Annotated in this window: 42 protein-coding genes and 2 rRNA genes (2 of these 44 cut by a window edge); 24 read left to right on the top strand and 20 right to left on the bottom strand. The window is 69.2% G+C overall.

Translation table 11 applies throughout. The features are described from left to right. Both AB3X08_RS01010 and rrf read left to right on the top strand, forming a co-directional pair. Positions 1 to 1,257 (top strand): 23S ribosomal RNA (locus AB3X08_RS01010); it begins 1,623 nt to the left of the window's first position. 157 nt (positions 1,258 to 1,414) lie between these two features. Then, positions 1,415 to 1,529, top strand: a 5S ribosomal RNA gene (gene rrf / locus AB3X08_RS01015). A 181-nt stretch (positions 1,530 to 1,710) separates the two neighbouring features. Here rrf and AB3X08_RS01020 read toward each other — a convergent pair. From AB3X08_RS01020 to AB3X08_RS01060, 9 genes are all read right to left on the bottom strand, one after another. Beyond that, the gene (locus AB3X08_RS01020; protein WP_369935605.1) at positions 1,711 to 2,172 is read right to left on the bottom strand and encodes a PepSY domain-containing protein; all 462 of its coding nucleotides are present in this window, start codon (positions 2,170 to 2,172) and stop codon (positions 1,711 to 1,713) included. A 96-nt stretch (positions 2,173 to 2,268) separates the two neighbouring features. Continuing rightward, positions 2,269 to 3,621 (bottom strand): substrate-binding domain-containing protein, encoded by a 1,353-nt coding sequence (locus AB3X08_RS01025; protein WP_369935607.1) that lies wholly within the window; start codon positions 3,619 to 3,621, stop codon positions 2,269 to 2,271. Between the two features lie 670 nt (positions 3,622 to 4,291). Next, positions 4,292 to 5,170, bottom strand: a complete 879-nt coding sequence (locus tag AB3X08_RS01030) for a methylglyoxal synthase (protein WP_369935609.1) — start codon at positions 5,168 to 5,170, stop codon at positions 4,292 to 4,294. A 125-nt stretch (positions 5,171 to 5,295) separates the two neighbouring features. Further along, entirely contained in the window at positions 5,296 to 6,351 is a 1,056-nt protein-coding gene (locus AB3X08_RS01035) for a glycoside hydrolase family 5 protein (protein WP_369935610.1), read from the bottom strand. Between the two features lie 211 nt (positions 6,352 to 6,562). Then, a complete protein-coding gene (locus AB3X08_RS01040; RefSeq protein WP_369935612.1) occupies positions 6,563 to 7,606 on the bottom strand; it encodes a glycoside hydrolase family 5 protein in 1,044 nt (347 codons plus the stop codon). Between the two features lie 298 nt (positions 7,607 to 7,904). Next, positions 7,905 to 8,963 (bottom strand): glycoside hydrolase family 5 protein, encoded by a 1,059-nt coding sequence (locus AB3X08_RS01045; protein WP_369935614.1) that lies wholly within the window; start codon positions 8,961 to 8,963, stop codon positions 7,905 to 7,907. A 629-nt stretch (positions 8,964 to 9,592) separates the two neighbouring features. Beyond that, complete coding sequence (locus tag AB3X08_RS01050; RefSeq protein ID WP_369935616.1) at positions 9,593 to 11,083, bottom strand: FAD-dependent oxidoreductase; 1,491 nt, start codon at positions 11,081 to 11,083, stop codon at positions 9,593 to 9,595. A gap of 130 nt (positions 11,084 to 11,213) precedes the next feature. Further along, a complete protein-coding gene (gltB, locus tag AB3X08_RS01055) occupies positions 11,214 to 15,671 on the bottom strand; it encodes a glutamate synthase large subunit (protein ID WP_369935618.1) in 4,458 nt (1,485 codons plus the stop codon). 205 nt (positions 15,672 to 15,876) lie between these two features. Beyond that, positions 15,877 to 16,272, bottom strand: a complete 396-nt coding sequence (locus tag AB3X08_RS01060) for an I78 family peptidase inhibitor (protein ID WP_369935620.1) — start codon at positions 16,270 to 16,272, stop codon at positions 15,877 to 15,879. A gap of 150 nt (positions 16,273 to 16,422) precedes the next feature. Here AB3X08_RS01060 and AB3X08_RS01065 point away from each other — a divergent pair, with 150 nt between their 5' ends. After that, a complete protein-coding gene (locus tag AB3X08_RS01065) occupies positions 16,423 to 17,643 on the top strand; it encodes a DNA topoisomerase IB (protein ID WP_369935622.1) in 1,221 nt (406 codons plus the stop codon). 95 nt (positions 17,644 to 17,738) lie between these two features. On the opposite strand, the gene AB3X08_RS01070 is transcribed toward AB3X08_RS01065, so the two are convergent. Continuing rightward, entirely contained in the window at positions 17,739 to 18,095 is a 357-nt protein-coding gene (locus tag AB3X08_RS01070) for a hypothetical protein (protein WP_369935624.1), read from the bottom strand. 139 nt (positions 18,096 to 18,234) lie between these two features. Between AB3X08_RS01070 and AB3X08_RS01075 the strand changes: the two genes are divergently transcribed. Next, the gene (locus AB3X08_RS01075) at positions 18,235 to 18,468 is read left to right on the top strand and encodes a hypothetical protein (RefSeq protein ID WP_369935627.1); all 234 of its coding nucleotides are present in this window, start codon (positions 18,235 to 18,237) and stop codon (positions 18,466 to 18,468) included. 78 nt (positions 18,469 to 18,546) lie between these two features. Further along, entirely contained in the window at positions 18,547 to 19,593 is a 1,047-nt protein-coding gene (locus tag AB3X08_RS01080) for an SDR family oxidoreductase (protein WP_369935629.1), read from the top strand. 230 nt (positions 19,594 to 19,823) lie between these two features. Here the strand turns inward: AB3X08_RS01080 and ligD are convergent, their stop codons facing one another. Then, positions 19,824 to 22,373, bottom strand: coding sequence for a DNA ligase D (gene ligD / locus AB3X08_RS01085; RefSeq protein WP_369935631.1), 2,550 nt, complete (start codon positions 22,371 to 22,373; stop codon positions 19,824 to 19,826). Positions 22,374 to 22,389: 16 nt separating this feature from the next. After that, complete coding sequence (locus AB3X08_RS01090; protein ID WP_369935633.1) at positions 22,390 to 22,566, bottom strand: DUF3606 domain-containing protein; 177 nt, start codon at positions 22,564 to 22,566, stop codon at positions 22,390 to 22,392. A 651-nt stretch (positions 22,567 to 23,217) separates the two neighbouring features. On the opposite strand from AB3X08_RS01090, the gene AB3X08_RS01095 reads away from it, so the two are divergent. The 3 genes from AB3X08_RS01095 to AB3X08_RS01105 all read left to right on the top strand — a co-directional run bounded on the left by AB3X08_RS01095 (position 23,218) and on the right by AB3X08_RS01105 (position 26,625). Next, positions 23,218 to 23,604 (top strand): BlaI/MecI/CopY family transcriptional regulator, encoded by a 387-nt coding sequence (locus AB3X08_RS01095; protein WP_053836589.1) that lies wholly within the window; start codon positions 23,218 to 23,220, stop codon positions 23,602 to 23,604. Between the two features lie 3 nt (positions 23,605 to 23,607). Next, a complete protein-coding gene (locus AB3X08_RS01100) occupies positions 23,608 to 25,446 on the top strand; it encodes a M56 family metallopeptidase (RefSeq protein WP_369935635.1) in 1,839 nt (612 codons plus the stop codon). A 66-nt stretch (positions 25,447 to 25,512) separates the two neighbouring features. Further along, on the top strand, positions 25,513 to 26,625 hold the full coding sequence (locus AB3X08_RS01105; RefSeq protein WP_369935637.1) for a saccharopine dehydrogenase family protein: 1,113 nt from the start codon (positions 25,513 to 25,515) through the stop codon (positions 26,623 to 26,625). Positions 26,626 to 27,265: 640 nt separating this feature from the next. Here the strand turns inward: AB3X08_RS01105 and AB3X08_RS01110 are convergent. From AB3X08_RS01110 to AB3X08_RS01120, 3 genes are all read right to left on the bottom strand, one after another. Continuing rightward, positions 27,266 to 28,369: a ribonuclease H-like domain-containing protein gene (locus tag AB3X08_RS01110; RefSeq protein WP_369935639.1), complete on the bottom strand. Its 1,104-nt coding sequence runs from the start codon at positions 28,367 to 28,369 to the stop codon at positions 27,266 to 27,268. Next, positions 28,366 to 28,542 (bottom strand): hypothetical protein, encoded by a 177-nt coding sequence (locus AB3X08_RS01115; protein WP_369935641.1) that lies wholly within the window; start codon positions 28,540 to 28,542, stop codon positions 28,366 to 28,368. Before AB3X08_RS01115 ends, AB3X08_RS01110 begins: the two co-directional genes overlap by 4 nt. Positions 28,543 to 28,655: 113 nt before the next feature. After that, positions 28,656 to 31,154, bottom strand: a complete 2,499-nt coding sequence (locus AB3X08_RS01120; RefSeq protein WP_369935643.1) for a DEAD/DEAH box helicase — start codon at positions 31,152 to 31,154, stop codon at positions 28,656 to 28,658. A 171-nt stretch (positions 31,155 to 31,325) separates the two neighbouring features. Between AB3X08_RS01120 and AB3X08_RS01125 the strand changes: the two genes are divergently transcribed. The 4 genes from AB3X08_RS01125 (at position 31,326) to AB3X08_RS01140 (ending at position 33,290) form a co-directional block, all read left to right on the top strand. Then, positions 31,326 to 31,607 (top strand): type II toxin-antitoxin system RelE/ParE family toxin, encoded by a 282-nt coding sequence (locus AB3X08_RS01125; RefSeq protein WP_369935645.1) that lies wholly within the window; start codon positions 31,326 to 31,328, stop codon positions 31,605 to 31,607. A 14-nt stretch (positions 31,608 to 31,621) separates the two neighbouring features. After that, positions 31,622 to 31,912, top strand: a complete 291-nt coding sequence (locus AB3X08_RS01130) for a HigA family addiction module antitoxin (RefSeq protein WP_185814804.1) — start codon at positions 31,622 to 31,624, stop codon at positions 31,910 to 31,912. Between the two features lie 144 nt (positions 31,913 to 32,056). Further along, positions 32,057 to 32,719 carry a PAQR family membrane homeostasis protein TrhA gene (gene trhA, locus AB3X08_RS01135; protein ID WP_369935647.1) on the top strand — a complete coding sequence of 221 codons (663 nt, stop codon included), beginning with the start codon at positions 32,057 to 32,059 and terminating at the stop codon, positions 32,717 to 32,719. A 118-nt stretch (positions 32,720 to 32,837) separates the two neighbouring features. Further along, positions 32,838 to 33,290 carry a hypothetical protein gene (locus AB3X08_RS01140; RefSeq protein ID WP_369935649.1) on the top strand — a complete coding sequence of 151 codons (453 nt, stop codon included), beginning with the start codon at positions 32,838 to 32,840 and terminating at the stop codon, positions 33,288 to 33,290. A gap of 183 nt (positions 33,291 to 33,473) precedes the next feature. On the opposite strand, the gene AB3X08_RS01145 is transcribed toward AB3X08_RS01140, so the two are convergent. Both AB3X08_RS01145 and AB3X08_RS01150 read right to left on the bottom strand, forming a co-directional pair. After that, entirely contained in the window at positions 33,474 to 33,893 is a 420-nt protein-coding gene (locus AB3X08_RS01145) for a BA14K family protein (RefSeq protein ID WP_369935651.1), read from the bottom strand. A gap of 860 nt (positions 33,894 to 34,753) precedes the next feature. Next, a complete protein-coding gene (locus tag AB3X08_RS01150) occupies positions 34,754 to 35,665 on the bottom strand; it encodes a hypothetical protein (RefSeq protein ID WP_369935653.1) in 912 nt (303 codons plus the stop codon). A 780-nt stretch (positions 35,666 to 36,445) separates the two neighbouring features. Here AB3X08_RS01150 and AB3X08_RS01155 point away from each other — a divergent pair. The 5 genes from AB3X08_RS01155 to AB3X08_RS01175 all read left to right on the top strand — a co-directional run bounded on the left by AB3X08_RS01155 (position 36,446) and on the right by AB3X08_RS01175 (position 42,476). Continuing rightward, complete coding sequence (locus tag AB3X08_RS01155; protein WP_369935655.1) at positions 36,446 to 37,174, top strand: hypothetical protein; 729 nt, start codon at positions 36,446 to 36,448, stop codon at positions 37,172 to 37,174. Positions 37,175 to 37,260: 86 nt separating this feature from the next. Beyond that, positions 37,261 to 38,898, top strand: a complete 1,638-nt coding sequence (locus AB3X08_RS01160) for a peptidoglycan-binding protein (protein WP_369935657.1) — start codon at positions 37,261 to 37,263, stop codon at positions 38,896 to 38,898. 193 nt (positions 38,899 to 39,091) lie between these two features. Continuing rightward, positions 39,092 to 39,994 carry a DUF4424 family protein gene (locus tag AB3X08_RS01165; RefSeq protein ID WP_369935659.1) on the top strand — a complete coding sequence of 301 codons (903 nt, stop codon included), beginning with the start codon at positions 39,092 to 39,094 and terminating at the stop codon, positions 39,992 to 39,994. 166 nt (positions 39,995 to 40,160) lie between these two features. Beyond that, positions 40,161 to 41,567 (top strand): MFS transporter, encoded by a 1,407-nt coding sequence (locus AB3X08_RS01170; RefSeq protein WP_369935661.1) that lies wholly within the window; start codon positions 40,161 to 40,163, stop codon positions 41,565 to 41,567. A 93-nt stretch (positions 41,568 to 41,660) separates the two neighbouring features. Next, the gene (locus AB3X08_RS01175; RefSeq protein ID WP_369935663.1) at positions 41,661 to 42,476 is read left to right on the top strand and encodes an EcsC family protein; all 816 of its coding nucleotides are present in this window, start codon (positions 41,661 to 41,663) and stop codon (positions 42,474 to 42,476) included. A gap of 153 nt (positions 42,477 to 42,629) precedes the next feature. Here AB3X08_RS01175 and AB3X08_RS01180 read toward each other — a convergent pair whose 3' ends face one another. Next, the gene (locus AB3X08_RS01180; RefSeq protein ID WP_369935665.1) at positions 42,630 to 44,453 is read right to left on the bottom strand and encodes a family 43 glycosylhydrolase; all 1,824 of its coding nucleotides are present in this window, start codon (positions 44,451 to 44,453) and stop codon (positions 42,630 to 42,632) included. A gap of 254 nt (positions 44,454 to 44,707) precedes the next feature. Between AB3X08_RS01180 and AB3X08_RS01185 the strand changes: the two genes are divergently transcribed. The 4 genes from AB3X08_RS01185 (at position 44,708) to AB3X08_RS01200 (ending at position 48,576) form a co-directional block, all read left to right on the top strand. After that, the gene (locus tag AB3X08_RS01185) at positions 44,708 to 45,793 is read left to right on the top strand and encodes an alpha/beta hydrolase (protein WP_369938370.1); all 1,086 of its coding nucleotides are present in this window, start codon (positions 44,708 to 44,710) and stop codon (positions 45,791 to 45,793) included. Between the two features lie 156 nt (positions 45,794 to 45,949). Next, positions 45,950 to 46,819, top strand: a complete 870-nt coding sequence (locus tag AB3X08_RS01190) for an NYN domain-containing protein (RefSeq protein ID WP_369935667.1) — start codon at positions 45,950 to 45,952, stop codon at positions 46,817 to 46,819. A gap of 58 nt (positions 46,820 to 46,877) precedes the next feature. Next, positions 46,878 to 47,480, top strand: a complete 603-nt coding sequence (locus AB3X08_RS01195) for a DUF938 domain-containing protein (RefSeq protein ID WP_369935669.1) — start codon at positions 46,878 to 46,880, stop codon at positions 47,478 to 47,480. Positions 47,481 to 47,793: 313 nt separating this feature from the next. Beyond that, the gene (locus AB3X08_RS01200) at positions 47,794 to 48,576 is read left to right on the top strand and encodes a hypothetical protein (RefSeq protein WP_369935671.1); all 783 of its coding nucleotides are present in this window, start codon (positions 47,794 to 47,796) and stop codon (positions 48,574 to 48,576) included. Between the two features lie 306 nt (positions 48,577 to 48,882). On the opposite strand, the gene AB3X08_RS01205 is transcribed toward AB3X08_RS01200, so the two are convergent. Next, the gene (locus AB3X08_RS01205) at positions 48,883 to 52,605 is read right to left on the bottom strand and encodes an indolepyruvate ferredoxin oxidoreductase family protein (RefSeq protein WP_369935673.1); all 3,723 of its coding nucleotides are present in this window, start codon (positions 52,603 to 52,605) and stop codon (positions 48,883 to 48,885) included. A gap of 189 nt (positions 52,606 to 52,794) precedes the next feature. Here AB3X08_RS01205 and AB3X08_RS01210 point away from each other — a divergent pair, with 189 nt between their 5' ends. Beyond that, positions 52,795 to 53,403 carry a tetratricopeptide repeat protein gene (locus AB3X08_RS01210; protein WP_369938371.1) on the top strand — a complete coding sequence of 203 codons (609 nt, stop codon included), beginning with the start codon at positions 52,795 to 52,797 and terminating at the stop codon, positions 53,401 to 53,403. Between the two features lie 840 nt (positions 53,404 to 54,243). Further along, positions 54,244 to 55,158 (top strand): AEC family transporter, encoded by a 915-nt coding sequence (locus AB3X08_RS01215; protein WP_369935675.1) that lies wholly within the window; start codon positions 54,244 to 54,246, stop codon positions 55,156 to 55,158. Positions 55,159 to 55,257: 99 nt separating this feature from the next. On the opposite strand, the gene AB3X08_RS01220 is transcribed toward AB3X08_RS01215, so the two are convergent. Next, positions 55,258 to 56,751, bottom strand: a complete 1,494-nt coding sequence (locus AB3X08_RS01220; protein WP_369935677.1) for an AAA family ATPase — start codon at positions 56,749 to 56,751, stop codon at positions 55,258 to 55,260. 123 nt (positions 56,752 to 56,874) lie between these two features. On the opposite strand from AB3X08_RS01220, the gene AB3X08_RS01225 reads away from it, so the two are divergent. Further along, positions 56,875 to 57,278, top strand: the 5' portion of a protein-coding gene (locus tag AB3X08_RS01225) for an AAA family ATPase (RefSeq protein ID WP_369935679.1). It continues 229 nt past the right edge of the window; 404 of the gene's 633 nt are visible here — the first part of the coding sequence; it begins with the start codon at positions 56,875 to 56,877; its stop codon lies off the right edge, out of view.

Consider the following 57,278-nt stretch of genomic DNA (forward strand, 5'->3'; position numbering starts at 1 on the left):
CGCTTGAGAGAACTCGGGTGAAGGAACTAGGCAACATGGCACCGTAACTTCGGGAGAAGGTGCACCCTTTTTGGTGGCTCGTGCGAGCTATAGCTGAAGAGGGTCGCAGAAACCAGGCCGCTGCGACTGTTTATCAAAAACACAGCACTCTGCAAACACGAAAGTGGACGTATAGGGTGTGACGCCTGCCCGGTGCTGGAAGGTTAATTGATGGGGTCAGCCGCAAGGCGAAGCTCTTGATCGAAGCCCCAGTAAACGGCGGCCGTAACTATAACGGTCCTAAGGTAGCGAAATTCCTTGTCGGGTAAGTTCCGACCTGCACGAATGGCGTAACGACAGCGGCGCTGTCTCCACCCGAGACTCAGTGAAATTGAAATCGCTGTGAAGATGCAGCGTTCCCGTGGCAAGACGGAAAGACCCCGTGAACCTTTACTATAGCTTTACACTGAACGTTGAGTTCGTCTGTGTAGGATAGGTGGGAGGCTATGAAACTGTGGCGCTAGCTGCAGTGGAGCCATCCTTGAAATACCACCCTGTCGTGCTTGACGTTCTAACCTAGGTCCGTAATCCGGATCGGGGACCGTGTATGGTGGGTAGTTTGACTGGGGCGGTCTCCTCCTAAAGAGTAACGGAGGAGCACGAAGGTACGCTCAGCGCGGTCGGACATCGCGCACTGTGTGCAAAGGCATAAGCGTGCTTGACTGCAAGATCGACGGATCAAGCAGGTACGAAAGTAGGTCTTAGTGATCCGGTGGTTCTGTATGGAAGGGCCATCGCTCAACGGATAAAAGGTACTCCGGGGATAACAGGCTGATACCGCCCAAGAGTTCATATCGACGGCGGTGTTTGGCACCTCGATGTCGGCTCATCACATCCTGGGGCTGTAGTCGGTCCCAAGGGTATGGCTGTTCGCCATTTAAAGTGGTACGCGAGCTGGGTTCAGAACGTCGTGAGACAGTTCGGTCCCTATCTGCCATGGGCGTTGGAGATTTGAGAGGGGCTGCTCCTAGTACGAGAGGACCGGAGTGGACGAACCTCTGGTGTTCCGGTTGTCACGCCAGTGGCATTGCCGGGTAGCTATGTTCGGAAGCGATAACCGCTGAAAGCATCTAAGCGGGAAGCGCGCCTCAAGATGAGATCTCCCGGGACACAAGTCCCCTAAAGGAACCATGTAGACTACGTGGTTGATAGGTCAGGTGTGTAAGTGCAGCAATGCATTGAGCTAACTGATACTAATGATCCGTGCGGCTTGACCATATAACCTCAAGTTGCTTCCTCAAGAAGCAACCCTTAGCACGACACACGTCGATAGCTATCCAAACGCTCGCTACGTCACACCCTATGAGAGGCTGGCGCCCATGCCGTCTTCGGTCCAACAACCGAATACCGCACGTGGCGACACTCCAACCGTCTCCCTGGTGAAATTAGCGCTGTGGAACCACCCGATCCCATCCCGAACTCGGAAGTGAAACGCAGCTGCGCCGATGGTAGTGTGGCTCAAGCCATGCGAGAGTAGGTCATCGCCAGGGGCTTTACCCCGAATCCCCGTCCCCCAAGGACGGGGATTTTTTATTGCGCGTGAGAAAAGCTACAAATCAACGTGGAGCTCCATCCCGACCCGCCCGTTGGGTGGGCCGCCGTCGGGAAGAGCCATGACCGCCCAACGATCTGACGCTTTTGCGACGCCTGATGGCCGGCTCCGCTTTGGCACTAGTCGCGCTCCGCGCTCACTACACTACCGTCGGTGGGGTCTGCATAGATTTCCATCCGCTGGCCCGTCGCGTTGTCTCCCTTCGCTTTCCACAAGCCGTCGTCGTACTCGAGGTCGTGCAACTGCGAATACCCTGCGGATGTCAGCGCCGCGCGCACCTCGGCTTCGCTCAGTTTCGACGGCGCGCCTTCCGCGTAAATGCGACCGCCGTGTGCACCGACCCGCACATCGCCGCGCTTGCCGTCGCCGCTGGTGGCTTCGGTCTTCCAGAGACCGTCTTCGAATTTCAGCTTGTCCAGCTTGGTGTAACCCTGTTCGCCCAGCAGGGCCTTTACCTGCGCCTGGGTGAGCACCGCGCCGCCTTGCGCTGGCGCTTGCGCATGGGCGCTGCCGACGGCCAGCGCGAACGAAAGCGACACCGCCAGCAGGGGGCGCGACAGGATCTTGTTGGTGTGGTTCATGACGTTCTCCGTTTTGACCAGAGCCGTCATGCTCCCAACCGCGGGTTCTGCAGCAAGTGAATATGCGCGCGCTACGTTCAGCTTGCGCCGTCGAACTCAGCGCCCGGCATCCAGCAGCCAGATCTCGACCCGTTCGTTGCGCGCCTTGGCTGCCGCATCCTCGCCGCCGACCAGCGGGCGGGTGGCGCCCAGTCCACGCGCGCGTTTGACCACGATGCCGCGCTGGGACAGATAGGCGGCGACCACGTCGGCGCGGTCGTTGCTGGCGATGGTCGGATACAGGCGGTTGGCCGTGTCCGGCGTGGCGAAGCCGATGACGCCCAGGGCGCGGCCGCGCATGGCCGGCTGCTGCATATAGGCGATCACGCGGTCCAGGTCCTGCGCGCTGCGCGCCTCGAACATCGAGTTCAACGACTGCAGGCTGAAACGCAGGGTGGTGGTCAGGCGCTGCCCACCGGCGCCGGCCTGCAGGTAGGCATCGGTCTGGCGCGTGCCCGGGCTTGCCGTTTGGCTTGGATCGGGCGCGATGCTCATCGGGATCGGCCCGATCCGGCGTACGACCTGCTGCGCCTGCGCGCCGACCGAATACAGCGCCAGGCTGCGGCCGAGCGCCGACATCATCTGCCCGCCGTACAGGCTGTAGCGCTGCACCAGCGGATAGTCTTCGCCACGGATGTTGGCCGGCGTGGGCAGCACCGCGATGCCGCCGTCGGCGATGGCGAGTGCACGGGTGCCGGCCGGTAATGGCGTGGTCAGCGCGACGATCGCCAGCGCCGACGGGTGTCCGGTCACGGCCTGCGCCGTGTCGGCCAAGCTGGAATGGATGTGTTGCGAAGCGGCCCGTGCCGTCGCCGGCAGCGACAGGCGTTCGCGCAGGAAATCGCCCACTCCGCTGCGTTCCGCGTTGCGCTGCACGTCGATAGGCAGATCGGCTCCACCGAGTTGCGACCAGCGCGTCAGCCGCCCGCTGAGGATGTCGCGCAATTGCGCCACGCTGAGCGAGGCCAGCGGATTGTCGGCGGCGACCAGCACGCGCACGCCGTCGAGGGCGAGGACGAAGTTCTGGTCGGGCGAGGACAGATCGCCAAGCTGCCAGGCGGCATCGCGTTCGCGCGCATCCGGCGCGCGCGCCAGCATCGCCAGTTCGGCGTCGCCACGGATCAGATCGGCGAAACCGGCGGCCGAGCCTGCGCCGCCGATCTCCACCACCAGCGGTGCGTCGTCGCGCAGTGCGGAGATTTCCAGCGTCGCCGCATCGACGCGGCGGCGCTGGATCTGCCGATAGCCGATGCTCTGCAACCAGGATTCGACCAGGGCCGGCATCAGCTGCGCGCCGATACTGTTGGAGCCATGTACGCGCAGGCGCTCTGCTTGCTGCGCGGCGGCGGACGGGATGGAACACAGCACTGCGGCACCCAGCAACAGCAGGTGCAAAACGAACCGCGACATCGGATCCCCCCAGGATCTGGCCAGGCGGCAGTGTTGGCGACAGGCGTGACATGGCAGTGACTGTGAGCGCGGTCACGCGATATCTGTGGGCACAGCAGCGCGGCGATTGCGCGTGCGCATCTCGCGGCCAGGGACGGTGTTATTGGCCGCGATGGCTTGCGGGTCGCGGAACGGAGCATGCAGAGGTGTCATCCAGCCTGCGCGGGCTGGCTGCTATGGAGACGTTATCCAGCCCGGACCTGGCGGGTGCGGATACCGGGCATTTCGACTCGGAGACAACACTAGATGGGAGCGAATCCGGATGGCCTTTAGCCGATGTCGCGACGGGCGTTCTCGTGAAGCTGCAAGTTAGGCATGTCGTTTTCCTGTCGCGGCTGAAGCCGCTCCTACAAGAGCATGGTGCATGTTGTAGGAGCGGCTTCAGCCGCGACAGGAAAACGAAGCGGCAGTGATGCCAGCCAAGGCAGCCACGGCAAACCCGCACGCAACGCTACCGATCCGTCGCCAACGCGTCTTGCCACTTCACGGCATCGAACGCCTCAATGTCGCGCCCGCCGCCTGCGCGCTTTGGCGGCTCGCAATGTATCGACATGCTTTTGAGCTATTAGAGGTGCTCTGCCCTCACTCCCACAAACGGCGAACGGTGCAGAAGAACCGCTCGCGGTATCGCTCAGGCCGACAGCTGCGCGCGCTTCGCCGCCGCCTGCGCCCAGCGTGCGGCGACCAGCGGCGAGGTGATGCACACCGCGCTGTCGGTGACGGTGGTCACCGCGCGCTCCAGCAGCTGGATGTCGGCCTCGTGCTGGCGCGCCACGTGCGGGTCCTCGAAGAAGATCGCGCGTTGGCAGCGCCGCTCCAGCACGCGGTCGGCGATTTGCGCATCGCCGCCCATCGGTCCGCTCTGGTAGCGGTGCACCCAGTCCTGGCCCTGCGGCCAGCCGCGGCTCCAGGCCAGTTCGTTGAGGCGCTGGCCGGTGGTGCCGGTGGCCACGCGCTCGGCGAAGCGCGACAGCAGGTCGAAATGTTCGCTGGCGAAGGCCAGCATCTGCGGCTTCATCGCATCGTGCGCGATCAGCGCCAGGGTGTGCCGTTCCAGGGCGTGCAGGTCGTCGGCGCCGGCGTCGGCCGCCAGCCCGGCGTGCACGCGCTCCATCTCGATCCAGTCGCGGGCGCTGGCCACGGTGGAGATGAAGGGCTTGCCGTGGATCACGCATTGCCGCTTGAGCGCGATGGCTTCGGGAAAGATCGACGAGGGATCGACCGGATCGATGAAGTAGATCGCGCCGTCGAGGGTGCGTTCGGCGCCCTCCAGGCCCACCACTTCGGCGACCAGTTTCATCAGCCCGCCTTCGCGGCCGAACGGATAGCGCTTGAGGTCCGCGTAGCCGGACAGCCAGCCGGCGCGCGCGATTGCCTCGTGGGTACGGCCGACCGCGTGCAGGCCGAGCTGCAGGTCGCGGATGCCGGCCTCGCAGGCGCGCAGCCAGCGGAACAGGGCGGCATCCTTGCCCTGGTGGTGCAGTCGGTTGGCGGCCAGGCCCAGGCGCATACGTCGATCCGTGCGAAGAAGGGATCACAGTCTGCGCCGGATCGCGGTATGGACTCAATCGTCGGTTTATCGCCCTGCGCCAGGCCCGCGTCGACCAACCGCACGCCTGCAATCGCCAACCCCGACTACTCGAGCATCTGCTTCGCCCGCGCTGCCAGCACGCTCATCTGCGGCTTGTCGGTGCCGTCCTTGTTCTGTTGCAGATTGAACGCGTAATCGGTCTTCCACCAGGCGCCGGCGGCCCACGCGGTCCAGCCCAGCCACACGTCGGCGTTGTCGTGCACGTAGCCGAGCATGTCGTCCAGCGCCGCCATGCAGGTGGCGTTGCTGCTGGCGCCGAATTCGCCGAGGAAGCCCTTGTAGCCGTTGGCCCGCAGCCAGGCGGTGAAGCCCTGCAGTTTCTCCGAGCCGATGGTGGCGCTGACGCAGTCGGCGCTGGTGCCGCTGTAGTCCTGGTCCAGGTACTGATGGACTTCGAACATCAGGTTTTCGACCGGGTCCTCGATCGCCACCAGCGATTGCGCGTTGGAGATGCCGTACCAGGTGCTGTTCCAGCTGTGCGCGCCGGTGAACGCGGTGCCTGGCACCAGGATCACGTTGTAGGCGCCTGTCTCGCGGATGGCGTCGATCGCCAGCTGCGCGGTCGTGGCCCAGTCGCCGGAGGACATGCCGTTGGGCTCGTTCATCAGCCCGAAGATCACCGTGTCGTCGTTGCCGAAGACGATGGCCAGGCGCCGCCACAGGTCGGCCAACAGGCTGGCCGGCGTGCCATCGCTGCCGAGGCGCACGCCGTTGTACTTGGCGTAGTTGTGCACGTCCAGGATCACATGCAGACCGTGACTCTTGGCGCGACTCACGGCGGTGCGCAGATAGCCGAGTTGCGCGGCATCGAGTTCGCCGTTGGCGCCGGGCTGCAGGCGCTCCCACAGGAACGGCAGGCGCACGATGTTCATGCCTTGCGCGGCAACGTAGGCATAGTCGCTGTCGGCCGCATACATGTAGTCCTTGTAGACCACGCCCGGCTTCTTGGCGGAGTTGAATTCCGCGCCGGCCAGGTTGACGCCGGCGTAGTGCAACGGTTCCTGCGCGATGGCGGCGGCGGTGCAGGCGGTCAGCGCCAGGCACAGCGATCCGCGCAGCAGCCAGCGCGAAGGCGCAATGGAAGAGCAAGTGTGTCGCATGGAATTGCCTCGTGGGGGAAGGGCGAACGGACGTCGCCGCCGCGATGGGGCGACGCTCGCCCTGATCGGTTGCAACCGGCATGCCAGAACGCATGCCGCGTCTCTCCACGATGTGGTGTGCGTGTGGCGCAGGTGTGTCGGCAGACGCGATGGCATGCCATCGTGCGTCGCTATCGAATGCGCTGCCGCGCTGGGCGCGGCGATGCCGGTGTCAGCGCGCCACGCGCTTGGCCCTGGACGACAGGATCGACATCTGCGGTCTGTCGCGACCGTCCGCGTCGGGTTGCACGTTGAAGGGATAGTCGGCGTTCCACCAGGCGCCCCCGGCCCAATAGCTCCAGCCCAACCACACGGCGCGGTGCTGCTCGATGTAGCCGAGCATGCCGTCCAGCGCCTGCCGGCAAGCGGCATTGTCGGCCGCGCCGAACTCGCCCAGGAAGCCGATGTGTCCGGTCTCGCGCAGCCAGTCGGTGAAGCGCACCAGGCGTTCGGCACCGATGCTGCCGCTGACGCAGGTGGCGCTGGTGCCGCTGGAATCGATGTCCAGATACTGGTGCACTTCGATGGCGGTGCGTCGCAGCGGGTCGTACAGCGAGGCGAGCGCGCTGGCGTTGGAGACGCCGCCGACGGTCGAATACCAGCTGTGCGCGCCGCTCCACAGCGCACCCGGCACCAGGATCAGATTGCGCGCGCCGGTGACGCGGATCGCATCGACCGCCGCCTGCGCGGCGGACGCCCACAACCCAGGCGCGATGTTGTTCGGCTCGTTCATCAGGCCGAAGATCACCGTGTTGTCGTCTTTGAACTCCAGCGCCAAGCGCTGCCACAGATCGCTGAAGGTCTTGATCGGCACGTCTGTGCCGCCGATCTTGTGGCCGTAGTAGCTGGCGTAGTTGTGGATGTCCACGATCAGGTGCATGCGCTGCGCCTTGGCCTGCTTCACCGCCGCCTTGATCAAGGCCAGTTGCGCCGCGTCCAGCCGTCCTTGCGGACTGGGCTGCAGGCGTTCCCACAACACCGGCAGGCGCACGATGTTCATGCCCTTGCCGGCGAAATAGGCGTAGTCGGCCTCGCGCGGATAGAAGTAGTCGACGTTGACCACGCCGGGCTTCTTGCTGGAGCTGATCTCCGCGCCGGACAGATTGACGCCGGCGAATTTCAGCACGCCCTGCGCGTGCAGTTGCGGCGGCACGGCGAGCAGCGAGAACAACAGCGCCCGGCGCAGTGCGCGCAGGCATGGCGGTGGATGGGCCATGGGGAGCCTCCTTCTGCATCAGCGGGGGGGGAGACTCGGCCAGGCGGATCGCGGGCTGGCCGAGCTGATGGCAAACGGTGTGCTTGTTCGCACCGTAGTGCATTCCCGGTTCCGCCACTACGACCGGCATGCGTGCATGCGCGGATCTGTGCAGGGCTTGGCATGGCCAACGCGCACTGGTTCTCTGTCGGTCATCGCCGCCGCGCCGCATGCGGCGGCGTACGCGGTGTTGTCTGCCCGCTTCTGCGGGTGATTCGCAACGGCGCGCCGGACGAGTGTCCGGCAGCGCCTGCGTGCGCTACTTCCCGGTCACCTTGCGCGCGTGCTTGGACAGGATCGACATCTGCGGCTTGTCGCTGCCGTCCTTGTTCGGTTGCACGTTGAACGGGTAGTCGTTCTTCCACCACGCGCCGGCCGCCCACCAGGTCCAGCCGACGATCACGTCGTTGTTCTGCTCGATGTAGCTGAGCAGGCCTTCCAGTGCCTGGTTGCAGACGGGGGTGTCGGCAGTGGCGAACTCGCCGATGAAGCCGACCTTCTTGTTTTCGCGCAGCCAGCTGACGAAGCCGGCCAGTTTCTCGGCGCCGGCGGTGGCGCTGACGCATTCGCCCTTGGTGCCGCTGTTGTCCTTGTCGAAGTACTGGTGCGCTTCGAAGGCCATGCGGTTGCCCGGATCCTTCAGCGGCTGCAGCGCCACCGCGTTGGAGGTGCCGTAGTAGGTGCTGCGCCAGCTGTGCGCGCCGGTGTAGGCGGTACCCGGGACCAGCACCAGGTTCTTGGCGCCGGCCTTGCGGATCGCGTCGATCGCCGCTTGCGCGGCCGTGGCCCAATCGGTGGAGGACACCGCGTTGGGCTCGTTCATCAGGCCGAAGATCACCGTGTCGTCGTCCTTGAATTCGGTCGCCAGGCGCCGCCACAGGTCGGCGAACACCGCGGCCGGCGCGCCGTCGCTGCCGATCAGCGCGCCGTTGTACTTGGCGTAGTTGTGCGGGTCCAGGATCAGGTGCATGTGGTTGGCCTTGGCCTGCGCCACCGCCTTCTTGATCTGCGCCAGCTGTGCGGGATCGAACTCGCCCTTGGCGGTGGGTTGCAGGCGTTCCCACAGGAACGGCAGGCGCACGATGTTCATGCCCTTGCCGGCAAAGTAGCTGTAGTCCGCCGGACCCGGATAGGTGTAATCCTTGTAGAGCGTGCCCGGCTTCTTGCCGGAATTGAATTCGGCGCCGGACAGGTTGACGCCGGCGTACTTGAGCACGCTCTTGCCGTTCTGGGCGGATGCGCTGAAGGCGGCGGCGAGCAGGAGGACGGTGGAGGCGGCGGGGCGTAAACGCGACGACCAGAGAGAGGAAAGCGACATGGGGAGCGTCCTTGGGGGAGGGAGGATGCCGTTTTTTGCCATTGGGGGAAGCAGCCGGCGGTGCAAGGGTGCGCGGATCGCAGCCGCGCGGCCAGCCTAGGCGCTCGTGCGTTAGCGCGTCATTCACTCGGGCGAAAAACGGCGTTGGGCGCGTGGCGATTCAGGTGCAATCCCCGCTCCGTGGCGCATGGATGGTAGGCGTGGTTTAAATGGCCTGCGTGGGCGCATCCACCGGGCGTTTTTGTAGGAAGGGCTTCAGCCCCGACAGAGAGCGAACCAGGCGGACTGCGACTCCGCTCGTCGCGACTGAAGTCGCTCCCACAGGGGGTTCTATGCCCGGCGAGTGCACTTGTGGGATGGGGGCTCAGCTTTGACGGATCGTCGAGCCGCATGGTTTCCGGCTTCGCTCGTCGCGGCTGAAGCCGCTCCTACAGGGGACCGCGGTGCTTGATGCGTGCACTTGTGGGAGGGACTTCAGTCCCGACGCGACCATGCCGACGTCGTGGAGGGGCAGCGGATGCCGGGCCCAGGACGAGTGCCGCTGCATCGCCGTCAATCCGCGCAAACCTTCTGCCCGGCCGCGCGCAGCCGGGCATGCAACGACGTCGCTTGGATGCGCTCGATCTGGCTCACGCCGCGGCCTGGGTGGTGACCGGCAGGCGGTTGCCGATCCATTCGGCGATGCTGGCGGCCGCGTCGCGCCCTTCGGCGACCGCGGTCACCACCAGATCCGCGCCGCGCACCGCGTCGCCGCCGGCGAACAGCTTCGGATTGGTGGTCTGGTACGGCAGGCGGCCGCTGCCATCGGGGTCGCTGCCGCCAGCCAGGATGCGGCCGTTGACAGTGCCTTCCACGCCCTGCGCGGCCAGCCATTCGGGCACGCTCGGCGAGAAGCCGAAGGCGATGATCACCACGTCCGCATCCAGCAGCGATTCGCTGCCTTCGACCGGCACCGCCGCCTGGCGCCCGCGCGCATCCGGCTCGCCGAGACGGGTCTGCACCACGCGCACGCCGACCAGGTTGCCGGCGGCATCGGCTTCCACCGCCAGCGGTTGACGGTTGAACAGGAAGCGCACGCCTTCCTCGCGCGCGTTGGCCACTTCGCGCGCCGAGCCGGGCATGTTGGCTTCGTCGCGGCGATAGGCGCAGGTGACCTTGGCCGCGCCCAGGCGGATCGCGCTGCGCACGCAGTCCATGCCGGTGTCGCCGCCGCCAAGCACTACCACGCGCTTGCCGCTCAGGTCCGGCAGGGCGATCTTGTCTTCCCAGCCGGCGATCGGCCGGCCCCAGGGATCGTCGCCGCTGACGATGCGGCTGTTCTGCACCAGGAACGGCAGCGCCGGCAGCACGCCGGGCAGGTCCTGGCCGGTCAGGCCGCCGTCGGTGTAGCGGTAGGCGCCGGTGCCCAGGAATACCGCATCGTACTCGCCAAGCAACTGCTCCAGGCTGATGTCGCGGCCGATCTCCACGCCCAGGCGGAACTCCACGCCCATGCCTTCCAGCACCTCGCGGCGCTTGCCGATCACGCTCTTGTCGAGCTTGAAGCTGGGGATGCCGAACTGCAGCAGGCCGCCGATCTGTTCGTAGCGGTCGTAGACCACCGCATGGATGCCGGCGCGGGCCAGGCGGTCGGCGCAGCTGAGCCCGGCCGGGCCGGCGCCGATCACCGCCACGCGCTTGCCGGTGGCCTGGACCTGGCTCAGGTCCGGGCGCCAGCCGTTGTTGAGCGCGGTATCGACGATGTACTTCTCCACCGCGCCGATGGTGACCGCGCCGAACTCCTCCAGCGTGCAGCTGCCTTCGCACAGGCGGTCCTGCGGGCACACCCGGCCGCACACTTCCGGCAGCGGATTGGTGCTGTGGCACAGCGCCGCGGCTTCCTCGATGCGGTTCTCCTGCACCAGCTGCAGCCACTGCGGGATCGCGTTGTGCACCGGGCACTTCCAGCTGCAGTACGGATTGCCGCAATCCAGGCAGCGCCCGGCCTGGTACTGCGCGTCGGCCTTGTCGAATTTGCCGTACAGCTCGTTCCAGTCGCCGGACGTACGCAACTCCACCGGAATGCGCTGCGGCATCTGCCGGGGCAGGTCGAGGAACTGGAAGGCTTGCTTGCGGCTCATAGGGGCAGGGATTCGGGATTGGGGATTTGGGATTCGAGAAAGCGAGGGACTGGCGTCGGATCCGATGCGGGCTTGCTGTTCCCAATCCCGAATCTCGAATCCCCAATCCCTTCGCTGCGACGGGCCGCCATCAGGCGGCGCGCCGCAGCGATTCGGTCAACGACTCGATGCTCGCCGCCTTCGGCTTGACCAGCCAGAACTTGCCGACGTAGTCGCGGAATTCGTCGAGGATCTGCTGCGCCCAGATGCTGCCGGTCAGTTCGCGGTGGCGGCTGATCAGCTTGTGCAGGTGCTGGCGGTGGCTCTCGAAGCCTTCGGCGGAGATGCGATGGATGTCGATCAGCTCATGGTTGTAGCGGTCGACGAAATCACGGTCCACGTCGAGCACGTAGGCCAGGCCGCCGGTGAAGCCGGCGCCGAAGTTCAGCCCGACCTTGCCCAGCACCAGCACGATGCCGTCGGTCATGTACTCGCAGCAGTGGTCGCCGGCGCCTTCGATCACCGCCAGCGCGCCGGAGTTGCGCACGCCGAAGCGCTCGCCGGCGCGGCCGGCGGCGTACAGCTCGCCGCCGGTGGCGCCGTACAGGCAGGTGTTGCCGATGATCGCGGTGCTGCGCGCCTCGAAGCGCGCGCCGCGCGGCGGACGCACCACCAGGCGGCCGCCGGCCATGCCCTTGCCGACGTAGTCGTTGGCCTCGCCTTCCAGCTCCAGCTGCAGGCCGCCGGCGTTGAACGCGCCGAAGCTCTGCCCGGCCGAGCCGCGGAAGCGCAGGGTCAGCGGCGCATCGTCCATGCCGTGGTTGCCATGCACCCGGGCGATGGCGCCGGACAGGCGCGCGCCGATCGAGCGGTCGGTGTTGTGGATCAGGAAGCGATGGTCGCCGCCGGTCTTGTTGGCGATCGCGTCGGCGAGCAGGCCGTCCATCTGCGTGGCCAGGCTGTCCGGCGATTCGTACAGACGCTGCGCGGCGCAGTGGCCGCTGTCGTAGCGCACGTCCTTGAGCAGCCGCGACAGGTCCACGCGCACGCCTTCGCGCGGCGACACGTCAAGCTGTTGGAGCAATTCGGTGCGGCCGACGATCTCGTCCAGCGAGCGCGCGCCCAGGTACGACAGCCATTGCCGCACTTCTTCGGACAGCAGCTTGAAGAAGTTCTCCACGCGCTCGGGCAGGCCGACGAAGTGGTTGGCGCGCAGGCGCTCGTCCTGGGTGGCCACGCCGGTGGCGCAGTTGTTGAGGTGGCAGATGCGCAGGTACTTGCAGCCGAGCACGATCATCGGGCCGGTGCCGAAGCCGAAGCTGTCCGCGCCCAGGATCGCGGCCTTGACCACGTCCAGGCCGGTCTTCAGGCCGCCGTCGGTCTGCAGGATGGTGCGGTCGCGCAGGTTGTTGGCGACCAGCGCCTGGTGCGACTCGGCCACGCCCAGTTCCCACGGCACGCCGGCATAGCGGATCGAGCTGACCGGGCTGGCGCCGGTGCCGCCGTCGTGGCCGGACACGGTGATCAGGTCGGCGCCGGCCTTGACCACGCCGGCGGCGATGGTGCCCACGCCAGCATGGCTGACCAGCTTCACCGACACCAAGGCGCTCGGATTGACCTGCTTGAGGTCGTAGATCAGCTGCGCCAGGTCTTCGATCGAATAGATGTCGTGGTGCGGCGGCGGCGAGATCAGGCCGATGCCCGGCTTGGCGTAGCGCAGCCGCGCGATCAGCTCGTTGACCTTGTGCCCGGGCAGCTGGCCGCCTTCGCCGGGCTTGGCGCCCTGCGCGACCTTGATCTGCAGCACTTCGGCATTGACCAGGTACTCGGGGGTGACGCCGAAGCGGCCGGAGGCCACCTGCTTGATCTTGGAACGCTTGTCGGTGCCGTAGCGCGCCGGGTCTTCGCCGCCTTCGCCGGAGTTGCTGCGCCCGCCGAGGCGGTTCATCGCGATCGCCAGCGCCTCGTGCGCCTCGGGCGACAGCGCGCCCAGGCTGATCGCGGCGGTGTCGAAGCGGCGCAGCAGGTCGGAGGCCGGGGCCACCTGGTCGAGCGGGGTCGGTACCTCGGCGCGCTTGAGCTGCAGCAGGTCGCGCAGCGCCGACGGCGGACGCGCGTGCACCGCCTCGGCGTACGCGGCCCAGTCGGCCTGCTCGCCGCTGCGCGTGGCGCGCTGCAGGGTCATGACCACGTCCGGGTTGTACATGTGGTACTCGCCGCCGTGCACGTACTTCAGCAGTCCGCCCACTTCCGGCTTGAGCAGGTCGTTCCAGGCGCGCGCGGTCAGCTGCCGCGCCTCGGTGTCCAGCCGCGCCAGGTTCACCCCGCCGATGCGCGAGGCGGTGTCCGGGAAGCACAGCTGGACCACGTCCGGATCCAGCCCGACGATCTCGAACAGCTGCGCGCCGCGGTAGCTGGCGATGGTGCAGATGCCCATCTTGGAGATGATCTTGGACAGGCCCTTGTAGATGCCCTTGCGGTATTTGCGGCCGATCTGCGCCTGTTCGCCGCCCTTCTTCAGCAGCAGGATGCCGCGCCGGCCCAGGTCGAACAGGGTCTGGTAGGCCAGGTACGGATACACCGCGGTGGCGCCGAAACCGAGCAGGCAGGCCATGTGGTGCGGATCGCGCGCGGTGCCGGTCTCGATGATGAGGTTGGCGTCGCAGCGCAGGCCGGCACGCGACAGATGGTGGTGCACCGCGCCGGTGGCCAGCAGCGCATGCGCCATCGGCCGTTCCGGCACCGGGTAGCGGTCGGTCAGCAGCAGCATGACCTTGCCGTCGCGCACCGCCTGCTCGGCCTCGGCGCAGATCCGTTCCAGGCCGGCCTTGAGGCCTTCCTCGACGCTGTAGGACAGGTCGATCTGCGCATTGCGGGTCTGGTACTGCTCCATCTTCAGCAGCTGGCGCAGCTTGCGCTGGCTGAGCACCGGCGAATTGAGGATGACGTGGTTCACCGTCTCCGGGCCGGCATGGAAGATGTTGGTCTCCTTGCCGAGCTGGGTGGTCAGCGACATCACGCAGTCTTCGCGCAGCGGATCGATCGGCGGGTTGGTGACCTGCGCGAACGCCTGGCGGAAGTAGTCGTACAGCGGCCGGGTGTGGCGGCTGAGCACCGCCATCGGGGTGTCGTCGCCCATCGAGCCGGTGGCTTCCTGCTCGGTCTCGGCCAGCGGCCGCAGCACCTGCTCCACTTCCTCGGTGCTGAGCTGGAACAGCTTGTGGTAGCTGCGCAGGGTGCGCTCGTCGAACGGCTCCTCGACCAGCGAGGGGTCGATCAGCTCGGTCTGCAGGTAGGTCACGCCTTGCTGCAGCCATTGCTTGTACGGGGCGCGGCCGCGGTTGATGCGGTCGATCGCGTCCGAGTCGAGCAGGTCGCCGCGCTTGAGGTCGATGGCCATCATCTCGCCCGGGCCGAGCTTGCCCTTGCGGGTCACGCGCTCGGCCGGCAGCTCCCACACGCCCGCTTCGGAGGCGACCAGGAAATGGCGGTCAGAGGTCAGCATCCAGCGCGCCGGGCGCAGGCCGTTGCGGTCGAGCATGCACGCCGCATAGCGGCCGTCGCAGGCGACGATGCCGGCCGGGCCGTCCCACGGCTCGGTGTTGAGCCCGTAGAACTCGTAGAACGCGGCCAGGTCGGCGTCCTTGAACTCCAGCGACTGGGTCGCCGGCGGCACCAGGATGCGCAGCGCCTGCAGCAGGTCCATGCCGCCGGCGACCAGCAGCTCGAGCATGTTGTCCAGGCTCTGCGAATCGGAGCCGTGCATCGAGATCACCGGGTCGAACTCGGCGATGTCGAAGCGCGGCGTCTTCCACACCTTGCTGCGCGCCTGCGCCCAGTGCCGGTTGCCCTCAATGGTATTGATCTCGCCGTTGTGCGCGAGCAGCCGGAACGGATGCGCCAGCGGCCAGCGCGGCAGCGTGTTGGTCGAGAAGCGTTGGTGGAAGACGATGGCGCTGGAGGCCAGGTCGCTGCGCTGCAGGTCCGGGTAGAAGGTGCTGAGCTTGTCCGGCAGCACCATGCCCTTGTAGCTGATGCCGTTGGGCGAGAGCGTGGTGACGTAGAAGTCGGCGACGTCGCGCAGGCGCTGTTCGGCGCGGCGGCGCGCCAGGAACAGGGCCAGGGCGAAGCCATCGTCGCTGTGTTCGGCGCCGGCATCGACGAACACCTGCTCGATGTGCGGCAAGGTGTCCTTGGCCAGCTGCCCGCACACCGAGTCGTCGGTGGGGGTGACCCGCCAGCCGCGCGGCTGCACGCCGGCGCGGAGCAGTTCCTCTTCCAGCACCTGGCGGCAACGCGCGGCGCCGTCCACGTCGTCGCGCGGCATGAACACCTGGCCGGCGGCGAAGCGCGCCCCGACCGCGATGCCGGCGTCGCGCGCCAGCGCGCGCAGGAACGCATCGGGTTTGCGGATCAGCAGGCCGCAGCCGTCGCCGGTCAGGCCGTCGGCGGCGACGCCGCCACGGTGGGTCATCCGCGACAGCGCGGCAATGGCGGTATCCACCAAGGCCCGCGAAGGTTGGTCATCGAGTTGCGCGACCATGCCGAAACCACAGGCATCGCGCTCGTCTTGGGGGTCGTAGAGCCCGTGGCGGTTGCGGGGGGCCATGTCTGCCTCTGAAAAGCGATCCGAAGGAACGCGGCGACACTCGCCCCCGCTCTATCCTGGAGCGCATCTTGAGGTCACCGGAACATCGACTAAAGCACATGTTGGTGCGGTGCCGCAATACACGGTTGCAGCTGCAACCGTAGTGGCGGCAAGCGTCTTGCCGCCGCCACCGTGGACGGCGCCCGCGAGTGCCGCCGGACGGACCTCAGCCGCAGCGCACGCCGGTGATCTGGTTCTTGGCATCGACCTCGATATTGAGCCGTTCGCCGTCGAACTCCATGGTCACCGCCTGGTTGGGCTTGAGCACGCGCACGCTCTTGGCGCCGGTGTCGCTGCGCGCCTGGTCCAGCAACGCCTGTTCGGCGGCCTGGCCGACCAGGCCCTGCGCCTGCGAGGCATCGCAGGTGCCCACCGGCGGCGGCTGCGGCGCGCTGACCGGATCCGGGGCGGCGGCCTGCTGCGCGGCGGCCTGGGCCTTGGCCCCCACCTGTTCCTGCTCGTCCGGCGGCGGCGCGGTGCACGCGGCCAATGCCAGCGTCAGGCAGGCCGTGGCGATCAGGCCGGCGCGCGCGGACGCACGAGAAGAAAGGAAAGTGCTCATCGGGGCTCCTGGTCGGTGGAGGAAGACGGGTCCAGCATACGTGCAGAAGAATCGGACAAGTCGCGTTCGCCGCACGTTAACCGGTCGCCGTTGACGCTGCCTAGGCGCCGCGCTGCCGACAATCCCGGCTCCTCACCCGCTGGCGTCCCGATGTCCAACGCGTCCCGCACCACCGCCGCCACCGAGGCGGCCCGCGCGCTGCAGGCCAGACAGGCCGCCAGCAGTGCCGGCCTGGTCTATGTCAGCGACGAAGAGCCCGGCATCGCCCGCCGCCGCGCCGGCAAGGGCTTCAGCTACCGGTTGCCGGATGGCCGCCCGGTGCGCGATGCGCAGACCTTGCAACGCATCCGCCAGCTGGCGATCCCGCCGGCCTACACCGAGGTGTGGATCTGCGCCAAGCCCAACGGCCACGTGCAGGCCACCGGCCGCGACGCGCGGCGGCGCAAGCAGTACCGCTATCACCCCGACTGGGCGCAGGTGCGCGGCGACGGCAAGTTCGAACGGATCATGGCCTTCGGCCAGGCCTTGCCGCGGCTGCGCCGGCGCCTGCGCCGCGATCTGGCGCTGCCCGGCTATCCGCGCGACAAGGTGCTGGCGATGGTGGTGGCGCTGATGGCCGAGACCCTGGTGCGCGTGGGCAATGCCGAATACGCGCGCAGCAACCGCTCCTACGGCCTGACCACGCTGCGCAACCGCCACCTGGAATTCGTCAAGGGCGGCCGCGCGCGGCTGAAATTCCGCGGCAAGGGCGGGCAGGAGCACGACATCGAGGTCGACGACGTGCGCCTGGTCAAACTGATTCGCGGCTGCCAGCAATTGCCCGGGCAGGCGCTGTTCCAGTACCGCGACGACGACGGCCAACTGCAGCCGGTGGACTCGGGCGAGGTCAACGACTACCTGCGCGAGGCGATGGGCGAGAGCTTCACCGCCAAGGACTTCCGCACCTGGGGCGGCACCCGCGCCGCGCTGCAGCGGCTGGCGCAGCTGCCCTTGCCCGACCCCAGCAGCGAACGCGCGCTGAAGCTGGCGCAGAACGCGGTGATCCGCGAGGTGGCCGATGCGCTGGGCAATACGCCGGCGGTGTGCCGCAAGGCCTATATCGACCCGTGCGTGTTCGACGGCTGGCGCGGCGGCGAACTGCACGGCCTGTGCGAGCGCGTGCGCGGCGAGCGGCAGTGGGACCTGGCCACGCTGAACTACCTGGCGCGGGCGCGTGCTGCGACCCGCAAGGCGGTCAAGGCGGTCAAGGCCAAGCGCACCAAGAAGACGGGGTCCACGGCGGCGGGCGCCAAGCCGACGCAATCCGCCCGGCCGCGTCGGGCCGGCAGCCCGGCGGCCGGAAGCGCTGCGCGCTCACGCCGTCGCGCCTGATCGCAGCGCTGGCGCGGGCGGCGGCATCGCCGCAGGTCGCGGCACGGTCAAGGCGAACCTCGCCGGGTCCGCAGTTCACTCGGCGCCGCGCACCTTCAACCGCAATACAGCGTGGTGATGTTGTTGTACGGGCCGACCTCGATGGTCAGCCGATCGCCACCGCTCTCGCCGGCACCGCGCGATGCGCTGTCCACGCCGCTGGAGGTGGCGCCGCTGTCGCCCACGCTGCTGTTCACCACCTGCACCTTGAGGCTGTCGCTGTCGACGCGGGCGCGTTCGATGGTGGTCTGCGCGGCGGCCAGGCCCGCCGCGCCGCGGACCTTGTCGATATGGCACTGGCCGGAGATGACGCCGTCGATCGGCTGCACCTGGGCGACCTGGGTGGTGGCGCAGGCGCCGAGCAGCAAGCTGGCGGCGAGGGGAAGGGCGAGGGCGAGTGGCTGGCGGACCATGGAAGAGACTCCTTTGCGAATAGCGCGAGCGTGTCGCGGTGGATGTTTGCGTTGCATGAAGAGATCGGCGGCCGGCTTCACCCGACGTGGCCGTGTGCTTGGCCAGACTGTGGCTTCCCCAGCCAACCGGAGCCTGACCATGGCCACCTGCGATGTCTGCGGCAACGACTACGACAAGGCCTTTACCCTGACCCAGGGCGACCGCAGCGGCACCTTCGATTCGTTCGAATGCGCGATCCACGCCTTCGCCCCGCACTGCAGCCATTGCGACTGCCGCATCGTCGGCCATGGCGTGGAAGCCGGCGGCCGCATGTTCTGCTGCGCGCATTGCGCCCAGCATGCCGGCGTGCAGGGCGTCGCCGACCGCGCCTAGCGCGCTCGCGTCCGATCGCCCATCCCCCACCTTCTCCGATACGGCGCCATGCCGCGCCGCATCCCGTACTCCGGAGCAATGTCCATGGCTTCCAGCACCAAACGTCCTGCCGCGCCCACCAAGACCACGTCGTCCAAGCAGGCGTCCTCCCGCTCCGGCTCGGCCGCCGCCCAGACCGCGCGGCAACAGCGCGTCTTGCAGCGCGCGACCGATGCCGTCGAGGCGCAGTCGAAAGCCAAGGCCAAGAAGACCGCGCCGACCCAGGCCGGAGTGCGCAAGCAACCGGAGAAGATGCCCAAACAGCACTTGCGCAAGCCCGGCAAGGAGAAGGACCTGGCCCTGCAGCCGCGTTTCGAGGCGCCCGAGTACGTGGGCAGCGGCAAGCTGCGCGGCATGAGCGCCATCGTCACCGGCGCCGACTCGGGTATCGGCCGCGCGGTGGCGGTGCTGTTCGCGCGCGAAGGCGCCGACGTGGCGGTGCTGTATCTGGACGAGCACGAGGACGCGGAAGTGACGCGCGCGCACGTGGAGAAGGAGGGCCGGCGCTGCCTGACCATCGCCGGCGACGTGAAGGACCCGAAGTTTTGCGAGGACGCGGTGGCGCAGACCGTGCGCGCCTTCGGCGGACTCGACGTGCTGGTCAACAATGCCGCCTTCCAGCTGCATTGCCATGCGCTGGAGGACCTCAGCGAGGAACACCTGCAGGAAACCCTGCAGACCAACATCGGCGGCTATTTCCACATGGCGCGCGCGGCCCTGCCGCATCTCAAGCGCGGTTCGGCGATCATCAACAGCGGCTCGGAGACCGGCCTGTTCGGCAGCAAGTCCTTGCTCGACTACTCGGCCACCAAGGGCGCGATCCACGCCTTCACCATGGCCCTGGCCAGTCAGTTGCAGCCGCGCGGGATCCGCGTCAACGCGGTCGCGCCCGGCCCGGTGTGGACCCCGCTGAATCCGGCCGACAAATCCGCCGAGGACGTGGCCGAGTTCGGCAAGAGCAGCGCCATGGGCCGCCCGGCGCAACCGGAGGAATTGTCGCCGGCCTATGTGTTCCTGGCCTCGCCGATCACCGCCAGCTACATCAGCGGGGCGATCCTGCCGGTGATGGGCGGGCCGACAGGGTAGTGGGTAATGCGTTGAGTTGGTAAGTGGATGGGCGGGCTGGCGGTCGAGCCCTCGCCCCAACCCCTCTCCCGGTGGGAGAGGAGCTAGTCGGCTGTTCCTTCTCCCGTCGGGAGAAGGTGCCCCGAAGGGGCGGATGAGGGTACGGGCGTAGCATCGTGCACAAACTCCGCGAGACGCTTTCGCGCCGGACCCTCACCCCAACCCCTCTCCCGATGGGAGAGGGGCTTTGCTTACTCGGCTTCGGCCCAGCGCGCGAGGTTCTGCCGTACCGCGTCGATGCCTTCCCAGGGATCCTTGCGCCTGCGCTTCAGCTTGGCCGGCACCTCTCGCATCTTGAACGCGTCGGCACGGTGCAGCTTGGGCAGGTCGCTCCAGGCCAGCGGCATCGCCACCGGCGCGCCGGCGCGCCCGCGCAGCGAGTACGAGGCCACCGCGGTGGCGCCGCGGCCGTTGCGCAGGTAGTCGACGAAGATCCGCTTGTTGCGCAGGCGCTTGGTGGCGGTAGCGAGAAAACGCTCCGGCTCGGACTGCGCCAGCGCGTCGGCGAAGCCGTGGGCGAAGCGCTTGGTCAGTTCCCAATCGCACCCGGGATTGAGCGGCACCACCACGTGCAGGCCCTTGCCGCCGGAGACGCGCAGGAACGACTCCAGTTCCAATTGCGCCAGCAGCCTGCGGATGTCGGTCGCCGCTTTTTTGACCTCGGCGAACGGCACGTCCGGGCCGGGATCCAGGTCGAACACCACCCGGTTGGCCGAATCGGGCGCAGCCGCATACGAGCCCCAGGGGTGGAACTCCAGCGCATTGAACTGCACCAGTTCCAGCAGCCCGGCAGCGTCGTTGACCACCAGGTAGTAGGCATTGTTGCCGGCCTCTTCCTTCAGCCGTACCGAGGACACCAGGTCCAGCCCGGCAGTGTGGTGTTTCTGAAAGAAGCACGGGCGCTCGGCGCCATTGGGGCATCGAATGATCGACAGCGGCCGGCCGGCGATCTCCGGCAGCAGGTGGTCCATGACCGCGTTGTAGTAGTCCCAGACGTCCTGCTTGGTCGCGCCGATGTCGGGAAAGATGATCTTGCCGGGGCTGGACAGCGCCGGCGGCGTGCGGGCGCCGGCTTTGCCCGCGCCCACGGCACGGCGCTTGGCCGGTGCGGCCCGGGTGGGGGCGGCGGTCGCCGCCGGCGTCCGGTCCGAATCGAGCAGGTCGGCGATGTCCTTGTCGCGGCGTACCGCTTTCAGCGAGGCCTGGCGCAGCAGCTGTTGCCCGCCGATGCCGCGGTAGAACACTTCCACGACGAAGCGCGGCGCAAACCAGGTGGCCGCGCGCAGGTCGGTCTCGGTGGTCGGAACATGCGCGGTGGGCGTCGTGCCGCCGGCCTTGCCGATCAATGCGCCGACCTCGCGCAGCAGCGTGTCGGAGAAGCCCGATCCGACGCGGCCGGCGTACAGCCAGCCATGCTGCGGATCGGGCCTGGCCAGCAGCAACGAGCCGAAGCCGGAGCGGCTGCCCTTGGGCGCGGTGTAGCCGACCACGGCGAATTCGTCGGAGGCCAGCTGCTTGGTCTTGCGCCAGTCCTCGCTGCGCCCGCCGTGATAGCCGCGATCGGCGCGCTTGGAGATGATGCCCTCGAAATGCTGTTCGCCGGCGAGCTGGAAGGCTGCGTCGCCATCGCCTTCGACGTGCGAACTGAAGGCCAGACGCGGATCGTTGCCGCCCACCAGTTGTTGCAGCAAGGCCTTGCGCTCTGCCAGCGGTGCATCGGCGATGTCGATCCCGTCGATGTGCAGCAGATCGAACAGCGCCAGCGCCAGCGCGCCCTGGCGCTCTCCGGACAGCACCGCCTGCAGCAGGTTGAAATCCTCCTTGCTGCCCTTGCCGGCGATCAGCTCGCCGTCCAGCGCGGCGGACTTCAGGCCCAGTGCGGCGATGGCGTCACGGATCTCGGGGATCTTGTCGGTCCACTCGATCGCATTGCGCGACCACAGCCGTACCGTGCCGTCGGCGATGGTGGCCTGGATCCGGTAGCCGTCCCACTTGATCTCGTGAATCCAGTGTTCGCCCTTCGGCGGCGCATCGCCCAGCTTGGCCAGCTGCGCTTCGAACGGCCCGGCCGGCGCGGCGGCCTTCCTCGCCTTGGGCAGAGCACTGGCGCGTTTGGCCCAGTCGGTCTTGTTCTTCCGCCGCGGCAGCGCCACGGCGGTCAGTGTGTTCTGCTTGTTCGCCTTGCCGGCACCGGCGCGTTTGAGGTCCTCCGGCGGCGGCGCGGTCACGTCGGCGAGCAGGTCGTCGGCCTCCACGCTGCCGGCGAACGCGTCCTCGTCCTTGAACAGCAGCCATTGCGGCTGGCGCGCCGGCTTGCCGGAGCGCACCAGGTGCCAGCCGCCCTTGAGCTTGGTGCCGAACAACTCGAAGCGCAGGTGGCCCTTGGCCAGCTGCGCTTCGGGATCGCCGGCGGTGGTCCATACGCCGTGGTCGAACTGGGCGACGTGGCCGCCGCCGTATTCGCCCCTGGGAATTTCGCCCTCGAAGCCGGCGTAGTCGACCGGGTGGTCTTCCACCTCCACCGCCATGCGCTTGACCTTGGGGTCGTAGCTGGGGCCTTTCGGCACCGCCCAACTCTTCAGCGCATCGCCGACCTGCAGCCGGAAATCGTAGTGCCGGCGGCTGGCGTGATGCAGCTGCACCACGAAGATCGGGCGCTGTCCCTTGGGCAGCGCCTTGCCCGGCTCCGGTTCCTTGGTCTTGTCGAAGCTGCGTTTGCGGCGGTACTCGGCAAGGCTCATCGCGGGCCTGGCCGCGTTACTTGTTCAAGTGCGCGCGAACGGCGCTGGCGTTGGTGCCGACCGCCGCCACCGCGGCGCGCAATTCCTCGGCGGACACGTCCAGCGCCTTGGTCCAGTAGCGCAGTTCGTAGTCTTCGTTGACGTTGATGCGGTCGCGGTCCGGAGACCCGGAATTCTGCTTGTCGTCGCTCATGTCGATACTCCTGCTCACGGGGATGGAAACGCGCACGGCACAGGGCACGTGCGCCGCCGTCGATCGCGTCGCCGTTGGCGCGGTGCCGCATGGCGCAGCGGCAGCGATCGTCGTCCAGGAACTTCTAATCGCGCTGGCGTCGGTTCGATGTGAACGGCCACGGCGGTCGCGATGTGGCCGGCGCGAACGGCGGCGCGTTGCAAACGGCGGGTGTGCAGCGCGGCCGGGGATCGCGGCGCAGTGCGGGATGCGGGAATGCGGCGCAGTTGGTCGCCGTAGGCCGCCAGGTCGAGGGACGCGTTCGCCTCGCCGCCTTGCCGTCGCCGTGCGCAGGATCCACGCGTAGCGATTGCGGTACGCGCCTCGGTCGCGCGCGACGCATTGCACGACGACGGGGTCGCCACTGGCCCAGACCCGCCGCGACCGCGGGCGCGGCGGCTTGCGCAGGCGGTCGGCGAAGCAACGTGCTGCATGCGCGAGAAAGGCGCCGCGGCTGCGATAGGGATGCGCGTTCCGAACGCAATTCTCCGCTTCTGCCGCATCCAATACCTTGGCGCTGTCCGGCTCTTCAAAGTAATGACCGACGGCCTATTGACTACACATGTCGCCACAGGTACGTTTGCCGACACGTGTAGTCACCGGAGCAGGCGGATGCGTCGCAAATCGATCGGGGACCAGGAGCTGGCCCTGCTGCAGTACATCGGCGAACAAGGCGAGGCCAGCGTCGGCGAGGTCGCCGCCGGCTTCGGCGAGACCCGCGGGCTGGCCCGCTCCACCGTGCTGACGATGATGGAGCGGCTGCGCGCCAAGGCCTATCTGCGCCGGCGCCAGGTGCAAGGCGTGTATCGCTACGCCGCCACCAGCGGCCAGGACGACGTGGTGCGCAGCGCGGTCGGCAGCTTCGTCGAGAAGACCTTGCAGGGCTCGGTGTCGCCGTTCGTGGCGTGGATGTCGCAGCGCGCGGAGGTCAGCGACGACGAGCTGGCCGAACTCGAGGCATTGGTGGCCAAACTGCAATCGCAGCGGCGGGAGGACTGAGGCATGGACACGATCTTCGGCACGACGTTGTTCGAGACCCTGCTGTCGCGGCTGCTGGCGACCAGCGTGCAGGCGGCGGTCCTGGTCGCGGCGATCTGGGCGCTGTGCCGCTGGGTGCCGGCGCTGCCGGCGGCCACGCGCTGCCGGCTGTGGTGGCTGGTCGGCGCGCAGACCGTGCTCGGCCTGCTGTGGGCCGGTGCGCTGCAGCTGCCGGTGCTGCCGGCCGCGCCGACACAGCCCGCCGTTGCCGCGACCGCATTGCCGGCCGCATCGCTGCAGGACGCGAGCGCCGCGACCGTAGCGACGACCGCATCGCCGCATGCCGCCACGCAGCCCGCCGCTGCTGCCGCGCCGTTGTCCTGGGCACAGGCCTTGGTCGCGCTGTGGATGGCCGGCGTGCTGCTCGGCGCGCTGCGCAGCGGCCACGCCTACCGCGCCAGCCGGCGCCTGGTGCGGACCAGCACGCCGTGCACCGATGCCGCCCTGCTCGGCGCCTTGCGCCTGGCCGCCGAGGCGCACGGCCTGCGCCAGCCGCCGCAGCTGCGGCTGTCCGCGCAGATCGATTCGCCGCAGCTGATCGGCCCGTGGCGGCCGGTGCTGCTGCTGCCGGCGCGGCGCCTGGCAGCGATGCATGCCGACGATCTGGATATGGCATTGACCCACGAACTGGTGCATCTGCAGCGCCGCGACCTGTGGTGGGGCCTGCTGCCGGCGCTGGCGCAGCACCTGTTCTTCTTCCATCCGCTGGTGCAGCTGGCGGTGCGCGAATACGCACTGGCCCGCGAAGCGGCCTGCGATGCGGCGGTGGTCGCCGGGCACCGGCACTGCCGGCACAACTATGCACGGCTGCTGGTACAGTTGGGCGTGGCGCCGCGGCCGGCTGCCGGCGTGGCCAGCGCCTCGCCCAGCTTCGTCAGCCTGAAGCGGCGGCTGTTGATGCTGCAGAGCACCGCCTCATTCTCGCGTCTGGGCGCCGGGCTGATCACGGCCGCGATCGCGCTGGCCGGGGTCATGCCGCTGCGCCTGGTGGCCAAGCCGGCGCTGGCGGACACCGCGCCGGTCTCCACGTCGTCCGTTGCGTCGGCTGCACCAGCTGCACCGGCTGCGCCCGCAGCACCGGCAACTCCAGCGCCGGCCGCTCCGATCCTGGCAAGCGTTCTGGCGCAGCCCGCGCCGCCAGCCCCGGCAGCGCCAGCCGCGCCTGCGGAGCCCGCTGCGCCGCTGAGCACCCAAGGCCGCGTTTCGCTCTCGCCGCACGAGGACCAGGACGCCTACGTGCTGGTGCAGGACGGGCACAATCTGATGGACGCTTCGCTGGACGACCTGCGCGAAGCGCGTCGCCTGGCCGGCGACGGCGGCGAACTCCTGTGGTTCCGCCATGCTGGCCATCGTTATGTGGTCCGCGATCCGGCGGCGCTGGCGCGGTTCCAGGCCGTGCACGAACAGACCCTGGACCTGGCCGATGCGCAGGCCGAGCTGGGCGACCAGCAAGGCGATCTTGGCGAGCGCCAGGGCGAACTGGGCGAGCGCATGGCGAAGCTGAGTTCGCAGATGGCCGAGAGCGCCACGCGCCAGGCCGAGGCGGCGGTCGCTACCAGCCGCGGCGCCGCCAGCCAGGCGCAGATCGATCGCCTGGCGGCGCTGCGGGCGAGCGAACAACTGCGCCGGCAGGACCTGGGCATGAAGATCCAGGAACTGGCCAGGCAACAGGCGAAACTCGGCTTGCAACAGTCGCAACTGGGCAAGCAGCAGGCCGATGCCAGCGCACGCGCGCGGCAGCAGGCCGAGCGCCTGATCCGCGAAGCCATCGCGCAAGGGCTGGCCTCGCCGATCGACGGCTGAGCGATTCCCCGCAGGCGGCGTCGCGCGGATAATCGCCGCGGGCGCCGACAGGAGAGGCGAGGGACGATGGCCGTTTGCAAGGTGGTGGTGCTGGGCGGCTATGGTCATTTCGGCGCGCGGATCGTGCGCGCGCTGGCGACGACGCCGACGCTGCGGGTGATCGCGGCCGGACGTCATCCCGATGCCGCCGCCGCCAATCTGGCGGGCGCGGACCTGGGTGGCGTCGCGGTGTGCCGCCTGGACACGGCGGCGGCCGATTTCCCCGCGCAATTGGCCGCTACCGGCGCGGACATCGTGGTGCACACCGCCGGGCCGTTCCAGGGACAGGACTACGCCGTCGCGCATGCCTGCCTGCAGGCCGGCATGCACTACATCGACCTGGCCGATGGCCGCGCGTTCGTGCGCGACTTTCCCGCCGCGCTGGATGCGCTGGCGCGGCAAGCCGGGCGCTGTGCGATCAGCGGCGCCAGCACCTTGCCGGCGCTGTCCAGCGCGGTGGTCGATGCGTTGCGCCCGCGCTTCTCGCAGTTGCACGACATCGACCTGGTCATCGCCCCGGCGCAGGCCACGCCCTTGGGCATGGCCACGGTGCGCGCGGTGCTGTCGTATTGCGGCCTGCCCTTCGAGTGGTGGTGCGACGGACGCTGGCAGCGCACGCGGGGCTGGGCCGGCCCGCAGCCGGTCGCGTTCGCGCGGCTCGCCCCGCGGCTGGCCGCGCCCTGCGACGTGCCGGATCACGATCTGCTGGTGGCGCGCTATCCGGGCGTGCGCAACGTGCGCTTCCGTGCGGCGCTGGAAGTGCCGTTCCTGCAGCGTTGCCTGGCCGCGCTGGCAGGTTTGCGCGGACTCGGCGTGCCGCTGCCGATGCGGTCGCTGGCGGCGGCGTTCGCGCGCGCCGGGCGCTGGTTCGATCGCTTCGGCAGCGACCTGGGCGGCATGTCGGTACAGCTGCGCGGACTGCGCGATGGGCGCCCGCATGCGCTGTGCTGGGAGCTGACCGCGCCGACTTTGCACGGCCCGGAGATTCCCTGCCTGGCCGCGATCCTGCTGGTGCGCAAGCTGGCCAGCGGCGCGCCGCCGCCGGTGGGCGCGCATGCGTGCATGGGCCTGCTGAGCCTGGCCGAGTTCGAAGGTGAGTTCGCGGCCTGGCGGATCGAGACGGCGGTGCGGGAGATCTAGGCTGGTACCGGGAGCTATCGGCGTTGAGGTGGCGGGGCTACAACGCATCGCGGCTGTTCCCTTCTCCCGCCGGGAGAAGGTGCCCCGAAGGGGCGGATGAGGGTACGGGCGCCGCCTCGTGCCCTCAAATCGAGCATCGCACCTGGCGTCGTACCCTCACCCCAACCCCTCTCCCGGGGGGAGAGGGGCTAAGGCGCTGCGGCTGTTCCCTTCTCCCATCGGGAGAAGGTGCCCCGAAGGGGCGGATGAGGGTACGGGCGCAGCCTCGTGTTCCAAATCGAGCATCGCACCTGGCGCCGTACCCTCACCCCAACCCCTCTCCCGGGGGAGAGGGGCTAAGGCACTGCGGCTGTCACTTCTCCCGCCGGGAGAAGGTGCCCCGCAGGGGCGGATGAGGGTACGGGCGCAGCCTCGTGCTCCAACCGAACATCGCGCCTAGCGCCGTACCCTCACCCCAACCCCTCTCCCGGGGGGGAGAGGGGCTAAGGCGCTGCGGCTGTCCTTCTCCCGCCGGGAGAAGGTGCCCCGAAGGGGCGGATGAGGGTACGGGCGCAGCCTCATGCTCCAACCGAACATCGCGCCTGGCGCCGTACCCTCGCCCCAACCCCTCTCCCGGGGGGAGAGGGGCTCAAGCAGTGCGCTACGGCGCTTCCACGAACGGCACGACCTCGCGCTCTTCGGCTTCGGCGTCGACCAGGCGCTGCAGCAGCAGGGCCAGCGTCACCACGTCCTGGTGGTTGTGCGCGGCGACGCGGCGCAGGTTGCGCGCGCTGCCGCCGCGCAAATAGCTCAGCCATGCGGCCGGTGCTTCGGAGCCGGGCAGGTCGTCCTCGCGCACGATGCGCAGCAGCTGGCGTTCGATCGTGGACAACTTGCAGTTCTCCCAGGTGCCGCGGTAACGGCGGCGGGTGGGATGCAGCAGGTCCACGTGGTCCAGCGCCGACAGCGGGTCGGCGCAGCGCGCCAGCCGGTAGCGGGTCTTCAGCAGCGGCGCGTCGTAGCAGCGGCCGTTGTAGCTGGACAGCACCGTGGTCGGCGCCAGCCACGCGCGGAACGCTTCGAGCATGGCCTTCTCCGCGCCCATCGTGGCCATCATCAGCTGGCGGATGCGCAGGCCGGGACCTTCGACGGGGTGCAGGTACCAATCGGCCGCGCCGATCATGAAGGCGCGGGTGCCGGTGCCGCCGGCCAGGCCGGTGGTCTCGGTGTCGAAGAACAGCAGATCCGACGGCTGCACCGCATCCTCGCGGCGGGCGAAGGCCAGCGACAGCGCGGCGGAGGGGATCGGCTGCGGCAGGAACGCTTCGATCAGGTGCAGGCCGGGCGCGATCTCCGCGCCGGGCAGGTGGCGGTCGGCCGCCTGCGGTTTGCGCGGCGCCGCGGCCGGCGCCACCGCGCGCTCGCGCATGCCGAGCAGGCGCCGCAGCGAGGCGACGTCGGCGCCGCGCCGGTCGAATGGTTCGATCGCGATCGGCGCCGCCACGGCAACGGCACTGTCGCCGCGGTGCGCTGGCAAAGGCGTGCGCGGTGCAGGCGGCAGGGGCGCCGCATCGGTGTCGCGCGGCGGCTTGCGCAGCAACGTGGCCCGGCCTGCAGGTGCCGGCGGGTTTACCGATGCAGCAGGGCTTGCGGCGAGCGCATTGCCTGCCGGCCGCACGCCGGGTGCGGGCGCACGCGGCGTTTCCGCGCCCGGGTCGCCGGCCTGCTTGCGCAGCGCGCGCAGGCGCTCAAGGCTGATGCTCATGCGCTACCCCTCGGCCGCGCGTCGGGATCGGCGCGGTTCGCATTGCCGTGCGCCGTGCCTTGCAGCAGCAAGCGCAACGCACACGCTCGCTTGCCGTCGGGATTCGTGAAACCGGCCGCGCGCACCGGCGTGGCGTTGGTGATCGGCAAGCTGGTCCTGCTGCTGCTGTTCATGCGTGCCGCTCCAGCAGCGCATCGGAATCCGCGTCGAGCACGGTCGATACGTCGTCCAGCAGCGCGCGCTGCAGAAGCGTGCGCGGCTCGCGCGAGCGATTGGTGGCCGCTGCTCATGCGCTCCAGTCCGGCAACGCATCCAGCTCGCTGTCGATCGTGGTGGCTTCCTGGTCCAGCGCAGCGTCGCCTTCCAGCAGCAGGCGCAGCACCTGCTGCGCCAGCGCCTTCGGCGTGGTCGCGCTGTCCTCCTGCGCGGCCAGCACCGGGCCGACGCAGGCCGGGCAACCGGCCACGCATTCGCAGCGCTGCACCAGTTCGCGCGCGCGCTGCACCAGCTCGGCCTGGCGCTGCCACAGCGGTTCGCTCAGGCCCACGCCGCCGGGGAAGTTGTCGTACAGGTACACGGTCGGCACGAACTGCTGCAGCTCCACGCCGACCGGCTCGCCGTTGTCGCCGCCGCGCAGCTGGCCGCGGCCCTTGGCGTCGGCCATCGCGAACCAGGCGCCGTCGCCGTCGCCCACCGCCTTCTGCAGGTCGCGCGCGTCGGCCATCACCGCCACCGTCGCCACCACGTGCAGCGCATAGGCGGCGCCGAGGAAGCCGTCCAGCGCGTCCTGCTTGGTGGCGAACGCCTTCAACAGCGTCGCCTGCGGCAGTTGCCACCACACCGCGGTGGTGTGCAGCTCCTGATCGGGCAGGGTGACCGGGCCGTAGCCGATGTTCTCGTGGGTGTAGTAGCGGATCTTCTTGTAGCCGGCCACGCGCCGGACCACGTGCACCTCGCCGTGGTGGCTGTCGCCGCGCCCGGCCGCGCCGCCGTCGAAACGGTCCAGCACCTTGAGCTTGGTGAAGTCGATGCTGTCGGTGTAGTAGTCCACGTGGGTGCGGGTGACATAGGCCTTGCGCCCTTCCCAGTCGAGTTTTTCCACCTGGTACGGGGTGCTCTGCACCATGTGGATCGCGCCTTCGTACAGGGTGAGCGCGGCGGCGGAATAGTCCACCTCGGCGATGATCTGTTGCTTGCCGTCGGTCTTGTCCACCACCACGAAATTGCCGTCGGCCACCGAGCGCAGGCTCACCGCGTTGGCCGGGTAGCTGTCGGCGATCCACTCCCAGCGGTCGCCTTCCTGATGCACCACCTCGCTTTCCGCCAGGGCTTCCAGGAACACCGCCGGATCGACCGGGCCGAACGCCTCGCCGGCGACGAAGGTCAGCTCGAACGCGGCGCAACGGATGTGGTCGAACAGGATCAGCGGCTGGTCCGGGGCGATGCGTGCGTGTTCGGGCGAGGCATCGGCGAAGAAGTCCGGATGCCGCACCACGTATTGGTCCAGCGGCTGCGAACTGGCCACCAGCACGCCCAGCGACGGCTGCTGGCGGCGCCCGGCGCGGCCGAAGCGCTGCCAGGTCGCGGCCACGCTGCCGGGGTAGCCGTTGAGCACCACCACGTCCAGCGAGCCGATGTCCACGCCCAGTTCCAGCGCGGACGTCGACACGATGCCGTCGATGCTGCCGGCGCGCATCGCGCGTTCGGCCTCGCGACGTTCGGTCGGCAGGTAGCCGCCGCGGTAGGCGCGGATGCGCGGCGGCTTGCGCGGGTCGTGGTCGAAGATGTCCTTCAGGTACTTGGTCAGCACTTCCACCATCAGCCGGGTCTGCGCGAACACCAGCGTTTTCAGTCCGCTCTTGATCGCAATGCGCGCGATGCGGTTGCTCTGCGAGCGCGCCGAGGCGCGCAGGCCCAGGTCGGCGTTGACCACCGGCGGGTTCCACAGCAGTACGTGCTTGTCGCCGGACGGCGCGCCGGAGTCGGTGATCGCATGCACGCGCTGCTCGATCAGCGCCTCGGCATGCGCGCGCGGATTGCCGATGGTGGCCGAGCACAGGATGAACTGCGGGGTCACCCCGTAGAACGCGCAGATGCGCTTGAGCCGGCGCAGCACGTTGGTGACGTGGCTGCCGAAGACGCCGCGGTAGGTGTGGATCTCGTCGATCACCACGTAGCGCAGGTTTTCGAAGAACTGCGCCCACTTGGTGTGGTGCGGCAGGATCGCCTGGTGCAGCATGTCCGGGTTGCTGACCACGATGTCGCCGTGCAGGCGGATCGCCTGGCGCGCATCGCCCGGGGTGTCGCCGTCGAAGGTGAAGGCCTTCACTCCCAACTCGCCGGCGCGGTTGAGCTCCAGCAGCTCGGCCACCTGGTCCTGCGCCAGCGCCTTGGTCGGGAACAGGTACAGCGCCTTGGCCTGCGCCGTCATCGCCGCGGCCACCACCGGCAGCGTGTAGCACAGCGACTTGCCCGACGCGGTGGGGGTGACGATGGCCACGTGCTCGCCGCGCTGCGCCGCGTCCCAGGCCTCGGCCTGGTGGCTGTACAACTGCTCGATGCCGCGCGCCTGCAGCGCCGCGACCAGGGCCGCCGGCACGTCGTCCGGGATCGGCGCGTAGCGGCCTTCGCGGCCGGGGAGCATGAAGCTGCCGGTGATGCGGTCGTGGTAGCGCCGCTCCAGCCGCTCGGTCAGCAGCGCGCCGTCGCGCGAAGGCTCGCCGCCGGTGGTGGACAGGGCGCGCTCGGCGTCCTCGGTGCGGCGGGCTAGGGCGTGGGCGGGCATCGGTACGGCTCTCAAAGCGGGACAGGGAAGCGGAACGGCGTCTCAGGGTATGAGACAGCGGCCGACCGGGCGAGGGCGGCTGGCTGAGCGGATTCAGCCAGCGCGGTGCAAACATCTCGGCGACCCCTATGACGCATTGCGTTATACGGCGGGTGGCGTTATGGTTGCTGCGTGATCCGGAACTTCGTCGACAAGGAAGCCGAAAAGATCTGGCAGGGCACGCCTTCCCGGCGATTGCCGGCCGATATCCAGGTCGTGGCTCGGCGCAAGCTGCGCATGCTCAACAGCGCGGCCACGCTGGACGACTTGCGTGTTCCGCCCGCCAATCGACTGGAAGCGTTGAAAGGAAGCCGCAAAGGCCAATACAGCATCCGGATCAACGATCAATGGCGCGTGTGCTTCCAATGGAAGGATGGCGATGCGCTTGACGTGGAAATCGTCGACTACCACTGACCCACCGAGCCGCCATGAAGACCCTGCCCAACATCCACCCCGGCGAAGTCCTGCTGGAGGAATTCCTGACCCCGCTGGGCATCAGCCAGAACGCGCTGGCGCGTGCCGCCGGCGTACCGCCGCGCCGCATCAACGAAATCGTGCTCGGCAAGCGCAGCGTCAGCGCCGACAGCGCGATCCGGCTGGCGGCCGCGCTCGGCACCAGCGAGCGTTTCTGGCTCGGCCTGCAGGCCGACTACGACCTGGAACAGGCGCGACGTGCGCTGGGCGCGCAGGCTCGGAAGATCGAGCGCATCGCGGCATAGACCGCGCAGCGGCGCGGTCGCTGTCGCGGGCGGGAAGAAGCCGGCGCGCACCTGCGATATCGCTGACCTGATCGGCGCGGCCAGCGGGTATGCTGTGCTCCCTCCGCGCAGCGGCGCGATCCCCCGACGTGCCGAAGACCCGCCTTGTCCGTGCCTGCCCCCGCCCCAGTCGCTCACTACAAAACCGCCGCCGCCCGCCGCGCCGACCTGATCGTGCATGCCGCCGGACTGCTGCTGTCCGTCGTCGGCGGCGCCTTGCTGGTCCGGCGCGCCCACGCCAGCGAAGCCCTGGTCGTGGCCACCTGCGTCTACGCGCTGGGCATGCTGGCGATGTTCGCGTGCTCGGCCGCCTACAACTTCGCCTCGCCGCAGCGCCAGCCGATCCTGCGCAAGCTGGACCACGCCGGCATCTTCGTGATGATCGCCGGTTCCTACACGCCGCTGTTCGTGCTGGCGCTGTCCGGCGCCTGGGTCTGGTCGATGACCCTGGCGGTGTGGGGCGTGGCGCTGTTCGGCGTGTTCGCCAAGCTGTTCCTGCCCGGCATCAGCAAGGGTTTCTGGGTCGCCATCTACCTGCTGCTGGGCTGGGCCGGCATCGTCGCGATCAAGCCGCTCATGGCCAACCTGGACAGCGCCGTGCTCTGGTTCATCGCCGCCGGCGGCCTGTTCTACACCGTGGGCGTGGGCTTCTACGTGCGCAAGTCGATGGTCTACAACCGCGCCATCTGGCACGCCCACGTGTTGGGCGGCGCGCTGTCGCACTGGTGCGCCGTCTGGCTGTGCCTGCAGCCGTTGCAGGCGGCCTGATCCGACGGGCAGAAGGCATGCGCCGTATGCGGCGCGCCGCAGCGGCGATGGTGACGTTCAGCTGCCGACAGTAAGCTCGGCAGCTGCCATGGCGATGCATGGAAAAGGACCGGTCTCGATGTGCAATGCCGCGCGTTTCGTCGTTGCCGCCGCGCTGCTTGGCGTGGTCGCACAGGCGCATGCCCAGCAGGCCGACCCCGCGCCCGCCGCGGCCAGCCCGCCGCCGCAGGACATCCAGACCCTCGACGAAGTGCGCGCGCTGCCGCCGGACGAGGAACAGCCCCTGGACCTGTACCGCTTCAAGAATCCGGTCAGCGCCCAGCCCAACCGCTTCGACAAGGATTGGCGGCCGCCGCCCTCGGTGGAGCAGGTCAGCCAGGGCGGCGGCTACCTCGCCCTCGGCATCTACTACGTCGCCGGCAAGGCCGCCAAGGGGCTGCATACGCTCACTGGCGCACCGGACCAGGTCCAGCCGGCGGTCGCCCGCCCGCCGCCGTTGAGCGATGCGCAGATCCGCCGCGCGGCGGCGTTCTGCGACGCGCAGAACGCGGATTGCACTGGGCAGCAGTGAGCGTGCCGGGCTGATGTTGCCATCGGTCCGAGCCGCTCGCCGGGTGACGGCGCTCGCACCGCAGCGGATTGCGCTGCTGCGCTCCGGTATTCGTCCAGGTCGCGCGCGTTGCGCTTACCCGACATCGAGAAACCTGCCCGTTCTCTGCGCGCCTTGCGCAGAGAACGGAAAGACGTTCGCCGCTTACAGCGAGCAGCGCAAACGGCGGCCGCGATGGACGAAGGTGTCGCTGCGCGCGTCGTAGCTGCGGTAGCGCTGCTGGCAGGCGCGGACGTGGCGGTACCAATCGTCATGCCGCGCGCGGTGCGCGGGCGGGCCACCCGGACGCGGACCCCACTTGGGGTCCCAGTGGCCATAGCGCTCGTCGCCCGGGCGGTGGTCGCCGCGATGGTCGCCCGGTCGATCGCCATGGCGGTCGTCGTGCCGGGCTTCGTCGCGGCGCTCGGCGCCGAGCTGGCCCGGCCGCGGCGGAGCGTCGTGGCGCCGGTCATCGTCGTGCCGGTCCTGCGGCGGGACCTGGTCCGCGCCTGCAACGGCGGGAAGGCCGGCGGCCAGGGCGCAAGCGATCACGACTCCAAGCATCTTGTTCATTCGATTCTCCATGGGCAGGTAAGCACGGCGTGCGATCCGGCGCTGACGCTACCCGCACCGCTACGGTGATGCCGTGATGCCGGCCATCCATACGGGCGGCTGGCCACTTGGTGAACCTGGGCGACCAGCGAATGGTGCGGCCGGCGGGTGGCCCGCGCCGTCGATGCTGCGCTAGCGCAGTACGCGCATGCAGATACCTGGCCGCGTGACCGAGGCCGGCGTATTCAACCGTGCTGACCGCAGCGACCCGAGCGACTGCACGACAACTTCGCTGCGATCGCATGCAGGCGCCGGCGCATCCAGCTGGCTGCCGGGCGCATGCGCGCCGACGGAAGATCGGGAAGGTCGAACAGCGCTTGCTCACCCGGGCGCAATGCAGGCGAGGAAACGGACCGAGTTGGATGGTGCGGCTTCATGGGAGGCCTGGCGGGGTCGCAAAAAACACGGGAACGAACGGCATCAGGATGCAGCAGCATTGCTACGCGACGGCGAAAGGGCAGTGCTGTTGTCCCTGTCCGCTCGGAACGCCACTTCGGACAGCTTTATAAAACCAAACTGTACGGTTCTATTATTATGCGACCCTCTCTTGGTGTCAACACGAAACCAGGAAGCAGTTCAGCTTGCGGTGACGATGCGTTGCCACCGCCTGACCCGTGTCATCCCGCTACGCCGCGCTCGATGCGCCGCCGGCGTGGCGCGCTCGCCGGCGCTGCGCCCGCCGCTCCAGCCGATAGCTGCAGCGCATTCGCCGTCAGGCCGATTGACTCCCGGTCCTGCACGCCTTCCGGCAACGCGGCGCTGCGCGATCGCGAAGGCAGGCATTCCAGGCAGATCGGTTCGCGACCAGGCAACGGATATCCGCGTTGCCGCCCTCAGCCGCAGGCCCAGTCGAACCGCATGTCCCTGAAGTCCAGCTGCGCATTGCCGCCGCCGAAGTTGTAGCCGCCGAAGTCCTCTTCGAACCCGATGTAGTACGGGCTGAAGTCCGGCACGTTCTGCACCGGGCGCATGGTCCCGCCGAGGTGGTTGACGGCGTGGCCGATGGCCCAGTCGTGCTCGCGGTAGTTTTCCGTCGCGATCTCGCCGTTCAGCCAGTAGTGGAAGGGTTGGTAGTCGCCGTCGCCGGGCGTATCGCCGAAATACTCCCGCGGCGGCCTGCCCGCGTTGGGGTCATTGGCGCGCGCGTTGAGCTTGAACGGGCGATGCACGGCGTGCGGGTCTGCTGCTTTCGGCAACGGGATCTCCCGCCGCTCCCACGCCGCGAATCCGGCTGCCGCCCCGGCGCCGAACCACTGCGGCACGGCCAACACGCGCTGCAGCGGACTATCCACCATCGGTGGCGGCGGGCATGGCGGGCCATCGGCTTCATCCTGGCTCAGCAGGATCACCGCATAGGCGCAGCCCAGGATGTCGCGCATCCGCGACAGCCGCGGATGCGCCTGCCGCGCGCGTTCCCAGAAGGGCAGCAGCGCTGCGTCGACCGGCGGCACTGCACCGGGTGCATCGATCACGTCCTCCATGCCATCCGGTCCGCCGATCGGGCCGCCATCGTTGTGATCCAGCGCGGTGGCGAAGAACGAAAGCGCCACCGCGTCGGGACCATGCACGCGATAGTCCGCCGGCAGTCGCAGGGTGAAGCCGTGCAGCATCGGATAGCCGCTGTGCGGATCCAGCGGCCATTGCGCCGGGCGAATCCCGGGCGGCAGGCCGAAGCACCAGCCATCGCTGTCCTGCGCCGGTGGGCCGTCGTGCCAGTCGTTCAGGGCGATGTCGTAGGCGTGCATGGGTGCTCCAGAGGGGATTGCGGAATTGGCGCTGCACGTCGTGTGCACTGACGATCGCGGGATGCACTGCGCAACGGCTTGATCAGAGCGTCCGTGCCGCAGCGTCCACGCATCGGCGTAGCGCGGATGTCCTCTGCCTCGGGGCTTGTGCGCGTGTCCTTCTCCAACGCACCGGCGCGCTGACCCGCGCCAGCGATCTCTGCGCTGTGCGAGGCCGCCGCTGTCCGTGGCCACCGAGCGATAGCGCAGAGCGTCGTATGCCCTGGTCATACGCTGTTCGTGCAGCTCGCGGTCGCGTTCGACGCAGCGCTGTTGATCGTAGACGGCGGGGCCGCCCCTTGCGGCATTCAAGATAGGCCTCGGACGCCTCGACGTTCGCCGATTCTCGCGGATGCAGTTGCCGAAGCTATTGAAGCCGCTATTGCAGTTGCGACGGCTTTTGTCCTGCTGCGCGCTCGCTTAGACGCTCGCCGCCGCAGCGGCCAGCAACACCACCCACAACAGCCAGCTGCGCTTGTTTTCCTTGGTGCCCATGCGTCCTTCCCCTTGCCTCGTATCCTGTGTGGAAACAGCTTTACAAGCCCGCGGTTAATGTTTCGCTAAGGATATGTCGTGACGCGATGCTGACGTCGCCAGACCCGGAAGCTTGAAGTGGTGCGGGTGAGGCGTGCGGGTCGCCAGTGCATCGCGGCTATACTGCGGGCGCTTCTTCGTCTCGCGACGCTCGATTTGCGGAACCACGGATCGGCTCGCGCTCTCACTGGACGCGTCTGGAGTGCTATGACTTTCAAGCTCTTGCCACTCGTGCTTGCCGCCGCGCTGCTGGCCGCCTGCCAACCCGAACAAGGTGCCGCGGCGGCATCTGCGGCGGCCGCGCCTGCTGCCGCCAACGCCGACCCGCTGCCCGCATCGCCGACAAATCCAGCGGCGGCGCCTGCGCCGGACGCTGCCACGCCTGCGCCGGCATCCTCGCTGCGCGCGGCGCTGACGGTGCTCGCCGCTGCGCAGCCGCCTTCCTGGGCGCAGGTGAAGGCGATTCCCGGTCTGGGCGAACTGGTGCCGGCAGACGGCGTACGGGTCTACCCGGTGGCTGTGCGCGGCAAGACCACCCTGGCCGGATTCGGCGAAGCGCCGCTGCCGGACGGCAAGGTGGGCGCGGATGCTGGAACGCGCATGGGCAACGCCGGCGAGGCCAGCGTGACATTCGCGGGCGATGCGGCGACGGCGTTGCTGGTGGTCGTGCGCAGGTTCTATCCGAGCACGGACTACGCCAAGGTGTTGCGTGCGCAATTGCGCGGCGGCGACCGGGTGGTGCGCCGCGATGGCGTCTGCGACGACGGTTCGCCATCGCCTGCGGCAATGGAATATTGGGTAGCGCTGGAAGGCGCCGAGCGGCCGCTTGCGGTCACCGCGTCGACCGTGGACGGCGGCAAGAACGGGCCGGGCTATACCGATTTCGAATTCAGGCGCGGCGGCGCCAATGTCAAGCTGGCGCAGTGCGACCGTTGAAGCGATCGCGCTGCGCCAGTTGATCCCGGATTGCGGGATTTATCCAACGACGGCCTTGGTGCCGGTCTTTTGCAAGGAGCATCGAGATGGACGACAAGCGCAGCGAGAATTCGATCGCGACCGCACGTGCGTGGACGCAAGGCAGCATCGCTGGACTCGACGACAGCATGACCCGGCGGCTGGTGGCATCGACCGTCTACACCGAGAGCAACGGTGGCGATTTGGCGATCACCAATGGCCAGGGCTACGTGGGCCGCTATCAGGCCGGTGCCGGCTGGCTGGCCGATGCCGGCCTGATCGATCAGGACCGCTATCGGCAGGCGCTGAAGGATTCCGGCTATGCCCGCGAGTGGGATTGGGCCGTGTCCGGCGGCATGACCCGGTTTCTGAACAACCCGGAAAACTGGAACAACGGCCTGAGCCTGGAGCAGTACAAGGCCTCGGCCGATCTGCAGGACGGCGCCTTCAAGACCATCAGCGATGCGGCCTACCAGCAGGCCATGCGTACCGGCGTGCTGCACGAGGGCGATACGCCCGAACATATCGCCGGCATCCTGAAGGCGCGGCACATTTCCGGCGCCGGCGGCGCGGCGCAGGTGGTGCAGGGCAGTTCGGTCGCCGATTCCAACGGCACCAGCAACGCCGACTACTACAACGATATCGCCATCAACCAGGATCGCCTGGATGCCGGCATGGGACTGGACCCGGCGCGCGAACGCAGCGTGCTGATCCGCGGTGCCTTGCAGGATGGACAGCTGGCGCCCGGCGAGAAGGGCGAGGGCGTGCGCCAGCTGCAGGAAACGCTGGCGGCGCAAGGCTATGCGGTGGGAACGCCGGACGGCAAGTTCGGGCCGAACACCGAACGCTGCGTGCGCGAGTATCAGCAGGCCCACGGCATGCCGGTTACCGCGACGGCCGACGCCGCGATGCTGGCGGCGCTGGGGGTGGGCCAGCAGATTCGGCAGATGCCCGATGGCGCATTGCGCGACGGCCGCCTGGAGCTCGGCGAGAAGGGCGACGGGGTGCGCGCCCTGCAGCAGGCGCTGCGCGACAACGGCGAGCAGCTCGGCGTCGATGGCGATTTCGGGTCCGGCACGCAACGCGCGCTCAAGCATTACCAGCAAGGCGCGGGCTTGCCGCCTACCGGCGTCGCCGACAGGGACACGTTGCAATCGCTGGAACTCGGCGTGTTGTTGCAGCAGATTCCCCAGTCCCAGTCCCAGTCCCAGTCCCAGTCCCAGTCACCGGCACCGGCACCGGCACTGTCTTCCGCCACCGCGTCACCGGCCGCGACCGCGGCGACGCAGCCGCCAGCGCCGCAGTCCACCGCTCCCACGCCGGCGGCCGCAGCGGTCAGCATGGCCGATCCCGCGCATCCGGATCATGCGATGTACGCCGACGTGGTCGGCAAGCTGGAGGCACTTGGCGATCGTGGCGCATTCCAGGGGCGCGAGGCGCTGGAGCGCGCCGCGGGCCAGATCGTGCTCGAGGCCAAGGTCAGCGGCTTGCACAAGGTGGACCACGTGGTGGCGAGCAACAACGGCGGTTTCATCGGCGTGGAGGGCGGCTTGCGGGATCCTGCGCATCGCCGCGTCTATGTCGATCAGGCGCAGGCCGTGAGCCAGTCGGTCGAACAGAGTTCGCGCCAGCTGGACACGTTGAACGCCGACGTGCAGCGTTTGCAGGCACAGGAGCCGGCACAGAGTCAGGCACGCGGGATGTAATCGACGCCGGCGGCATCTGCACAGAATGCGCAGACCGCCGCCAGCCGCACGGCCGCCCCGGTCCAGCCGATCAGGCGCGAATTGATCGGCGTTGGCGCATGCGGCGCGGGCCGCATGCGAACGCCTAAGATAGCGCGCTCGGCCGCGACCGAGCCGATCCGATCCGTTCGCCCCACTGCCCACTCACCTCGCCATGACCCCAAGACGCCTGCTGGTCCGCACCCTGTTCGCCTTCGCGCCGCTGTTCGCCGCCACCGCCCATGCCAACGACAGCAGTTTCGACGACGCCAATGGCACCATCCAGCTGACCCAGCAGCCGGATATCCGCATGAGCAAGGAGGCCTTGTTCATCAGCGAGGACCTGGTGCGGGTGGACTACGTGTTCACCAATACCAGCACGCGCGATCTGGTGGTGCCGATCGCGTTCCCGATGCCGCCGATGTACTTCGGCATGGCCGACCACAGCGAACTGACCGAGTTCAAGCTGTGGGTGGATGGCAAGCCGGTGCGCACCGAGCGCAAGCTGGTGGCGCGGCTGGAGGATGGCACCGACGTGTCGCGGCAGTGGGCGGCCAGCGGCTGGAGCAGCGACGAGCTGGCCAGCTATATCGAATCCGGGCAGACGCCGAAGGGCCGCAAGCCGCTGCCCAAGCGCTGGTTCGACCCTGATGGGCAGCCGCTCTTCACCCTCAGCGAGTATTTCACCTGGCAGCAGCCATTTGCCGCGGGCAAGGCGGTGGCGATCCGCCACAGCTATGTGCCGAGCCTGGCGACCGGGGTGCCGATGCCGGCGGCCGACCTGATCGGCGACTACGCCAAGGACACCTGCATGGACGCCGGCGCGCAGCAAAGCGCGCGCCGCCGCGAGGGCGAGCACGGCCTGCAATGGAGCAACCTGCGCTACATCCTGTTGACCGGCAACAACTGGAAGGGACCGATCCAGGACTTCCACCTGACCTTGAAGAAGCGCGCGCCGACCGACATGATCAGCCTGTGCTTCGACGGCGAACTGAAGCGGACCGATCCGCTGACCTTCGAATTCGAGCAGAAGGATTTCGTGCCGAAGCAGGATCTGAACGTGCTGTTCCTGCGGTAGTTGCCCGAAGCGACGCGCGGGCCGAAGCCGACGTCCCGCTGAACGCGAGGCGGGCTGCGTCCGCAACCGGTATCGCTGGCGGTAGCGGAGACGCGGGGCGATCGGGCAGCATGCGCCAGCGTCGACCGTCGAGGCGGTCGGCGGCCCTTCCTGCCGGTGCACGACGATGCTCGATCCTGCCGCTGCTCGTTCCGATTCCGTCGCGCAGGTGGCCGCGCGCATCGATCGCCTGCCGGCGACGGCCACGCTGTGGCGCCTGGTCGGGTTGCTGGCGCTGGGCGGCTTCTTCGAACTGTACGACCTGTTCCAGACCGCCTACATCAGCCCGGGCCTGCTGCGCGACGGCATCTTCGCCACCGGTGCGGCGGGCGCGTTCGGCATCGCCGACCAGGCCGCGTTCGCGTCGGCCACGTTCCTGGGCCTGTTCCTCGGCGCCAGCCTGCTCAGTCCGTTCGCCGACCGCTTCGGGCGGCGTCCGGTGTTCGCCTTCGCGCTGCTCTGGTACACCGCCGCGACCGTGGCGATGGGCCTGCAGAGCACGGCGCTGGGGGTGATCGTGTGGCGTTTCGTGGTCGGCATCGGCCTGGGCATCGAGCTGGTCACCATCGATACCTATCTGTCCGAACTGATGCCCAGGCACATGCGCGGGGCGGCCTTCGCCTTCGCGTTCTTCGTGCAGTTCCTGGCGGTACCGGCGGTGGCGGTGAGCGCGTGGGCGCTGGTGCCGCACGCGCCGCTCGGGGTCAGCGGCTGGCGCTGGGTGGTGCTGCTGAGCGGCACGTTCGCGGTGGCGATCTGGTGGCTGCGCCGGCGCCTGCCAGAGTCGGCGCGCTGGCTGGCGGCGCAGGGCCGGGATGCCGAGGCCGACGCCGTGCTGCGCCAGCTCGAGGCACGTTGTGCGGCCGATCTGGGGCGCGCGCTGGACCCGCCGCAGCCCGAACCGCAGCTCGCCTCCGCCGCGACGCAGGGGCGTTTCGCTACGCTCTGGAAGCCGCCATACCGGCGCCGTGTGGCGATGCTGGTGGCGTTCCATGTGTTCCAGGCGATCGGCTTCTTCGGCTTCGGCAACTGGTTGCCGGCGCTGTTGTCGGCGCAAGGCGCGGACAGCGTGCATGGGCTGGGCTATGCGTTCGCGATCTCGCTGGCCTATCCGCTGGCGCCGCTGCTGTTGCTGCGTTTCGCCCAGCGCTGGGAGAACAAGTGGCAGGTGGTGTGGTCGGCGCTCGGCGCGGTGCTGTTCGGCACGCTGTTCGCCTGGCAGACCCAGCCGTTGGCGATCATCGCCTGCGGTGCGGCGATCACCTTCTGCAACGCCTGGATGAGCTTCGCCTACCACGGCTACCAGGCCGAGCTGTTCCCGACCGCGCTGCGCGCCCGCGCGGTGGGCTTCTGCTATTCCTTCAGCCGCCTGTCCACCGCCGGCAGCAGCCTGCTGATCGGGCTGTTGCTGGAGCGCGCCGGCAATCGCGGCGTGCTGGCCTTCATCGTCGCCAGCCTGCTGGCGGTGGCCGGGATCATCGGCATTTTCGGCCCGCGTACCCGCAACCGCACGCTGGAGCAGATCGCCGGCTAGGGCACCTGCGTTCCCGGTTCCGTCATCTGCCCTCGACAGCATCGCGGCGGCGGCCGGTGCATGCTGTGCGCTCCCCCGCCACGACTCCGGGCCATGACCTCCAATCTCCCCGTTCCCGCCATGGATGCCGCCGACCACCGCGATCTGGCCCAGGCGCACGCGCTGCTCGAGCATCCCGGCCTGGCGGCGAAGATCGCCAATACGGTCGGCGCGCCGATCGAGGATCTGCTCAGCAAGCGCCTGCCGAAGGCGCTGTCCTCGCGGATCGACGCGATCAGCCATCGCGCGCTGCGCATCGCCTTGCGCTCGGCGCTGCTGACCCTGCGGAACCAGGCCCCGGGTGCGGCGCGGCCGCGCCTGCATGGGGCGGCGGTGGCCGCGACCGGTGCCGCCGGCGGTTTCTTCGGCCTGCCCGGGTTGCTGGTGGAATTGCCGCTGACCACGACGCTGATGCTGCGTTCGATCGCCGACATCGCCCGCGCCGAGGGCGAGCGGCTGGACGATCCGGCGACCACGCTGGCCTGCCTGGAAGTGTTGGCGCATGGCGGCCGCAGCGCACGCGACGATGGCAGCGAATCGGGCTACTTCGCGGTGCGCACGGCGATGGCGCAGCAGCTCAGCGCCGCCGCGCAGTACATCGCCGCGCACGGCATCGGCAGCAAGGGCGCGCCGGCGCTGGTGTCGCTGATGTCGCGGATCGCGGCGAAGTTCTCGATCACGGTCAGCGAGAAGCTGGCGGCGCAGGCGGTGCCGCTGGTCGGCGCGGCCAGCGGCGCGCTGCTCAACACGGTCTTCATCGCGCACTTCCAGGCGATGGCACGCGGCCACTTCATCGTGCGCCGGCTGGAGCGGCGCTATGGCGAGGCCGCGGTGCGGCAGGCCTACGAGGCGTTGCCGGCGGCGAAGTGAGCGACCCTGCGCTGCGCCCACCGCGTCGGCTGGCCCGAGGCCGGCGGCTGGCGGCCCTGGATCGGTTCGGCATCGGTCTCGCGCGCCTGTCCAGGTCTACGCGCCGGGCGCTGGATTGCTGCCAGGTACGGCGCATCCATCGGCGCGACCGCGTCATGGCAACGCGATGGGCGCGCTAAGCGGCGAGACGCCGCGTTCGTCGAAGGCCTCGACCGCGAACACGTAATCCTGGTCGCGGTCGAGCGCGCGAATTTCCAGATCGGTGCCGCGGTCGGCGAACACCTGGTAGGTCAGATTCAGGCGGTCGGCACGCAGGCCCCAGCGAACGTTGTAGCCGACCGCGCCCGGCACCGCCTGCCAGTGCACGCGGGCGTTGCGGCGGTCGGTGTCGCGGCGCGCGGCGACGCCGGTTGGGGCCCGTGGCGGGGCGCCGTCGGCGTTGCCGAACACGCGCAGGTCGCCGATCGCCAGGTAGGCGGCGCCGACATGGCCGTGCACGTAGCGGATGTAGCGGGTGCGGACCGGCGCAGGCAGTTGCAGGTAGGCGTTGGGACGGTCGCGTCGGTCGCCGCCGTCGCCGACCTCGGCCAGCGGCAGCCAGTGGCGGCCGTCGCGCGAATGCTCCAGCCGGAACGTGGTGTAGATGTCCGGCGCGTCGTCGTAGCGGCCGGCGCGGTAGTCGGCAAAGTTGACCTGCACCGCACGCACGCTGCGCTCCCTGCCCAGGTCGACGGTGAGGGTTTCGCCGGGCGCGTTGCGTGCGGCCACCCAATAGCTGCGTGGGTCCTCGTCGGTGGCGCGCGCGGCGGCGAAGCCGTCCAGGGTGGACGAGGCGCTGGCCGGCTTGCGGTAGGACAGCAGCATCCAGCCGGTGAATAGCGCGTCCGGATCGGCCACCGCGCCGTCCGGCATCCAGTGCGGAAAATCGCCGAAGCGGGTGGACACGCGCATCTGTCCATCGGCGGCGAATGCCGCCGGGAACAGCACGATGCGCCGCTCGAAGGTCCAGTTGGCGCCGATCCAGGCGGTGCCGCTGTTCCACCAGTTGCCGTGCGCATCCTGGAAGGTGGAGCCGTGGCCGGCGCCCTGCATGAAGCCGCCGGGCTTGTACGCCACCGGGTTGTAGGCCGCGTAGACGAACGGCCCGAGCGGGTGCTCGCCGACGTACACGCCGTTGGCGTAGGCGTTGTACTCGCTGCCGGGCGCGCCGTATTGCAGGTAGTAGCGGCCGCCGGTCTTGGTCATCCACGCGCCTTCCAGATAGCTGCCGATCGGGCTGCCGTCGGCGAAGCGTGCGCCGCGATGGTCGGGGCCGAAGCGCTCCCACCCGTGCTGCGCCGGGTCCAGCGCGACCAGCGGCGCAGGCTCGCCGCGGAAGGCGACACCCTGCGCGGTGCGCTCCATCGCAATGCCGTACAGCGGGTAACGATCGGACGAACCCCAGTACAGATACCACTGGCCGTCGTCGTCGATGAACAGGTCCGGATCCCAGGGGCCGGGCGGCACGTCGCTGAGTGGCCGGCCCTTCATGTCGGTGCCGATCGGCTGGGCGCGCGGCAGCTTGGGCAGTAACCGGGTGAGGAAGTCGAGCTTGCCGCTGGCCGGGTCGCGGGTCTGCAGCAGCGGCCGCGGTTCGAACGCCGACTGCATGATCACCAGGCGTTCGCCGTCGGCGACCACCGCCGGCGCGACAATGCTCTCGAACGGCCAGCGGCTGGGCGCGACGAACCGCCAGTCGAGCAGGTCGGCGGAGCGCCAGTAGCCGTCGGCCAGGGTCTGGAACAGGTAGTAGGCGTCGCCGAAGCGCACGAACACCGGGTCGGCGCCGGTGCGATAGGAAATGCCTTCGTTGCGTTGTTCGAAGTTGTAGCGGTAATCCAGGTCGATCGGATTGGCGTAGCTGCGCTGACCCGGCGCCTGCGCATCGGCCAGGCCGCTGCTCGCCAGCAGCGCCAGCGTCGCGATTGCTCTGAACATGGCGATGGGCCTCCCCCGTGGCGGCGTCGGCTACCGTAGCAAATGCCCGAGCGCCGCGCGAAGCGGCCGGCGCGCCGCCGACGGCACGCCACGGGCCGACCGCAAGCCATTGCACGCGTCTCGCAGCGCAGGGCGGGCGCCGGCAAAGCAGCGGGATCGCGCAAAGTCGCGCGCGGTCTACGTCGGTATCCTGCGGCATTCGATCGTTGCCGAAGGACGCTGGCGTGACTGCAAAGAAACCGAAGAAGGGACAGCTGGTGCTGGCGCTGATCGCGAGCCTGACCGCGCCGGCCGCGCACGCGGCCGATGTCGCGCACGACGGCATCCGCCACATGCCGGCCTTCGATCTGCCGCTGTCGCCGTTCCTCAGTCCGCAGGCGCAGGCGGCAGCACGCGGCGACATGGCCCGCGGCGATCCGCTGGCGAAAATGGACAACGCCACGCTGGCGCGCGAACTGCCGCGCATCCGCGCCGAGACCGAGGCGTGGGCCAAGGGCGTGGTGGAACCGCTGCGCGAACGCTACGGCGTGACGATCACCACGGCGACCTGGAACGGCGTGCCGGTGACGCTGGTGCAGCCGCGCGATGCGTCGCCGGCGCAGCGGCAGCGGCTGTTGATCGAACTGCATGGCGGCTCCTTCGTGATGGGCAGCGCCGCGTCGTTCGGCATGATGGAGGCGATTCCGGTGGCGGCGATGACCGGCGTCACCGTGGTCAGCGTCGACTACCGGATGGGCCCGGAACACCGGTTTCCCGCCGCCAGCGAGGATGTGGCCACGGTCTACCGCGAAGCGCTCAAGCGCTATGCGCCGCAGCACATCGGCCTGTTCGGTTGCTCGGCCGGCGGCGTGTTGACCGGCGAGTCGCTGGCCTGGTTCGCCAAGCAGAAGCTGCCGATGCCGGCCGCGGCGGGCATGTTCTGCGCCGGCGGCGATGCGCGGTACCGTGGCGACTCGCGCTATGTGGTGGCGGCGGTGAACGATGCGCCGCTGCCGGATGCGCAGGGTGCGCTGCCGATCATGGAGGACCTGTACTACGGTGCCGATGTGGATTTCCACGATCCGCTGGTGTCGCCGGTGTTTTCCGATGCGGTGCTGGCGCAGTTTCCGCCCGTGCTGTTCATCACCGGCACGCGTGCGGCCGAACTGAGCAATGTCGCCTACACCCATTCGCGGCTGGTCGATCTGGGCCGCGAAGCGGATCTGCACGTGTGGGACGGCATGGGCCATGCGTTCCATCTCAACGACACGCTGCCCGAGAGCCAGCAGGCGCTGCGGGTGATCGCGCGCTTCTTCCGCACGCATCTGGCGTTGCCGCCCGCGCCTGCTGCGACGCCCTGATCTCGGGGGCGCGCCCGGCGACGCGGCGACCGCCGCCCTACGCCAAGACTGGCCGTCGCTGTGCCGGAGTGGCACAGTGGCGCCTGGCGCCGAGCGCGACGGCGTCACCACGCTGCGCTCGGCACCGCCGCTTTCGTTTCCACGCAGGTCCCCGCCATGAAAACCCGTTCCAGATCCGAGACCGACGACGACCAGCCGCGGCTGGCGGTGCTGATCGATGCCGACAACGCGCAGCCGTCGGTGATCGAAGGCTTGCTGGCCGAGGTGGCCAAGTACGGCGTGGCCAGCGTCAAGCGCATCTACGGCGACTTCACCAGCACGCGCATGACCCAGTGGAAGCAGGCGCTGCTGAAGCACTCGATCAGCCCGGTGCAGCAGTTCGCCTACACCAGCGGCAAGAACGCCACCGACAGCTCGCTGATCATCGACGCGATGGACCTGCTGTACACCGGCCGCTTCGACGGCTTCTGCCTGGTCTCCAGCGACAGCGATTTCACCCGCCTGGCGCAGCGCCTGCGCGAGGAAGGGCCGACCGTGTACGGCTTCGGCGAGCGCAAGACGCCGGATGCCTTCGTGCAGGCCTGCGACAAGTTCATCTATACCGAAGTGCTGCGCACCGAGGCGGCCAGCGCCGAGCCGTCCAAGCCGGCGGCCGCGGTCGCCAAGCCGGCGCGCAAGGCACGCAAGACGCCACACGCCGCGCAGACGGCCAAGCCCGAGGCGCCGGCCGCCGTGGCCGCGAGCGCGGCGGCGCACGCAGCGCCGGCCGATGCGAAGGCCGCGCCGCTGTCGGCACCGCTGAAACTGCTGCGCCAGGCAATCGAGGAAGCCTCCGACGACCAAGGCTGGGCTGGACTCGGCAGCGTCGGCAGCTACCTCAACAAGGTGCGCCCGGATTTCGATCCGCGCCTGTACGGGCACAAGAAACTCAGCGACCTGCTGCGGCGGCTGTCGGCACAGTTCGAACTCGAGGAGCGCGGCAACGAAGGCGGCGGCAAGCGCATCTTCGTGCGTTCGCGCAGTTGACCGCGATCCGCCCGCGCGCGGCCGCGGCCCGCGCGCAGGCCACACCAAGCGACGAGCGATGAACGAGAAACCCTATGCTCCTTCCTGCGACCGCAATCGCGCGCCGATCCTGCAGGTGCTGCAGCGGCATGTCGCCGAGCGCCGCCATGTGCTGGAGATCGGCAGCGGCACCGGCCAGCATGCGGTGCATTTCGCCGCCGCCTTGCCGCAGCTGACCTGGCAATGCAGCGAGCGCGCCGAGCACCTGCCCGGCATCGCGCAGTGGCTGGACGCGGCGGCGTTGCCGAACACGCCGCCGGCCCTGGTGCTGGACGTGCAGCAGGGGCCATGGCCCACCGCCGGCTACGACGCGGTGTTCACCGCCAACACGCTGCACATCATGGGCTGGTCCGCGGTGCAGGCGTTCTTCGCCGGGGTCGGCACGCTGTTGGCCGACTGCGATGGCGGCACGCTGGTGGTGTACGGGCCGTTCAACTACGGCGGCAGCTTCAGCAGCGACAGCAACCGCGCCTTCGACGCCTGGCTGAAGGCGCGCGACGCGGCGAGCGGGATCCGCGATTTCGAGGCGGTCGCCGCGCTGGCGCAGGCGCAGGGCCTGGTGCTGCAGGAGGACGCGGCGATGCCGGCGAACAATCGCTGCCTGGTGTGGCGGCGCGGCTGAGTTGCGCGTCGCGCGGCTGCGGCGCGTTCGGACCTGCAGCGCGCCGCCTGCGCAGCGGATCCGGCGTCCCGCTGCATCGGGCGCAGACCGTCGTATGCGCGCCGCAAGCGCGTCTGGAAATGGATGCACCGCGACGTGACCTTGCGCCACGGCCTGCCCAGGCGACGTTGCGGCCACGTGAGGACCAGGGCACGCAGCCTCATCGCGCGCTCACTCCGGTGGCACGAGGGATTAACCGGATCTTCGCCACTGTGCGACCACCACGGGCCGATACGCATGGCCGGTGATCCCATATCACTGCGGAGCGTTCCCAATGAGCACCAATAACGAAGCACGCGATCTGAATCGCGATCCCATCTCCGGCACGCCGGGTTCGCATCCGGTCGGCGTCGGCATCGGTGGCACCGCCGGTGGCGTGGCCGCCGGCGCGCTGGCCGGCACCGTGTTCGGGCCGCTCGGCACCCTGATCGGCGCCGCCGTCGGCGTGGTCGCCGGCGCCGCGGCGGGCAAGGGCGTGGCCGAGCGCATCGACCCGACCGGCGAAGCCGAATACTGGCGCGAGGAATACCGCAACCGCGACTACGTAAAGTCCGACTACGACTACGAGCGCGACTACGCCGCGGCCTACGGCCTGGGCCTGCAGGCGCGCGAACAGTATCCGACCCGCAGCTGGGAAGAGAACGAAACCGAGTTGTCGCGCGACTGGGGCACCCGCCGCGGCGAGTCGCGCCTGGAGTGGGAGGATGCGCGCCTGGCGGCACGCGATTCCTGGCAGCGCGCCGACGCCACCTACCGCACCTACGAAGACAGCGACCGCTATTACGCCGAGCGCTTCGACAGCGCGGACTACCGCGACGCCGATGCCGGTTATGACGACTACCGTCCGGCCTACCGCTACGGCGTCCAGGCGCGAAGCCGCTATCAGGACCGCGAATGGGACGACCGCCTGGAAACGGATCTGGAAAGCGGCTGGGAACGCGCCAAGGACCGCTCGCGGCTGACCTGGCAGCAGGCCAAGGCGGCAGTGCGCGAAGCCTTCCATTCGGACCGCTACAACAGCGCCGGTCGCGGCACGCCGACCGATCCGCGGGTCTGAGGCGAGCGCGCACCCCAGCAATACGTCACCAACGCCTTGTAGGAGCGGCTTCAGCCGCGACGGAACCCGTCAGCAAGCACCGAGCTGAAACCGCCCTGCGGAGTGGCAGAGACGATCTGAAAAACGCGCGATCCCGAAGGCCGAGTCTCTCGGCCTTCTTTCGTTGGCGGATCGCCGATCGACATCGACGCTGCTGCGATCGATCGTTTCATCGGTCGCGGTCATGGCGCGGGTGATCACAGGCGCGTCCGTCTGCCTGTCGCGGCTGAAGCCGCTCCTACAAGGGCGAGTTGCCTACGCCCGCGCTCAGGCCGCCTGCACGATATGCAACGCCTTCGGGTTGCGCCAGGTCGCCAGCAGCCGCGCCTCGCGCTGTTTGGCCTCGTGCAGATGCGCTTCCTTGACGTGCCCGTAGCCGCGGATATGTTCCGGCACGCTGGCGATCTCCACCGCCAGCGCCAGATTGTTCGTCGCCAGCCGTTCCAGCAGCTCGCCCACGGTGCGTTCGTAGTCGGCGATCAGCTGGCGCTCGCCGCGACGTTCGGCGCTGTAGCCGAAGATGTCGAACGCGCCGCCGCGCAACACGCGCAGCTTGGCCAGCCACTTGAACGCGGTGAACATCCACGGCCCGTACTCGCGCTTGAGCGCGCGGCCTTGCGCATCCTTCTTGGCCAGCAGCGGCGGCGCCAGGTGGAAGCGCAGCGAATAGGCGCCATCGAACTGCTGCTGCAGCTGGCGCTGGAAATCGCCGCTGGTGTACAGCCGCGCCACTTCGTATTCGTCCTTGTAGGCCATCAGCTTGAACGCGTAGCGCGCCACCGCTTCGGTCAATGCGGTGGAGCCGGCGGCGGCACGCTGCTCGGCTTCGCGCACGCGTTCCACCAGCGCGGCGTAGCGCGCGGCATAGGCGGCGTCCTGGTAATCGACCAGGAACGCGCGGCGGCGCGCGATCAGTTCGTGCAGCGAGCGCGACAGGCGGGTGTCGTCCAGCGGCGCATGGCCGGGGTCGGCGGCATCGCCGGCGGCGGGCAGGTCGCGCGGCGGGCGCGCGTTGTGCGGATTGCGCGGCGCGGCGCTGGCGCCGGCCTCGTGACCTTCCCACTCGCCGGGCGGCAGCTGCTGCAGCCGTTGCGCGGCGGCTTCGGTGCCGGCGGCGACGCTGCCGGGCATGCCTGCGGCCTGCTGCACCGCGGCCAGGTCCAGCGCCGCCAGGCGGCCCCAGGCGAAGGCCTGCTGGTTCATCGCCACCGCTGCGCCATTGAGTTCGATCGCCCGCATCAGCGCGGCGTGCGACAGCGGCACCAGCCCCTGCTGCCAGGCGTAGCCGAGCATGAACAGGTTGCTGGCGATGGCGTCGCCGAGCAGTGCGGTGGCCAGTTGCGTGGCGTCGAGCAGCAAGGGCTCGCGCCCACCCAGGGCCAGGCGCACCCCGGCGACGATGTCGGCGGCGGGGAACTGCATGTCCGGATGCGTGGTGAAGGTGCCGGGCATCGCTTCGTAGGTGTTGAGCACCACCTGCGAGCGGTCGCCGCGCACCTTGGACAGCGCCCAGTAGTCGTTGACCACGACCATGTCGCAGCCCAGCACCAGGTCGGCCTCGCCGGCGGCGATGCGTACCGCGTGCAGGTCCTCGGGCTGGCGCGCCAGGCGGATATGGGTGGTGACCGCGCCACCCTTCTGCGCCAGGCCGGTCTGGTCGAGCACGCTGGCGCCCTTGCCTTCCAGGTGTCCGGCCATGCCCAGCAGCGCACCGATGGTGACCACGCCGGTGCCGCCGACGCCGGTGATCAGGATGTTCCAGGGCCGGCTCAGGTCGCTGCGGAAGGTGGGCGCCGGCAGCTGCTCCAGCAGCGCCGCGGCGTCGGCCTTGCGGCCCTTGCGCAGCGCGCCGCCATGCACGGTGACGAAGCTCGGGCAGAAGCCGGAGACGCAGGAATAGTCCTTGTTGCAGCCGGACTGGTCGATCTGGCGCTTGCGCCCGAACTCGGTCTCCTTCGGCAGCACCGACACGCAGAAGCTCTTCTCGCCGCAATCGCCGCAGCCTTCGCAGACCAGTGAATTGACCAGCACGCGCTTGGCCGGATCGGGCAGCTTGCCGCGCTTGCGCCGGCGCCGCTTCTCGGTGGCGCAGGTCTGGTCGTAGATCAGGACGCTGGTGCCCTTGACCTCGCGCAGGCGCTTTTGCACCGCGTCCAGCTCGCTGCGGTCGTGGAACTCGACGTCGCTGGGGAACTGCTCGCGGCGGCGCGTCCATTTGCCGATGTCGTCGCTGACCAGGGCGATGGTGTGCACGCCTTCGGCGCGCATCTGCCGGGCGATGTCGGGCACACTCAAGGTGCCGTCCACCGGCTGCCCGCCGGTCATCGCCACCGCGTCGTTGTAGAGGATCTTGTAGGTGATGTTGACCCCGGCGGCGATCGACTGGCGGATCGCCAGCGAGCCGCTGTGGAAGTAGGTGCCGTCGCCTAGGTTCTGGAACACGTGCGGGGTGTCGGTGAACGGCGCCTGCCCGGCCCAGGTGACGCCTTCGCCGCCCATGTGGGTGAAGGTGTCGGTGGCGCGGTCCATCCACGTCACCATGTAGTGGCAGCCGATCCCGCCGAGCGCGCGCGAGCCCTCCGGCACCACCGTGGAGGTGTTGTGCGGGCAGCCGGAGCAGTAGTGCGGCACGCGCGGGAAATTGGCGCGCGGCAGGGCCATCTCCGCTTCCTTGGCCTCCATCCAGCGCAGCCGCTGCTCGATCGACTCGGTGCTGATCGCGCTGGATCGCAGCAGGCGCAGGATGCGCTTGCCGATCACCGCGGCGATCGTCGCCGGGGTCAGCTCGCCGGTGGACGGCAGGATCCACTCGCCGGCCTCGTCGTACTTGCCGACGATGCTCGGGCGCGGCCCGGCGCTGGCCGGCCAGTTGTAGAACTGCTCCTTCATCTGCCGCTCGATGAAGGCCTTCTTCTCCTCCACCACCACGATGTCTTCCAGGCCCTGCGCGAACGCGGCGATGCCGATCGGCTCCAGCGGCCAGGTCATGCCGACCTTGTACACGCGGATGCCGATGTCGCGGCAGGCGCGTTCGTCCAGGCCCAGGTATTCCAGCGCCTGCAACACGTCCAGGTAGCTCTTGCCGGTGGTGACGATGCCCAGCCGCGCCTGCGGCGCATCCATCACCGTGCGGTCCACGCCGTTGGCGCGGGCGAAGGCCTGCGCGGCGCGCACCGCGTAACGATGCAGGCGCATCTCCTGGTCCAGCGGCGGGTCCGGCCAGCGGATATTGAGCCCGCCCGGCGGCAGTTCGAAATCCTCCGGCAGCACGATCTGCCGCGCGAACGGGTCCACTTCCACCGACGCGGAGGATTCCACCGTCTCGGCGATGGTCTTGAAGCCGATCCAGCGCCCGGTGTAGCGGCTCATCGCCCAGCCGAGCAGGCCCAGGTCGAGGATGTCCTGCACCCCGGCCGGATTGAGCACCGGCATCATCGCGCTGACGAATTCCTCTTCCGAGCCGTGCGGCAGGGTCGAACTGCGGCAGGCGTGGTCGTCGGCGGCCAGCGCCAGCACGCCACCGTGGCGCGAGGTGCCGGCGGCGTTGCCGTGCTTGAACACGTCGCCGCAGCGGTCCACGCCCGGGCCCTTGCCGTACCACATCGCATACACGCCATCCACGCGCGCGCCGGGGAATAGGTTGGTCTGCTGCGTGCCCCAGACCATGGTCGCGCCCAGGTCCTCGTTGAGGCCGGGCTGGAATTTCACGTTGGCCGCGTCCAGGTGCTTGCGCGCGCGCCACAGCTCCAGGTCGAAGCCGCCCAGCGGGCTGCCACGGTAGCCGCTGACGAAACCGCCGGTATTGAGCCCGGCGGCGCGGTCGCGCAGCTGCTGCATCAGCGGCAGGCGCACCAGCGCCTGCACCCCGGACAGGTAGATGCGGCCGTCGGTGCGGGTGTATTTGTGCTCCAGGGTGTAGTCGGCGTCGACGCCAGCGGCGGCCGGCACGGCGAGGGAAGACGGCGGACGCGGATCGGCGATGCGGTTCATGGCTTGCCTGGAGAGGGAAGGCTGGCGCGTGCGCGGCGCAGGCCGGGCACGATCCCCCGATTGTATCAGCGGCGTTTTGTGCGCCTGCCCCTCGCCCCCGGCGGCGGACGCGGTTACGATGCCGATGGGGGAGGGGAACACCTCCGAGGGTTGTCAGCAGTGAATGCACATAAATACGCACTGGCCGCGATGCTGGCCTGGGTGGGCACGACCGCGGTCGCTGCGCACGCGCAGGCCTTGCCGGCGCCGAAGGAGTTCTATTTCGACCAGGACCGCAGCACAACGCGGCCGGTGGCGGCGATCGCCGGCAGCGGCGAGGCGCTGGTCGATCGTCTCGCCAGCACCGTGCAGCGCGATCCGAACGCGGTCGAGGCGCGCGCGCAGCTGGCCGCGATCGCGATGGCCGGCGGGCGCCGCGAACTGGGCGAAGAGCTGTACCAGACCGCGCTGCGCGGGTTGAGCGCCGGCGCGCAGCGCCGCCAGATCGAATGGAACTACGGCTGGGACCTGTTGCGCGCCGGCGATCCGGCGCGCGCGCTGGCGCAATGGAGCGGCCTGGTCAACGGCCGCCCGGCGGCGCCGGACTGGGTGCCGCCGACGCTGGCGCTGGTGCTGTGGCGGCTGGATCGCAAGGACGAGGCGGTGAAGTGGTACGCCGCCGCCGTGCGCACCTGGCCGGACCAGTGGGGCGCCGGCGCCGACTTCGCCAAGCTGCTGCCGACCTGGCGCGACGACGAACGCGCCACCCTGGCCGAAGTGCTGGCCGCCTGGCAGGCCAAGCCGCCCGCCTGGCCCTGAGCTGCGCTTGCGTGCGCGGCATAGCCTGAGTCGCGGCCACCGCCACCGCCACCGCCACCGCGACCGCCACCGCCGCCAGCGGATGGTGCAGCTGGGCCACTGCAGCGGGGTCCTCGGCCCCGGCACTGTGCGCAGTTGTCCAGCGCATCGCTCCGTTCGTCGCGACTGAAGGGCACCTCTAACAACTCCATTCCGGAAGCTGCACGCTGCACGTGGCGATGGCGTGTTTCTTTTTTCTGTCGCGGCTGAAGCCGCTCCTACAAGAGCACGGCGCGCACGTGTAGGAGCGGCTTCAGCCGCGACAGGAGAACGAAGCGGCCGCGATGCCAAGGCGTCCATGAAAAACGCGGCCGCAACGCCACCGTCTACCGCCAATGCGTCTTTGCCACTCCATGGCATCTCGAACGCATCGATGCCGGAGCCTGCAGGCTGGGCGTGTCGGCGTCTCGCAAGTGCATCGACATGCTGTTTGGGGAGGTATTAGAGGTGCCCTGAAGTCGCTCCTGCAGGGGCTTGCGCCAAGCCGGCCGGATGCACTGTGGGAGGGGCTTCAGCCCCGACGCGGGAACGTTGGGTGCGCCAGTGCTGCCGCCGCGCCGCCGCCACGCGGTTAACGTCCGGAACCGAGTGCGCCTCGCCCCATGCGGCACGGCCGAGGCCGCCCAACAGGCGCTTCGGCCAAGCCGGCTGGGTGCATTGTGGGAGGGGCTTCAGCCCCGACGCAGAAACGCTGCGAGCGCCGGCGCCGCCAAGCCGCGCGCCACGCCGCATGCGATCGACCGGCCTGCCGATACGCGCATGCGATGATGCCGGCGTACCCACCAGACTCCCGTTGTACCGATGGCTTTCGACGCGTTCGCCCTGATCCTGGCCATGTTGGCGCTCGGCAAGCTGTTCGCGCGCCTGCGCGTGTTGCCGGCCAACACCACCGACGTGCTCAACGGCGTGGTGCTGTACTTGTGCCTGCCGGCTTCGGTGCTGATCTACGTGCCGCGCCTGCAGTTGCATCTGTCCCTGCTCGGGCTGATGCTGACCCCGTGGTTGCTGGCCGGGGTCACCGTGCTGGCGGTGCTGGCGCTGCGCCGGCCGCTGCGCCTGCGTCGCGAGGAACACGCCGCGCTGCTGCTGTGCGTGGGCCTGAGCAATTCCAGCTTCATCGGCTATCCGATGGTGCGCGCGCTGCTCGGCGAGGCGGCGCTGCCGTATGCGGTGGTCTACGACCAGTTCGGCACCTTCGTGCTGCTGTCCAGCTTCGGCCTGTACGTACTGGCCCGCTACGGCGGCGAGACCCCGCCATCGCTGCGGCAGACGCTGCTGCGCATGGCCCGCTTCCCGCCGCTGTGGGCGCTGGCGTTCGCGCTGACCCTGATGCCGGCGCAGCCGCCGGCGTGGATCGCCTCGGGCCTGCAGCAGCTGGCCGACGCGATGCTGCCGCTGGTGATGCTGGCGGTGGGCTTTTCGATCCAGCTGCGGCTGCCGCGCGAGGAGCTCAAGCCGCTGGCCGCCGGCCTGCTGCTGAAGCTGCTGCTGTTGCCGGCGCTGGCGTGGCCGCTGTCGTGGGCGCTGGGTTTGCGCGGGCAGCCGTTGCAGGCCAACGTGCTCGAATCGGCGATGCCGACGATGATCACCGCGGCGGCGCTGGCGATCTCGCACCGGCTGGCGCCGCAGCTGGCGGCGGCGTTGGTCGGTTACGGCATCCTGTTGTCGCTGGTCACGCTGCCGGCGTGGGCGTGGCTGCTGGGGGCGTCGGGCTAGCGCGCCTTGTGACGAGGATTTTGGCCCCGGCCGGGCGTCCCCTTGAGCAGTCCCCGTCGCCGCAAAGCCGCCGCGGGGATGGCAACCCGTCCGGCCCGCTCAGTCCGCCGGCACCGTACGTTCGCGCGCCCACTCGCGCAGCGCCTGCACCTGCTCGGCCATCATCACCGACAGCGGCCGCGTGCCGCGGACTTCCTGCATCAGCAATTCGGTGTCCAGCGGCCGGCTCTCGGCATGCGCCGCATACAGGCCGGAAACGATGGCCTGCTCGATCTCGGCGCCGGAAAAGCCGGTCGCGGCGGCGGCCAGCGCCGGCAGCGCGAAGTCGTCCTCGCGCAATTTGCGCCGCGCCAGGTGCAGGCGCAGCAATTCCACCCGCGTGTCGGCATCGGGCAGGTCGACGAAGAAGATCTCGTCGAAGCGGCCCTTGCGCAGCAGTTCGGCCGGCAGCTCGTGCACCTGGTTGGCGGTGGCGACGATGAACACGCCGCCGGCCCCGGCCGTGCCGCCGCGCTCGGCCATCCAGGTCAGCAGGTAGCCGAGCACGCGCCGCGACACGCCGCCGTCCTCGCCGCCGCTGGCCAGGCCTTTCTCGATCTCGTCGATCCACAGCACGCAGGGCGCCAGCTGCTCGGCGGCGGTCAGCGCCGTGCGCAGGTTCTTCTCGGTCTCGCCGTGGTACTTGTCGTACAGCGAGCCGAAGTCCAGGCGCAGCAGCGGCACGCCGAAGCCGGCGGCGGTGGCCTTGGCCAGCATCGACTTGCCGCAGCCCTGCACGCCCAGCAGCAGCACGCCCTTGGGCGGGTCCAGCCCGGGCGGGGCGGCCCCGGCGAACACCGCGCGGCGTTGCTCGATCCAGCGCTTGAGCCGGCGCGCGCCGGCCACGTCGGCTAAGCGGGTGGCGTCGTATTCGTAGTGCAGGTGGCCGCTGCGGTTGAGCAGCTCGAACTTGAGCTTGGCCAGCTGCGGCAGGTCGGCGGCGTTGAGCGCGCCGTCGGCGTAGATCAGCTGGCGGGCGATGCGGCGCGCGTCGATCAGGCTCAACCCCTGCAGGTTGCGCACCACCTGCTTGACCGCCTCGCCATCCACCTCGACCCGGCGCCCGCCGAACTCGCGGGCGTAGCCGGCGGCCTCTTCCTGCACCATCTTCAGCAGTGCGTTGGCGTCGGGCAGGCGCGGGTTGAAGCGCGTGGCCAGCGCTTCCAGCTCGGGCGGCAGCTCGATCCTGGCGCCGATCAGCACCAGCACGTGCGGCTGGCAGTGGCGGCGCTCGACGATGTCGCGCAGCAGGCGCTGGTGGCTGGCGTAGCCCAGGTACGGCACCACGTCCAGCAACAGGTAGATGCCGCGCTGGTCGGCCTGCTTGATCGCCTGCAGCACCGCGCTGGCGTCGGGCGGGCCGCTCGGTTCGTCCTCCCGGTCCAGATCGATGCGGCGCAGGCCCTCGGTGATCGACCAGCGGTACAGCGCGCGCCAGACCTGCATCAGCGCCTGCCGGAACAGCGCCACGATGCGCGCCTCCTCCTGGGTCTCGATGACGATCAAGGGGGTATTGGCGCGGATCAGCGCGGTCAGGTCCTGCAGCTCGCTCATGGGCGATCCGTTGCCGTGGGGCCGCCACGATAGCAACGCGCCGCCCGGCCCGCTACGCGTTGACTACCGGCCAACATGGGGCCGGTGTACGCTGCGGCCTCTTCTTCCGGAAGCGAGGCGCGCATGAAGACGATCCTGGTGGCCGGCTCCAAGGGCGGCGTGGGCAAGACCACGATCGCCACGCACCTGGCGGCGTACTACGCGCTGGCCGGCAAGCGGACGGTGCTGGCCGATGCCGATCCGCAGGGCTCCTCGACCCGCTGGGCCGAGCGCCGCGCCGGCCTGGACAGCGCGGTGCTGCCGATCGACGCCAGCCGCAAGCGCACCTGGCGCGCGGCGCTGCCGGACGACACCCAGCGGGTCATCATCGACGGCGCCGCCGGCGCCATGGCCGAGGACCTGTCGCAGTTCCTGGACGAGGCCGATGCGGTGGTGGTGCCGGTGATGCCGTCGGCGCTGGACATCGAGGCCACCGTCGGCTTCCTCAACACCCTGGCCAAGGTGCCGCGGGTGCACCAGCGCAAGCT

Source organism: Xanthomonas sp. DAR 34887, assembly GCF_041245805.1.
Classification (GTDB): Bacteria; Pseudomonadota; Gammaproteobacteria; order Xanthomonadales; family Xanthomonadaceae; genus Xanthomonas_A; species Xanthomonas_A tesorieronis.

Excerpts from the sequence above, each read along its gene's own strand:
- AB3X08_RS01020 (WP_369935605.1), bottom strand. The coding sequence starts at position 2,172 with ATGAACCACACCAACAAGATCCTGTCGCGCCCCCTGCTGGCGGTGTCG.
- AB3X08_RS01025 (WP_369935607.1), bottom strand. The coding sequence starts at position 3,621 with ATGTCGCGGTTCGTTTTGCACCTGCTGTTGCTGGGTGCCGCAGTGCTG.
- AB3X08_RS01030 (WP_369935609.1), bottom strand. The coding sequence starts at position 5,170 with ATGCGCCTGGGCCTGGCCGCCAACCGACTGCACCACCAGGGCAAGGAT.
- AB3X08_RS01035 (WP_369935610.1), bottom strand. The coding sequence starts at position 6,351 with ATGCGACACACTTGCTCTTCCATTGCGCCTTCGCGCTGGCTGCTGCGC.
- AB3X08_RS01040 (WP_369935612.1), bottom strand. The coding sequence starts at position 7,606 with ATGGCCCATCCACCGCCATGCCTGCGCGCACTGCGCCGGGCGCTGTTG.
- AB3X08_RS01045 (WP_369935614.1), bottom strand. The coding sequence starts at position 8,963 with ATGTCGCTTTCCTCTCTCTGGTCGTCGCGTTTACGCCCCGCCGCCTCC.
- AB3X08_RS01050 (WP_369935616.1), bottom strand. The coding sequence starts at position 11,083 with ATGAGCCGCAAGCAAGCCTTCCAGTTCCTCGACCTGCCCCGGCAGATG.
- gltB (WP_369935618.1), bottom strand. The coding sequence starts at position 15,671 with ATGGCCCCCCGCAACCGCCACGGGCTCTACGACCCCCAAGACGAGCGC.
- AB3X08_RS01060 (WP_369935620.1), bottom strand. The coding sequence starts at position 16,272 with ATGAGCACTTTCCTTTCTTCTCGTGCGTCCGCGCGCGCCGGCCTGATC.
- AB3X08_RS01065 (WP_369935622.1), top strand. The coding sequence starts at position 16,423 with ATGTCCAACGCGTCCCGCACCACCGCCGCCACCGAGGCGGCCCGCGCG.
- AB3X08_RS01070 (WP_369935624.1), bottom strand. The coding sequence starts at position 18,095 with ATGGTCCGCCAGCCACTCGCCCTCGCCCTTCCCCTCGCCGCCAGCTTG.
- AB3X08_RS01075 (WP_369935627.1), top strand. The coding sequence starts at position 18,235 with ATGGCCACCTGCGATGTCTGCGGCAACGACTACGACAAGGCCTTTACC.
- AB3X08_RS01080 (WP_369935629.1), top strand. The coding sequence starts at position 18,547 with ATGTCCATGGCTTCCAGCACCAAACGTCCTGCCGCGCCCACCAAGACC.
- ligD (WP_369935631.1), bottom strand. The coding sequence starts at position 22,373 with ATGAGCCTTGCCGAGTACCGCCGCAAACGCAGCTTCGACAAGACCAAG.
- AB3X08_RS01090 (WP_369935633.1), bottom strand. The coding sequence starts at position 22,566 with ATGAGCGACGACAAGCAGAATTCCGGGTCTCCGGACCGCGACCGCATC.
- AB3X08_RS01095 (WP_053836589.1), top strand. The coding sequence starts at position 23,218 with ATGCGTCGCAAATCGATCGGGGACCAGGAGCTGGCCCTGCTGCAGTAC.
- AB3X08_RS01100 (WP_369935635.1), top strand. The coding sequence starts at position 23,608 with ATGGACACGATCTTCGGCACGACGTTGTTCGAGACCCTGCTGTCGCGG.
- AB3X08_RS01105 (WP_369935637.1), top strand. The coding sequence starts at position 25,513 with ATGGCCGTTTGCAAGGTGGTGGTGCTGGGCGGCTATGGTCATTTCGGC.
- AB3X08_RS01110 (WP_369935639.1), bottom strand. The coding sequence starts at position 28,369 with ATGAGCATCAGCCTTGAGCGCCTGCGCGCGCTGCGCAAGCAGGCCGGC.
- AB3X08_RS01115 (WP_369935641.1), bottom strand. The coding sequence starts at position 28,542 with ATGAACAGCAGCAGCAGGACCAGCTTGCCGATCACCAACGCCACGCCG.
- AB3X08_RS01120 (WP_369935643.1), bottom strand. The coding sequence starts at position 31,154 with ATGCCCGCCCACGCCCTAGCCCGCCGCACCGAGGACGCCGAGCGCGCC.
- AB3X08_RS01130 (WP_185814804.1), top strand. The coding sequence starts at position 31,622 with ATGAAGACCCTGCCCAACATCCACCCCGGCGAAGTCCTGCTGGAGGAA.
- AB3X08_RS01140 (WP_369935649.1), top strand. The coding sequence starts at position 32,838 with ATGTGCAATGCCGCGCGTTTCGTCGTTGCCGCCGCGCTGCTTGGCGTG.
- AB3X08_RS01145 (WP_369935651.1), bottom strand. The coding sequence starts at position 33,893 with ATGGAGAATCGAATGAACAAGATGCTTGGAGTCGTGATCGCTTGCGCC.
- AB3X08_RS01150 (WP_369935653.1), bottom strand. The coding sequence starts at position 35,665 with ATGCACGCCTACGACATCGCCCTGAACGACTGGCACGACGGCCCACCG.
- AB3X08_RS01155 (WP_369935655.1), top strand. The coding sequence starts at position 36,446 with ATGACTTTCAAGCTCTTGCCACTCGTGCTTGCCGCCGCGCTGCTGGCC.
- AB3X08_RS01160 (WP_369935657.1), top strand. The coding sequence starts at position 37,261 with ATGGACGACAAGCGCAGCGAGAATTCGATCGCGACCGCACGTGCGTGG.
- AB3X08_RS01165 (WP_369935659.1), top strand. The coding sequence starts at position 39,092 with ATGACCCCAAGACGCCTGCTGGTCCGCACCCTGTTCGCCTTCGCGCCG.
- AB3X08_RS01170 (WP_369935661.1), top strand. The coding sequence starts at position 40,161 with ATGCTCGATCCTGCCGCTGCTCGTTCCGATTCCGTCGCGCAGGTGGCC.
- AB3X08_RS01175 (WP_369935663.1), top strand. The coding sequence starts at position 41,661 with ATGACCTCCAATCTCCCCGTTCCCGCCATGGATGCCGCCGACCACCGC.
- AB3X08_RS01180 (WP_369935665.1), bottom strand. The coding sequence starts at position 44,453 with ATGTTCAGAGCAATCGCGACGCTGGCGCTGCTGGCGAGCAGCGGCCTG.
- AB3X08_RS01190 (WP_369935667.1), top strand. The coding sequence starts at position 45,950 with ATGAAAACCCGTTCCAGATCCGAGACCGACGACGACCAGCCGCGGCTG.
- AB3X08_RS01195 (WP_369935669.1), top strand. The coding sequence starts at position 46,878 with ATGAACGAGAAACCCTATGCTCCTTCCTGCGACCGCAATCGCGCGCCG.
- AB3X08_RS01200 (WP_369935671.1), top strand. The coding sequence starts at position 47,794 with ATGAGCACCAATAACGAAGCACGCGATCTGAATCGCGATCCCATCTCC.
- AB3X08_RS01205 (WP_369935673.1), bottom strand. The coding sequence starts at position 52,605 with ATGAACCGCATCGCCGATCCGCGTCCGCCGTCTTCCCTCGCCGTGCCG.
- AB3X08_RS01210 (WP_369938371.1), top strand. The coding sequence starts at position 52,795 with ATGCTGGCCTGGGTGGGCACGACCGCGGTCGCTGCGCACGCGCAGGCC.
- AB3X08_RS01215 (WP_369935675.1), top strand. The coding sequence starts at position 54,244 with ATGGCTTTCGACGCGTTCGCCCTGATCCTGGCCATGTTGGCGCTCGGC.
- AB3X08_RS01220 (WP_369935677.1), bottom strand. The coding sequence starts at position 56,751 with ATGAGCGAGCTGCAGGACCTGACCGCGCTGATCCGCGCCAATACCCCC.